This is a genomic window from Collinsella aerofaciens (assembly GCF_015560135.1).
GTDB lineage: Bacteria > Actinomycetota > Coriobacteriia > Coriobacteriales > Coriobacteriaceae > Collinsella > Collinsella aerofaciens_AN.
In genome coordinates, this window is sequence record NZ_JADMRH010000018.1 from 2,729 (window position 1) to 48,386 (window position 45,658).

Annotated in this window: 34 protein-coding genes and 2 tRNA genes; 4 read left to right on the plus strand and 32 right to left on the minus strand. The window is 58.5% G+C overall.

Annotation, left to right across the window (positions count from 1 at the left end; genetic code table 11):
* The 29 genes from I2H19_RS07675 to uvrA all read right to left on the minus strand — a co-directional run bounded on the left by I2H19_RS07675 (nucleotide 1) and on the right by uvrA (nucleotide 35,521).
* A tRNA-Gly gene (locus I2H19_RS07675) sits at nucleotides 1-76 on the minus strand.
* Nucleotides 77-181: 105 nt separating this feature from the next.
* Entirely contained in the window at nucleotides 182-928 is a 747-nt protein-coding gene (locus tag I2H19_RS07680) for an anti-sigma factor antagonist (RefSeq protein WP_195622259.1), read from the minus strand.
* 78 nt (nucleotides 929-1,006) lie between these two features.
* Nucleotides 1,007-3,352 (minus strand): GAF domain-containing SpoIIE family protein phosphatase, encoded by a 2,346-nt coding sequence (locus I2H19_RS07685; protein WP_195622260.1) that lies wholly within the window; start codon nucleotides 3,350-3,352, stop codon nucleotides 1,007-1,009.
* A 59-nt stretch (nucleotides 3,353-3,411) separates the two neighbouring features.
* Nucleotides 3,412-3,501: transfer RNA gene (locus I2H19_RS07690), tRNA-Leu, on the minus strand.
* Nucleotides 3,502-4,095: 594 nt separating this feature from the next.
* Nucleotides 4,096-5,124 carry an ABC transporter ATP-binding protein gene (locus I2H19_RS07695; RefSeq protein ID WP_022094888.1) on the minus strand — a complete coding sequence of 343 codons (1,029 nt, stop codon included), beginning with the start codon at nucleotides 5,122-5,124 and terminating at the stop codon, nucleotides 4,096-4,098.
* A complete protein-coding gene (locus I2H19_RS07700; protein ID WP_022094887.1) occupies nucleotides 5,124-6,215 on the minus strand; it encodes an ABC transporter ATP-binding protein in 1,092 nt (363 codons plus the stop codon). The genes I2H19_RS07695 and I2H19_RS07700 overlap by 1 nt, the downstream gene beginning before the upstream one ends.
* Before the next feature lie 2 nt (nucleotides 6,216-6,217).
* Nucleotides 6,218-7,153, minus strand: coding sequence for an ABC transporter permease (locus I2H19_RS07705; protein ID WP_035138881.1), 936 nt, complete (start codon nucleotides 7,151-7,153; stop codon nucleotides 6,218-6,220).
* Nucleotides 7,154-7,167: 14 nt separating this feature from the next.
* Nucleotides 7,168-8,205 (minus strand): ABC transporter permease, encoded by a 1,038-nt coding sequence (locus I2H19_RS07710; protein ID WP_117746680.1) that lies wholly within the window; start codon nucleotides 8,203-8,205, stop codon nucleotides 7,168-7,170.
* Nucleotides 8,206-8,361: 156 nt separating this feature from the next.
* Nucleotides 8,362-10,038, minus strand: coding sequence for a peptide ABC transporter substrate-binding protein (locus I2H19_RS07715; protein WP_225093366.1), 1,677 nt, complete (start codon nucleotides 10,036-10,038; stop codon nucleotides 8,362-8,364).
* 293 nt (nucleotides 10,039-10,331) lie between these two features.
* The gene (secG, locus tag I2H19_RS07720; RefSeq protein WP_006236144.1) at nucleotides 10,332-10,586 is read right to left on the minus strand and encodes a preprotein translocase subunit SecG; all 255 of its coding nucleotides are present in this window, start codon (nucleotides 10,584-10,586) and stop codon (nucleotides 10,332-10,334) included.
* A 164-nt stretch (nucleotides 10,587-10,750) separates the two neighbouring features.
* Nucleotides 10,751-12,304 carry a 2,3-bisphosphoglycerate-independent phosphoglycerate mutase gene (gpmI, locus tag I2H19_RS07725; protein WP_195622261.1) on the minus strand — a complete coding sequence of 518 codons (1,554 nt, stop codon included), beginning with the start codon at nucleotides 12,302-12,304 and terminating at the stop codon, nucleotides 10,751-10,753.
* Between the two features lie 5 nt (nucleotides 12,305-12,309).
* On the minus strand, nucleotides 12,310-13,077 hold the full coding sequence (gene tpiA / locus I2H19_RS07730) for a triose-phosphate isomerase (RefSeq protein ID WP_089572945.1): 768 nt from the start codon (nucleotides 13,075-13,077) through the stop codon (nucleotides 12,310-12,312).
* Nucleotides 13,070-14,260, minus strand: a complete 1,191-nt coding sequence (locus tag I2H19_RS07735; RefSeq protein WP_195622262.1) for a phosphoglycerate kinase — start codon at nucleotides 14,258-14,260, stop codon at nucleotides 13,070-13,072. Before I2H19_RS07735 ends, tpiA begins: the two co-directional genes overlap by 8 nt.
* A 140-nt stretch (nucleotides 14,261-14,400) precedes the next feature.
* Nucleotides 14,401-15,426, minus strand: a complete 1,026-nt coding sequence (gene gap / locus I2H19_RS07740; RefSeq protein ID WP_055286941.1) for a type I glyceraldehyde-3-phosphate dehydrogenase — start codon at nucleotides 15,424-15,426, stop codon at nucleotides 14,401-14,403.
* 193 nt (nucleotides 15,427-15,619) lie between these two features.
* The gene (gene whiA / locus I2H19_RS07745; protein ID WP_195503714.1) at nucleotides 15,620-16,549 is read right to left on the minus strand and encodes a DNA-binding protein WhiA; all 930 of its coding nucleotides are present in this window, start codon (nucleotides 16,547-16,549) and stop codon (nucleotides 15,620-15,622) included.
* Nucleotides 16,550-16,555: 6 nt separating this feature from the next.
* Nucleotides 16,556-17,476 carry an RNase adapter RapZ gene (rapZ, locus tag I2H19_RS07750; protein ID WP_022094878.1) on the minus strand — a complete coding sequence of 307 codons (921 nt, stop codon included), beginning with the start codon at nucleotides 17,474-17,476 and terminating at the stop codon, nucleotides 16,556-16,558.
* 101 nt (nucleotides 17,477-17,577) lie between these two features.
* Entirely contained in the window at nucleotides 17,578-18,264 is a 687-nt protein-coding gene (locus I2H19_RS07755; protein WP_022094877.1) for an N-acetylmannosamine-6-phosphate 2-epimerase, read from the minus strand.
* Between the two features lie 141 nt (nucleotides 18,265-18,405).
* Nucleotides 18,406-19,371, minus strand: coding sequence for an ROK family protein (locus tag I2H19_RS07760; RefSeq protein ID WP_195622263.1), 966 nt, complete (start codon nucleotides 19,369-19,371; stop codon nucleotides 18,406-18,408).
* Between the two features lie 173 nt (nucleotides 19,372-19,544).
* Nucleotides 19,545-20,465, minus strand: a complete 921-nt coding sequence (locus I2H19_RS07765; RefSeq protein WP_195520698.1) for a dihydrodipicolinate synthase family protein — start codon at nucleotides 20,463-20,465, stop codon at nucleotides 19,545-19,547.
* Nucleotides 20,466-20,533: 68 nt separating this feature from the next.
* A complete protein-coding gene (locus I2H19_RS07770) occupies nucleotides 20,534-21,385 on the minus strand; it encodes an acetylxylan esterase (protein WP_195622264.1) in 852 nt (283 codons plus the stop codon).
* The gene (locus I2H19_RS07775) at nucleotides 21,378-22,355 is read right to left on the minus strand and encodes an acetylxylan esterase (protein WP_195622265.1); all 978 of its coding nucleotides are present in this window, start codon (nucleotides 22,353-22,355) and stop codon (nucleotides 21,378-21,380) included. Before I2H19_RS07775 ends, I2H19_RS07770 begins: the two co-directional genes overlap by 8 nt.
* Nucleotides 22,356-22,435: 80 nt before the next feature.
* The gene (locus I2H19_RS07780) at nucleotides 22,436-23,263 is read right to left on the minus strand and encodes an ABC transporter ATP-binding protein (RefSeq protein ID WP_006236159.1); all 828 of its coding nucleotides are present in this window, start codon (nucleotides 23,261-23,263) and stop codon (nucleotides 22,436-22,438) included.
* Nucleotides 23,264-25,279, minus strand: coding sequence for a dipeptide/oligopeptide/nickel ABC transporter permease/ATP-binding protein (locus tag I2H19_RS07785; protein ID WP_035138893.1), 2,016 nt, complete (start codon nucleotides 25,277-25,279; stop codon nucleotides 23,264-23,266).
* Nucleotides 25,280-25,282: 3 nt separating this feature from the next.
* The gene (locus I2H19_RS07790) at nucleotides 25,283-26,239 is read right to left on the minus strand and encodes an ABC transporter permease (protein ID WP_035138896.1); all 957 of its coding nucleotides are present in this window, start codon (nucleotides 26,237-26,239) and stop codon (nucleotides 25,283-25,285) included.
* 157 nt (nucleotides 26,240-26,396) lie between these two features.
* Nucleotides 26,397-28,010, minus strand: coding sequence for an ABC transporter substrate-binding protein (locus tag I2H19_RS07795; protein ID WP_161144836.1), 1,614 nt, complete (start codon nucleotides 28,008-28,010; stop codon nucleotides 26,397-26,399).
* A gap of 365 nt (nucleotides 28,011-28,375) precedes the next feature.
* Complete coding sequence (gene uvrC, locus I2H19_RS07800; RefSeq protein WP_324252740.1) at nucleotides 28,376-30,316, minus strand: excinuclease ABC subunit UvrC; 1,941 nt, start codon at nucleotides 30,314-30,316, stop codon at nucleotides 28,376-28,378.
* A 6-nt stretch (nucleotides 30,317-30,322) separates the two neighbouring features.
* A complete protein-coding gene (gene murJ, locus I2H19_RS07805) occupies nucleotides 30,323-31,903 on the minus strand; it encodes a murein biosynthesis integral membrane protein MurJ (RefSeq protein ID WP_117794699.1) in 1,581 nt (526 codons plus the stop codon).
* A 105-nt stretch (nucleotides 31,904-32,008) separates the two neighbouring features.
* Nucleotides 32,009-32,509: a Cys-tRNA(Pro) deacylase gene (gene ybaK, locus I2H19_RS07810; RefSeq protein ID WP_006236166.1), complete on the minus strand. Its 501-nt coding sequence runs from the start codon at nucleotides 32,507-32,509 to the stop codon at nucleotides 32,009-32,011.
* 132 nt (nucleotides 32,510-32,641) lie between these two features.
* A complete protein-coding gene (uvrA, locus tag I2H19_RS07815; RefSeq protein ID WP_195622267.1) occupies nucleotides 32,642-35,521 on the minus strand; it encodes an excinuclease ABC subunit UvrA in 2,880 nt (959 codons plus the stop codon).
* Between the two features lie 193 nt (nucleotides 35,522-35,714).
* Between uvrA and I2H19_RS07820 the strand changes: the two genes are divergently transcribed.
* From I2H19_RS07820 to I2H19_RS07835, 4 genes are all read left to right on the plus strand, one after another.
* Nucleotides 35,715-37,868, plus strand: coding sequence for an LTA synthase family protein (locus tag I2H19_RS07820; RefSeq protein WP_195622268.1), 2,154 nt, complete (start codon nucleotides 35,715-35,717; stop codon nucleotides 37,866-37,868).
* A gap of 145 nt (nucleotides 37,869-38,013) precedes the next feature.
* On the plus strand, nucleotides 38,014-38,844 hold the full coding sequence (locus tag I2H19_RS07825) for an Mrp/NBP35 family ATP-binding protein (protein ID WP_195622269.1): 831 nt from the start codon (nucleotides 38,014-38,016) through the stop codon (nucleotides 38,842-38,844).
* Nucleotides 38,845-40,116, plus strand: coding sequence for an NAD(P)/FAD-dependent oxidoreductase (locus I2H19_RS07830; RefSeq protein ID WP_195622270.1), 1,272 nt, complete (start codon nucleotides 38,845-38,847; stop codon nucleotides 40,114-40,116).
* Nucleotides 40,117-40,196: 80 nt separating this feature from the next.
* Nucleotides 40,197-41,837, plus strand: a complete 1,641-nt coding sequence (locus tag I2H19_RS07835) for an NAD(P)/FAD-dependent oxidoreductase (protein WP_195444460.1) — start codon at nucleotides 40,197-40,199, stop codon at nucleotides 41,835-41,837.
* A gap of 65 nt (nucleotides 41,838-41,902) precedes the next feature.
* Here the strand turns inward: I2H19_RS07835 and uvrB are convergent, their stop codons facing one another.
* From uvrB to coaE, 3 genes are read right to left on the minus strand one after another with little or no spacing between them, the layout of a single operon-like run.
* Complete coding sequence (uvrB, locus tag I2H19_RS07840; RefSeq protein WP_117746698.1) at nucleotides 41,903-44,143, minus strand: excinuclease ABC subunit UvrB; 2,241 nt, start codon at nucleotides 44,141-44,143, stop codon at nucleotides 41,903-41,905.
* Nucleotides 44,144-44,194: 51 nt separating this feature from the next.
* Nucleotides 44,195-44,776: a lytic transglycosylase domain-containing protein gene (locus I2H19_RS07845; RefSeq protein ID WP_195622271.1), complete on the minus strand. Its 582-nt coding sequence runs from the start codon at nucleotides 44,774-44,776 to the stop codon at nucleotides 44,195-44,197.
* Complete coding sequence (gene coaE, locus I2H19_RS07850) at nucleotides 44,769-45,410, minus strand: dephospho-CoA kinase (protein WP_195622272.1); 642 nt, start codon at nucleotides 45,408-45,410, stop codon at nucleotides 44,769-44,771. The genes I2H19_RS07845 and coaE overlap by 8 nt, the downstream gene beginning before the upstream one ends.
* Between the last annotated feature and the right edge of the window lie 248 nt (nucleotides 45,411-45,658).

Here is a 45,658-nt window from a genome sequence, read left to right on the forward strand (position 1 = left end):
TGGAGCGGACAACGGGGCTCGAACCCGCGACCCCAACCTTGGCAAGGTTGTGCTCTACCAACTGAGCCATGTCCGCTTGCGGGTTATTAATTTACGCGAGTTGTCCAAAAGACGCAAGTACTTTTTTCAAAAAACTTGTCTGTCGCATGTTCTTAGTAGCTAAACGCGCTAAAGCGATTGGCTAGGCACACGATTCCAGCGCTCCGCTAAACAGCTTCACCATCTGCACGCGCGTGCCGGCGCCGTCCGTACGACGAGCAACCTCCACGTTATCGACGAGCATACGCATAAGCTTGATACCACGGCCGCGCTCCTCAGATGCGACCGGTTCGCTCGTTTCATCGATAGAATAGCCGGCACCTCGATCAAGCACCTCAACCACAACGCGATCGCCATAGGCCTGAACCGTCAGGACGCACCCGATACCGCCCGCATGGTCATAGGCATTACCCAGCGCCTCCCCCGACGCCAATGCGACATCGTAGCGCTCGTCACGGCGCAACGGAAGCGATTCAAGGAGTTCGGCGATGCGATGTCGGTAGTATGGAAGATTCTCGATACCCTGACGGACCTCGACGCTCTTACTCCAGCGAGGCAGCTCCCCCACCGGAATGGCGGGAATAGACTCCCGTGCCGGCCCCGCGACATGAAGGATATCGACAAGACGAGCAATCTCCAAAAAGCGAACAACTTCACCTGATGCATTGACGAGCGAAAGCAGGCCTTCTCGCCTCATGAGCTCACGAGCGCGCGCAAGCAGGAATGCCAAGCCCGTCGAATCGATGAAGCTAACAGCCTGACAGTTGATGACGACACGACGCACGCCGCGGCCAATCAAAGCATCCAACCGCCGACGCAGCGCAGGCACCGTGGCGATGTCGATATCGCCTGGTGGCGTCAAAACCGCTATGTCATTCCACTCATTCATACGACCATGGTTCCCCAAAAAAGCCCACTCGATGCATTCGTTTCCCCAACCGTACGGATTCAGCCCGCCCAGCGTCGTCTATGAACGACCCCGTAAAAACTCAAGGGACACCAATGCAATGTCATCGTCCAGCGCCGATTCGGTAAATCTGTCAAGCTCGCCCAAGACCTTGCCGCAAATGCCCGACACGCCCTTCCCCGAAACAGAAAGCAGAAGGTCGCGCAAGCGCTGCTCGCCAAAGAACGCTCCGGTACGGTCGCGAGCCTCAATCGTTCCATCCGTATACATGAAGAGCATGTCGCCGGGGGCGAACGTAAACACGCCTGTCTCGTACACCATGCTCTCAAAGGCACCGATTACGCCCGATTGGCATCCAAGCAGCTCAACCTCTCCCCCACGGGCCTCGCCGCCACCCAGCGGCATCGACTCTGGCCTGATGACCATGGTCGGAGGATGGCCCGCCGAACAATACGTTGCGCGTCCGGCTTTAAGGTCAATCTTGGCGATAAAGGCCGTCACGAACGTCTCGACCCTCGAAAAGCCCATGAGCATGCTGTTAAGGGAGCGTGCCATGCGGGCCGGTCCAGCGCCCTCCCAGGCATATGCCGTCAGGGCCGTCTTGACGAGCGCGGACATCGATGCAGCCTCAATGCCTTTGCCAGACACATCGCCCAGAATCATGACGGCGCAGTCGTCGGGAAGACGGATGAGCGTATAGAAATCGCCGCCGACCAACGCCGAGTTCGTGGCCGACAGGTACACCGAATCGGTTGCGATACCCGGAACATCCCCCAGGGAATTTCTCATGCCAATCTGAAGGGTCTGAGCGATATGGCGCTCCTCGCGCTTTTGAGATTCGCCTTCGTAGATCAGTTCAAAGTCATGCGCCAAGTGCACCAAGTAGTCATATTCAAGATCATCAATCGGCTCTTGGCTACCATCACGAAGCAGCAGCGCGCGCGTCGTCGGGCTCTTCGCAACAGAAGCAGGAACAATCGCGTCGTTACTGTGCTTGCCATCACCCTCAGAGCGCGGGCGCCCCGCCTCGATGCCGGAGTCGACGTAGAGACCTTGACAAGGCAGACCATGCGCCCTAAGCCAGCCTCCCATAGGCATCGATTCGTCAACGCGAGTTATACGGACGTGTTTAAGGTCCTCGGCACTCGTACCTCCCAAAACAGACGCCTCAAAGCCATCAGGGCCAGCCCCCAGACGTGCCGCTGGCGCCGTCGTGGAAAAGAAAAGCTTCTCGGGATCGTCCGGCAAAGCAACGCGACTGCCGCCTTCAAAATCTATGACGTAGGAGTCCAGACTGGCGTCATACTCAACAGGACAAAAATGGCAGTTGAGCATATTGCAAATCTCGGACGATACCGCCTGGGTAGCCGCGGCGGAATCGTCTAGAAAGGTAAACAACTCATCACGCAAGACATTGAGCGAGCGACCAAGCTCGGCCGTACGACGAGAGCGAAGGCTCGATGCCATGCCGACCAGTTGGATAGACAGGTAATCGCAAATGACCTCGAGTACATTAACGTCATAGGCGAGCGGTGCCTGGGGGCGTTTCCAACCAACTTCCAGCACGCCAAGGATCTGCGTACCGTAAAAAACGGGAAGACAGATCTCGCTGCGGTACGGAGGCATATCCTGCACGCGCAACAGGTGCTTAGAACGATTGTCCAAGTCCATGAACATACCGGAGGCGGCCCTATCGCCCTCAAGGTCCTGTTGAATCGACAAGCGACAGGCACGCGACTCACGAAGAACATACGTCGGAATGCCAGCGCCATACGGCAAAAACTCGGGCAGGTAGCTGTCGTACAGCTCCTTGGAAACACCGCGTAGCTTAAAACCGCCGCTCTCAGAAAAATAGATAGCGGCACCCGAAGCATCGAGCGTTCCTACAAGCTGGTTCAAAACGGTATCAAGTAGGCTGGGCAGCTCATCGGAGCCCACGGTACTCATAATGACCGAGAGCGTGCCAGAGAGGCGCTTGTTCGCCACTCTAAGCTCCGATAACGCACGCTTGAGCTGTCGGTCGTGCGAATACTGTTCTTCGATGCTATGGAGCGCCACCAAGACACGTGGCGCGCGGCGCCCAAAGATGCGTGGAGGCGTTACGGAGCCCGCACGAACCAAGACGGGGATAAAGGAGCCGTCACTCAGCTTGAGCATCAGTTCATTCTCGGAGCCATCAGTTTCAAATGGCAGACGATGTTCCGTCGCACGTTCAAAAGCGGACGAGTACAGGACGTCTTTAACATCTCCACCGATGACGTCGGCGCGTTCCTCGCACATCAAACCAAGTAAGCGATTATTCACATGCAGAATTGTTCCGTCGAGCTCGCAGATGATGACAGCATCGCTCGTGATCTCGACTAGTTGGGCAACGTCTGCCCACTCGTTGCGTTCAAGCGTTTCCATCGTGGACCCCACCGTCTATCGGTAACAAAAAAGCCTCCGAAGAGGCTTCTCAAATGCGATGGTGTCGGAGGCGGGACTTGAACCCGCATGACCAAAAAGCGGTCACTAGCACCTCAAGCTAGCGCGTCTGCCAATTCCGCCACTCCGACATGCTATGTTGTTGATTTGCGAATCGTTTTGTTGGACCCGCGCGTTCAACGAGGAAGATAATAACCTATGATTCGAGAACTGTGCAAGCACTTTTTTCAAAAAAGTTTACGAATTTGTAAATGTGCAGGTAGACGGACCTGTTCGGGCCGGAATGAGGTCGCTTTCCAACGCGTCCTCGGGCATGCGGCATTATTTTGCTCCGCGCTTCGCGCTACAAAATAATGCCGCCCCCTGCGGAATGCGTTGGAAAGCGACCTCATTCCGGCCCTAGGGGAACGTACTCCAGGCACCGTTCTCAAACATGTTCTGGGGGCTGATGCAAATTTGGTGGCTCGGCTTTGCGGAGCCCTTATATAAGGAGGCCGGAGCTAAAGCTCCGGCCTCACTAAATTTCTTATTAGATAAAGTGAGCGATCAAGGAATCGCACCCCCTGCAGCGGTAACACAGGGCCCGTGCTGGACTTAGTTTTCAGAACATTCCGCAGACCAGGAAACCCCCTTATCCGCGGCTCCGAAGGAGCAGGATAAGGGGGTTTCCATGGTCGAGGACGTTCTGAAAACTAAGTCCAGCACGGGCCCGGACAAACAACCGACTACAGGTCGATGTGCGATTCCTTGATCGGGAACGGCTCCGCAAAGTGGCAGGCACAGCAGTGGCCCGGGGCAACTTCCTTAAACTCAGGCAGCTTCTCGGAGCAGATACCCTGAGCGATCGGGCAGCGCGTGTGGAAACGGCAGCCGGTCGGCGGATCGAGCGGCGACGGCGGATCGCCAGCGAGGATGATGCGCTTGCGGGTCTTCTGGATATCAGGATCGGGAACCGGCACGGCAGACAGCAGCGACTGCGTGTACGGATGGTGGGGCTCGCTGTAGAGCGTCTTCCAGTCCGAAACCTCGACCATCTTACCCAGATACATAACGGCAACGCGATCGGAGATGTGCTGCACGACAGAGAGGTCGTGAGCAATGAAGAGATAAGCCGTACCGAACTTGTCCTGCAGTTCCTTGAGCAGGTTCAGAACCTGGGCCTGAATGGACACATCCAGAGCGGAAACCGGCTCGTCGCAGATAATCAGCTTGGGCTTCAGCGCAAATGCACGGGCAATGCCGACACGCTGACGCTGACCGCCGGAGAACTCATGAGGATAACGGTTGATGTGCTCGGGGTTCAGTCCAACGACGTCGAGAAGCTCGCGGACGCGCTCAATGCGCTCCTCCTTGGTGCCCACGCCGTGAATGGTCATGGGCTCAGAGACAATCTCACCGATGGTCATACGAGGGTTGAGCGAAGCATAAGGATCCTGGAAGATAAACTGCATCTCGCGACGCATGTCCTTGATCTCATGCTTGCTCATCTCGGCAACATCTTTGCCCTGGAAGAACACCTTACCGGCGGTCGGCTTGGTCAAGCGCATGATGGTGCGACCCGTCGTGGACTTACCGCAACCAGACTCACCAACCAGACCAAAGGTCTCGCCAGGATAAATCTCAAAAGAGATGTCGTTCACAGCAGAGACGACACGCTTGGAGAAGCGCTTGGCGAACATGCCGGACTCAGCGGGAAACTCCTTAGAGAGGTGCTCGACCTTCAGCAACGGAGTACGCTCGTTGGTATCTGCCATTACGCCTCGCCTCCCTTCTTGGAATCCTTGCGCGTACGGGACGTCTCAGGAGCGTTCTTGAGAAACTCGGGGTCACCGGAGTAGTGGCACGCAGAGTAATGACCAGACTCGGTGACAACGCGCTCGGGGCGCTGCTTGCGGCACTTATCGGTCGCATAGGGACAACGAGGCGAGAACACGCAGCCCTCGGGCAGGTTCATGAGCGAAGGCGGGTTGCCGTGAATCGGCGTAAGAGGCTTCTTCTCTTCGATGGCCTGCTCCGGGATGGAGCGGATAAGGCCCCAGGTGTAGGGGTGGCGGCTCTCGTAGAAGATTTCCTCAGCAGTACCGAACTCGACGGGACGGCCGGCGTACATAACCATGATCTTGTCGGCCATGTCGGCGACGACGCCCAGGTCATGGGTAATCATGATGATGGCGTTGCCGTTCTTCTCCTGCATTTCCTGCATAAGCTCAATAATCTGAGCCTGGATGGTAACGTCCAGAGCCGTCGTGGGCTCGTCGGCAATCAGAATATCGGGATCGCAGGCAAGAGCCATGGCAATCATGACGCGCTGACGCATACCGCCAGAGAACTGGTGCGGATACTCGTTGACGCGCTTCTCGGGCTCGGGAATACCAACGAGGTCCAAAAGCTCGGTGGCACGCTTGAGTGCCTCCTGCTTGGAGTAGCCACGGTGCAGACGAAGGCCCTCACCCACCTGCTTGCCGATCTTATAAACCGGGTTCAAGGAGGTCATAGGATCCTGGAAGATCATCGCGATGTCGTTACCGCGAATGTGCTGCATCTCTTCCTCGGTCATTTCGAGGATGGAGCGACCGCGATATCGAACGTCACCGCCCTCAATCTTTCCCGGAGGCATCGAGATAAGGCCCATGATGGTCATGGCGGTCACGGACTTACCGGAGCCGGACTCACCGACGACGCCCAGGGTCTCGCCGCGATCGAGCGTGTAGGAGACACCGTCGACAGCGCGAACGACGCCATCCTCGGTGTGGAAATACATCTTAAGGTCATCGACCTCGAGCAGATGCTGGCCCTCGGGAACCGGCTGGTCCTTCAGGTCCACATAGTTCTTGTTCTTCTTCATCCTTATGCGTCCTTCATCTTGACGTCGAGGGCGTCGCGCAGACCATCACCCAACAGGGTGAAGGCGAGCACCGTCGAGAGAATTGCCAGACCGGGCATGATCATCATCCAGGGAGCAGTCAGAAGATACTGCTGACCGTCCTGAATCATGGAGCCCCACGAAGGCGTAGGCGGAATAACGCCCATGCCGAGGAAGGACAGAGCGGACTCGGTCAGAATGGCGCCACCAATGTTCATGGTCGCGTAGACCACGATGGAGGCGACGGAGTTCGGGAAGATGTGACGCACGACGATACGAGCATCAGATGCACCCATCGCGCGCGCAGCATCAACATAGTCGTTTTCCTTGACGGTCAAGATCGCAGAGCGGAAGACGCGCGCAATCGAAGGCCAGCCGAGAATACCGATGGCGATAAAGACGTTCTGAAGACCGCGGCCGATAACGGCGATCATGGCGACAACGAACAGCACGTACGGGAACGCCAGGAAGATGTCCGCACAGCGCATGATGATCGTATCCCAGATGCCGCCGTAGAAACCGGCCAGAGCACCCATGACCAGACCGATCAGCGTGGAAATCGCGGTGGCCATAATTCCGACAGACAGCGAAACGCGCGCACCGTAGATAACGCGGACGAGAATGTCACGACCAAGGGCGTCGGTGCCAAACGGGTGCTCTGCACACGGAGCCAGCAGCGACGTCTCGGCCATGGTGGTCGAGTCGGAAGCCGTCGGAGAACCGAGCCAGGGCTTAGCCCACAGATCTGCGGTCAGGGCAACCACAACGACGATGATGATCCAACAGACACCGATAACGGCGAGTTTGTTCTTACGAAGACGCTTAAAAGCGTCGCCCCACAGCGTGCGGGACTTCGCGGGAGCAGATGCGGCCTTGGTGGCGGTAGCCTGCTCCTGAGACTGAGAATCAGTTTCCTGCATGAGACGTACCTCCCTTAGGCCTTATCCGACGGACCGCCAAGGCGGATGCGCGGGTCGAGGAATGCATAGCTAATGTCGACGAGCAGGTTGATCACCATGACGACGACGACAATGAGCGTAACGCCGCCCATAACGATGGGCCAGTCACGCATGCTAATGGCGCGATAGACCTCATAGCCGATACCGGGCCAGTTAAAGACCGTCTCGGTCAGGATGGCGCCCGAAAGCATGCCGCCAAAGTCGACACCAATATAGGTAACGACGGGGATGAGTGCATTCTTAAGCGCATGCTTGACGATGATCGCGCGATTGGAGAGACCCTTGGCCTTTGCCGTACGGATGTAATCCTGGTTCATGACGTCAAGCAGCTGCGAGCGCATGATGCGCGCAGCATAAGCGGTCGAAACCGAAGCCAGCGTAATGGTCGGAAGCACATAGTGCATCCAATCCTGATACTGAGAGCTGGAACCGCCGGCACCCGAGATCGGCATGGAGATTGCACCGCCCGTGGCGTCCTTGAGGATGACGCCAAAGAACAGCTGCAGCAACATACCGAGCCAGAAGGCCGGGACCGCAACGAGGATCGACGTGGTGAGCGTTACCAAAATATCCCAGAAGGAATAACGCTTTACCGCCGAAATGATACCCGCACCGATACCCATAATTGCCTCGAGCACGATGGCGCACGCGGCAAGTTTGACCGTATACGGATACTTCTGGGCAAAGATTTCCGTAACCGGCAGCTTGCGCTGATACGAATTGCCCAGATCGCCATGAAGCAGGCCGTTCATGTAATACAAGTAACGGTCCACGAGCGACGTTTGAACGGGGTCGCCGTTCTCGTCAAGGATCGCGTTGCCGTCCTCGTCCGTCTGGACCAGGTGATAGCGGACGCGAAGCTGAAGCTCCACCTCGGGGGACAGAGCCTTGTCTCCACCGATCAGCTTGATCGGATCTCCCGGCACGATATTCTGGAGGGCGAACAAAATCAGCGTAACGCCCAAAAACACCGGGATGAACTGAAGCACACGTTTAACGATGTACTTACCCATACCACTCCCCTATCTAGGGATTAACCTAAATGGGATGCCGATCGCCAGACCGGCATCCCAAAATTACCATCAGCCAGTTTACCCCAGGTTAGGGAGAACTGTATGTTTCCCATGAGGTCTACGTAAATACTTGACCCTCACGGAAGCTGCAAACTCTTAGGCGAGCTCAGCGGTACCCAGATCGGCGTGCTTCTGCGGATCGACATAGAGGTGCTTGATGCGATCGGAGCCGGCGATGGTGTGCGTGTAGAACATAATCGGGATGACCGGGCAGTCGGCAGCGACCATTGCGTCGGCCTCCTGCATCTTAGCGACGCGCTCCTCGTCGTCAACAATAGTACGAGCCTCGTCGACCTTGGCGTCGAACTCGGGATTGTTGTAACCGGAGCGGTTGTCGCCACCGAGGGAGTCGGAGTGGAACAGCGGATACAGGAAGTTGTCCATGATCGGGTAGTCGGCAATCCAACCCAGACGACCGAACTGATAGTTAAAGTTCTGATACTGCTCGAGCAGGGCAGACCACTCAGGGGTATCGGAGACAGCGGTAACGCCAACCTTGGCGAGGTCGCCGATGATGGACTCCATGATCTCCTTGTGACCGCCGTCCTGGTTGTAGGACAGGGTCACGCTAATGCCACGATCCCCGTTAGCGCCAGCGGGAGCAACCTTGTCAAGGTACTCGTTAGCCTTGTCGACATCGTAGGCGCAGAACTCCCATGCGCCCTCCTTGTAGCCATCGATGCCCGGAGGAACAATGCCGTCGGCAGGGGTACGGGTACCCTTGAAGATGGTCTTGCAGATGGCCTCACGGTTGATGGCCAGGGAGATGCCCCTACGCAGGTCGGCGTTGTTGAACGGCTCGGCCGTGGTGTTGCAGGTCAGATAGTACGTGGAAGGCTCGGCGCCGAGCAGCATGCGCTCGCCGTCACCCATGGTGTAGCCGTCCTTGGACACGCCGCGATCCTTCTTGGCGGCATCGATCTGAGCGACGGGAACGTCGCAGACATCGAGGTTACCGGCCTGGAACTCCTTGTAAGCGGTCTCCATGTCCTTGATGACCTGGAAGTGGATGCCATCGATCTTGGCCTTGTCGCCATAGTAATCGTCGAACTTCTTGACGTTAATCTCCTGACCATCCTCCCACTTGCCGTCCATCATGAACGGGCCGTTACCGACCGGGGCAAGATAGAAGCTCTTGACATCGGACTCGGCGCACTCGGGAACCGGGGCCAGAGCCGGATGAGAGGCGACGAAGGGGAAGTCAGCGTAAGCGGAAGACAGCTTGACGACGAGGGTCTCATCGTCGGGGCACGTAACGCCGCTGAGCTCGGTAGCGTTACCGGCAAGCAGGTCGTCATATCCCTCGACCATGGAAAGGTGATAGGAGACCTCGGAAGGGCCGTACTCGGTAGCGATGGCCGACTTGGTGTTGACCAGACGCTCCCAACCGAGCTTGAAGGACTTGGAGGTAACGTCGTCACCGTTGTGGAACTTGGCCTTCTTGATCTTGAAGGTAAACTCGGTGGCGTCGTCGTTGGACTCAAAGGACTCGCAAGCCAGCGGAACGATCTCGCCCTTCTCGGCGTCGTAAGAGGTCAGAGCGTCAAAGAGCTGATACTCGACCTGAGTGCCCTGGTCCTCCTGGACGTTGTAGGGGTCGATGCAGACCGGGTTGTTGATGTAGAAGTTCAGCGTCGAACCGGACTCAGAACCGGAAGCGTCGCCGCCCTTCTTGCCGCATGCGGCAAGAAAAGCCATGGAGCTCGCAGCAAGGGTACCGCCAACGAAGGCGCGACGACCCATAACGGGCTGGTGGAACATAGAATCAGCCATGCCATCCTCCTTATGAGATAGGACAAAGAAATGTTCAGTCGGACACATGTCGAGACAATCCGATCCGAACCATTAAAACGCCGCCCGTTGCTATGGCTGGTTATGCACAACGGACCAACGTTTCGCAATACAGTAGCGCATTTTATGCACGATTTGGGGCTAATTCCGGTCAACGGTCAAGAATTTCTTTAGTTGGGCGAAGTATGTGGGGATATTTTGACTCTGTTACAAATATGTAAACAAAAAGGGTCCCGCACCTGCGAGACCCATTACAAACGTATATACGCCGATGCTTAGTAGCCGACGATGCCCTGCGGGAAGAAGAACATGCACAGGACGACGCACACGGCAAAAACAACGGCCATAATTACCGTCAGGCGATCGAGGTTCTGCTCCATGACGCCCGTGGCAGAGCTGGAGTTATACAGCGAGCTAGCGATCATATCCGAAACGCCGGTGCCCTTACCGGAATGCATCAGGACGAGAATCGTCAGCGCCACGGCAGAGACAGCCCAAACGACAAACAGAAGAATCTGGAACGGACCCATAGATAAGCTCCTTAATAGAACAGTTCAAACTCCAGTACTGTACCACAATCCCCCGCTCTCCCCTACCTGCAACTCGGGGACGGGGTAGAAATGGCAGAAATACCAAAAAGGGGGTTGTCCGGTTGTGGACAACCCCCTTACTAGAAAACGGTATTTGTTTTCTATTAGGCCTCGGTGGCGAGCACGCGGCCCGTCATCTCGGCGGAAGGCTCAATACCAGCCATGGTGAGCATGGTCGGAGCGATATCGGAAAGACGGCCGTCCTCGATACCGGTGAGCTGTGCCTTCTCATCAACGATGATGAACGGCACGCGGTTGGTGGTGTGAGCCGTAAACGGATGCTTGGAACCGTCGGAAGCAACGTCAAACATGTGATCGGCGTTGCCGTGGTCGGCGGTAATCAGTGCAAGGCCGCCCTTGGCGAGAATCGCCGGGACAACCTTGGACAGGGCATCGTCAACAGCCTCGACAGCCTTAACGGCAGCGTCGAAGACACCGGTGTGACCAACCATGTCGCAGTTCGCGAAGTTCACGATGTAGAAATCAGCGCGATCCTCGTTGATGGCGGCGACGAGCTTCTCGGTAACCTCGGGAGCGCTCATCTCGGGCTGCAGATCGTAGGTAGCGACCTTGGGGGAAGCGACGAGCACGCGCTCCTCGCCCTCCTTGGGCTCCTCGATGCCACCGTTGAGGAAGAACGTCACGTGGGCGTACTTCTCGGTCTCGGCAGTGTGCAGCTGCTTCAGGCCATTGGCGGCGATAACGTCGGCCAGGACGTTCTCGGGGAACGTCTTGGGGAAGGCGACCTCGACGTCAAACGTCGGATCGTACTCGGTCATCGTCACAAAGTGCGAAAGCTTGATCTGCTCGCGCTCAAAGCCGTCGAACTCCTTGTCCGTGAACACGCGGGTCATCTGACGAGCGCGGTCGGGACGGAAGTTGAAGAAGATGGCCGCGTCGCCCTCGTGAATGCCCTCGTTGTGGGCAGCGAAGGGCTCGACGAACTCGTCGCCGCGCGGGTCCTTCTCGTAGTAGGCCTTGATACCGGCAACGGGGTCGGTATCAGCATCGGACGCGTTGACCATGACGTCGTAGGCGCGCTGGATGCGCTCCCAACGGTTGTCGCGGTCCATCGCCCAATAACGACCCGAGACGGTGGCAACGCGAGCGTCGCAACCGGTCTCCTCGGAAATCTTGGCCAGGAAGGCGCAGAACTCGCTCATGTAGCCAGCACCGGACTGCGGGTCGACGTCGCGGCCATCCATGAAGGCGTGGACGCGAACGGTCTTGACACCGTGCTCGGCAGCCATCTTGACCAGAGCCTCGACGTGGTTCATGTGAGAATGAACACCGCCAGGGCTCATAAGGCCCATGAGGTGGAGAGTCTTGCCGTCAGCCTTGACGTCGTCCATAGCCTTGACAAAAACCTCGTTCTTGGCGATGGAGCCGTCCTTGATGGCGTTGTTGATGCGCGAAAGCTCCTGGAACACGATGCGTCCGGCACCGATGTTGAGGTGACCCACCTCGGAGTTACCCATCTGGCCATCGGGAAGACCCACGTCCTCGCCCGAAGCGCCGAGCGTGGTGTGGGGGTACTTCTCGTACAGGCTATCAAGGAAGGGCGTCTTGGCAGCGGCGACGGCGTTCTCGCCATCGGCCGGAGCAAGGCCGCAACCATCCATGATGATCAGGAGTGCAGGAAGATGACGCTGTGCCATATGTCCTACTCGCCTGCCTTGACGACCATAGAGGCGAAGTCGGCAGCCTTGAGCGAAGCGCCGCCCACGAGGGCGCCGTCAACGTCGGGCTTGGCGACGAGCTCGGCAATGTTGCCGGGCTTGGCGGAACCGCCGTAGAGAACGCGGATGCCGTCGGCGAGCTCCTCGCCGAACATCTCCTTGAGGGTCTCACGGATAGCGCCGCAGACCTCCTGAGCGTCCTCGGCGGTAGCGGTCTTGCCGGTGCCGATGGCCCAGATGGGCTCGTAGGCGACGACGACCTGCTTGGGGCAGGTGATCTCAAGGCCAGCAAGGCCAGCCTTGACCTGGTTCACGACGTGCTCGACATAGGTGCCAGCCTCGCGGACCTCGAGGGACTCGCCGCAGCAGAAGACGGGAACAAGACCGGCGGCAACGAGAGCCTTGGCCTTCTTGTTCTGGTCCTCGTCGGTCTCGTGGAAGTAGTCGCGACGCTCGGAGTGACCGATAATGCAGTAGGTGCAGCCAGCGGACTTGAGCATGTCGCAAGAAGACTCACCGGTGAAGGCACCCTTGGCCTCCCAGTACACGTTCTGTGCACCGAGGGCGATGGGGGCAGCCTGAATGCGGTCATGAACCGTGGTGATGTCGATGGTCGGAGGGCAGACGAGCACCTCGACGCCAGCCGGAACCTCGGGCAGAGCCTGAGCCAGCTCATCGGCGAGCTTGGCGGCCTCGGCGACATCGTTGTTCATCTTCCAGTTACCAGCGATAAGAAGGGTGCGATTAGGCATCGAGAAGCGCCTCCACTCCGGGCAGGGCCTTACCCTCGACGAGCTCCATGGAAGCGCCACCACCGGTGGAGATCCAGCTCATCTTGTCGGCCAGGTTGAACTTGTTGACAGCTGCGACAGAGTCGCCACCGCCGATGATCGAGGTGCAGTCGGCCTCGGCGACAGCCTCGGCGATAGCCTGGGTGCCGTGAGCAAAGTTGTCGAACTCGAAGACGCCCATGGGGCCATTCCAGAACACGGTCTTGGCGCTCTTGACGGCCTCGGCGTAGAGCTCCTCGGTCTTGGGGCCGATGTCCATGCCCTCACGATCGTCGGGGATAGCGTCGGAAGCGACAACCTCGGGGACAGCGTCCTCGCCGAAGTGATCGGCAACACGGTTGTCGATGGGGAGCAGGATCTTGACGCCCTTCTCCTCGGCCTTCTTGAGCATCTCGCCAGCGCGCTCGACCCAGTCCTCTTCCTTGAGGGACTGACCGACGGTCAGGCCCTGAGCCAGGAAGAAGGTGTAGGCCATGCCGCCACCGATGATCAGGGTGTCAGCGGAGTCGATGAGGTGATCGAGAACGCCGATCTTGGAGGAAACCTTGGAACCGCCGACGATAGCGACGAAGGGGCGCTCGGGCTCGGCGAAGATGCCGGTCAGCGTGTCGACCTCCTTCTCGAGCAGGAAGCCAGCGACTGCAGGCAGGTAAGCGGCGGGGCCCACAACGGAACCCTGGGCGCGGTGAGCGGTGCCGAAGGCATCGAGAACGAAGACGTCACCATAGGAAGCGAGCTTCTTGGCGATCTCGGGATCGTTCTTCTTCTCACGCTTGTCAAAACGGACGTTCTCGAGAACGAGGACCTTGCCCGGCTCGACGGCGGCGACAGCCTCAGCAGCCTTCTCGCCGTAGGTGTCAGCGACAAAGGCAACGTCGAGACCAGAGAGCTCAGCGAGCTTCTTGGCGACGGGCTCGAGGGACAGCTCGGGCTGGAAGCCGGTGCCCTCGGGACGGCCGAGGTGGCTCATGAGGATGACGCGAGCGTTGTGCTCAACGAGGTAGTTGATGGTGGGCAGGGCAGCCTTGATACGGGTGGTGTCGCCAACGACGCCATCCTTGATAGGCACGTTAAAGTCAACGCGGACGAGAACGCGCTTTCCGTCGACATCGATGTCGCGGACGGTCTTCTTGGTAAAGGCCATGTTTGCTTCTACCTTTCGTACGTGTCTGCCTCCCATTACGGCAGACGATTTCTTATAAAAAGGGCGCGACCCTAGGGTGTAAGCCCTATAAGGCCGCGCCCTTCTTTAGACGCTCAACGAGCTATTCGCTAAAAGCTAAATTAAGCAACGAACTTCTCGAAGTACTTGATGGTGCGGACCATCTGAGAGGTGTAGGAGTTCTCGTTGTCGTACCAAGAGGTGACCTGAACGAGGGTCTGGCCGTTGCCGAGGTCAGAGCACATGGTCTGAGTGGCGTCGAAGATGGAGCCGTGGGTCTCGCCGACGATGTCGCGGGAGACGATCTGGTCCTCGTTGTAGGCGAAGGTCTCGGGGATGGTCTCGGCGTAGGCCTTCATGGCAGCGTTGACCTCGTCGACGGTGACCTTCTTGTCAACGACGGCGTAGAGGTTGGTCAGCGAGCCGGTCGGCGTCGGGACGCGCTGGGCGGCACCGATGAGCTTGCCGTTGAGCTCGGGGAGAACCAGGCCGATGGCCTTGGCAGCGCCCGTGGTGTTCGGGACGATGTTCTCGGAGCAGGCGCGGGAGCGACGGAAGTTGCCCTTGCGCTGCGGGCCGTCGAGCGGCATCTGGTCGCCGGTGAAGGCGTGGATGGTGGTCATGATGCCGGACACGATGGGAGCGAAGTCGTTCAGACCCTTGGCCATCGGGGCGAGGCAGTTGGTGGTGCAGGAAGCAGCGGAGATGATGTTGTCCTCAGCGGTCAGCGTCTCATGGTTGACGTTGTACACGATGGTGGGCAGATCGCTGCCGGCCGGAGCGGAGATGACGACCTTCTTGGCGCCAGCGTTGATGTGGGCCTGAGCCTTAGCCTTGCTGGTGTAGAAGCCGGTGCACTCGAGAACGACGTCGACGTCAAGGTCGCCCCAAGGCAGGTTGTTAGCGTCGGCCTCCTTGTAGATCTTGATCTCCTTGCCGTCAACGGTGATGGAATCCTCGCCAGCAACGACCTCGTGATCGCGAGCGTAGTTGCCCTGCGTGGAGTCGTACTTCAGCAGGTAAGCGAGCATATCGGGAGAGGTGAGGTCGTTGATAGCGACGATCTCGGAGCCCTCATGACCGAACATCTGACGGAAAGCCAGACGACCGATGCGACCGAAGCCGTTAATAGCAACCTTTACTGCCATTGTGTCTCCTTTCGTAAGGCCCCCGCGAGCTACAGCGCCCGCCGTTGAGGCCCACAAACTAACCACTCGCCTAATATACCTTTTTTTTGACTTGAATTTCACGAGAATGCTCGAAATTGAAAATCAAATTTACGTTAAAACGTTTTAAATACTAAAATAGCAGCTAAATCCATATATAAGTCGTTACTTCAAACTACCTGTTTGCTTCAATGAGCTTTTCAAGCCGTAAAACACGATGGTAGAGGGCTGACTTCGACAAGGGAGGGTCAGCCATCTCCCCCAAATCACGCAGCGACAGATCGGGATAGCGCTCGCGCAGGTCGCAAAAGACCGCCAAGGCATCCGGAAGCGCATCACGAAGGCCACGCTGCTCGAGCTCATCGATAAGCGCAAGCTGATGTTGGGCGGCACCGGCGCTTCTGGTCTGGTTGGCGAGCTCGGCGTTCACGCGACGGTTCACATCGTTCTTAACCAACTTGACCGCGCGCGCCTCCTCAATCTCGGCAACGCTGCGCTTGGCGCCAATCAGCTTTAATAGATGCTCGATTTCCTCGGCGCTCTTAATGTACACGGCATATGACCCCCGCCGTGCATTAACACGAGCATGGACCCCAATCTGCTCCAACAGATCGCAAAGCCCCTTGGCATATTGCTCGCCCTGCACAGCAATCTCCAAATGAAAATCGCCGCGTGGATCGGCCACGAAGCCGCCCGCGATGAGCGCGCCGCGGATATAGGCAAGTCTACAGCAAGGACGGGCAACGATATGTCGGGGTACGCCGGCGACAAGTCCTCCCCTACGTTCGAGGATACCCAGCAGAACCAAGGCCTTATCCAGGTCTGGCTGATCAGGCAAGGTGATGAGGTAGTTTCGAACCTTATGCAATACAGATTTACGGACGGTGAACTCCGTTTTGAGCTTAAGGATACGATGCGTCAGCGTGATCATCGTGCGCGCGACGGCTCCCGTCTCAGTCGCAACCGTCAAACGATACCGCCCAGAGCCGGTAAGCGAGAGCGTACCGCTCACGCGCGTGAGGGCGGCAAGCGTCGACAAGTCGCAGTATTCACATTCGGGTTCGCAGCGCGCAAGCTCGTCGCGCACCTCAGCGGTAAACGACATGCAGGCCTATGCCTTCGTGTTGGCGCGCGACAGGTCGCGGTGGGAGATGCTCACATGATACTGAGCGCCTTCCAGGTAACGGGCCGTGGCCTCGGCAATGGCAACGCTGCGGTGCTGGCCGCCCGTGCAGCCGATGGCGATAGAAAGCTGCGGCTTACCCTCCGCGATATAACCGGGCATGACCGTATCGAGCAGCTGTGTCCAAGCCTTCCAAAACTCCTGCGTCTTGGGATGGTCCAGAACAAAATCGGAGACCTTTTTATCGAGACCGGTCATCGTGCGCATCTCGGGATCGTAGAACGGATTGGGCAGGAAGCGGACGTCGATCATAATATCCGCTTCGACGGGCATGCCGTGCTTAAAGCCAAACGAGAACACGTGGACATCCATAAGCTGCTGGTCGGACAGCTCGGAAAATGCCATACGCAGCTTGTTGCGCAGCGCAGAGGTGCGCAGACGGCTCGTGTCGATAATCATATCGGCTCGGTCGCGCACGCCCTGCAGCTGAAGGCGCTCGCGCTGAATGGCATCGGCCGTAGTCTCCCCCGGCTTGGCAATGGGATGACGGCGGCGATTTTCGCTGTAGCGACGAATCAGCACCTCGTCAGAAGCCTCCAGGAACACGATGTCGCAGCTCATCTCGCGCTCTTCGAGAGCGGCGACCGCATCGAGCAACTCGTCAAACAGTCCCTGGCTACGCAAATCGCAGGTGACGGCGAGATGCCTGCCCACGCCCGTATTGATGCCGACGAGCTCGGCAAGCTGGGCGATGAGACGCGGAGGCAGGTTATCGATGCAAAAATAGCCCATGTCCTCGAACACGTGCATGGCCTGTGTGCGGCCTGATCCGGACATTCCGGTGATGATGACGATATCGGGGATGCGCTCCGAGCGCTCCGCCGCATCCATGGCATCTCCCTTTTGCATGTGTTGCCTCCCGAAAACAAGCGCGGGACCCAGCAACCCGGATCCCGCGCGGTCAATTGCCTATATTGAGTATACCGCCCCGAGCGGATACGAGGCCTGTCTTACGCCTCAAGCGCAGCCTTGAACCAACTCGTAATACTCGTGGGGTGCGTGATGGCGGTGCCGACGACAACGGCCCAGGCGCCAGCATCGATCGCGGCGCGAGCCTCCTCGGGCGTATGCACGCGACCCTCGCAAATGATGGGAAGGCCGGGGAATTCCTCGGTCGCCTGACGCAGGAGCGGCAGATCGGGGCCATCGGCCATGGTGCAGTCGATGGCGGCAACACCATGAGACAGCGTGGTGGACACCAGGTCGAAGCCCATGTCGACAGCACGACGAATATCCTCGATGGTGGCACAGTCGGCCATCAGGAGCACGCCCTCCTCGTGCAGCGGACGGAAAGTATCTTCGACGGTCTTGCCATCGGGACGCGGACGATCGGTGGCGTCGATCGCCACGATATCGGCACCCGCAGCAACGCAGGCGCGAGCGTGGCGCAGCGTCGGCGTGATGTAAACGCCCTCGTGCCCATCCTTCCACAGGCCGATAACAGGAACCTCACAGCGACCCTTAATGGCGGCAATGTCGGCAAGGCCCTGGCAGCGAATGGCGGCGGCGCCGCCGAGCTCGCAAGCGCGAGACATTTGAGCCATGGTCTCAGGCGTACGAAGCGGCTCGCCCATATACGCCTGAACGCTCACGACGAGCTTGCCCTTCAGGGACTGGATCAAAGGATCAACGGTCATGTTCGACTCAACCTTTCTCAAAAACAGCCTTCTGAGACACCGCACCTTGACGTTCAAACCGTCGCTCGCGTACCGAAGTACGCTTCGCTCCTCTTTCACGTCAATCTGCGGCACCTCAGAAGGCGCACTTGGTAGCTATGTTTATTTCAACGACGCAAGAAGGTGTTCGGCGGCACCGATGAGCGGAGCATCGCCCTCAAGAGAACCGATGAGGATCGGCGTGTCCTGAAGCGGATCGAGCGCCTGGCTGGCATAGCCCTCGTGTACCGAATCCTTCCACGTCTGTGAACGCCAATCGGGACCTTGGTGAATCACGCCACCCGAAAGCACGATGACCTCAGGGTCCAGGATGTTAGCGAGCGAGCCCAAGCTGGCACCCAGCGAAAAGCCGGCGTCATGGATGACCTCGGTCGCCTTTGCGTCGCCCGCACGGCACAGGTCGTTCACATCGCGACCGACCGAAGGACGGCTGGGGTCGACGCGACCAAAGCGCTCATCGTACATACGACCAATGGAAGTGCCCGAAGCAACCGACTCCAGATGGCCGGAACGCCCGCAGGCGCAGGGAATACCGGCGGCAGCCGAGCACTCGATGTGGCCCATATGGCCAGCAGCACCATGGAAGCCCTGCATCACGCGGCCGTTCTCGACATATGCGCCACCGATGCCCGTACCGATGCCAAGACACAAGACGGAGAACTTGCCCTTGCCGACGCCCCAGTGGGCCTCGCCCAGAGCATGAGCCTGCACGTCGCCTACAACGGCAACGGGAAGACCGAGGTCCTCGCGCAGGCGCGGCCCCAACTGAACACCGGACCAGCCGGGCATGATCTCGTTGGCATACGCGATGGCGCCCGTCTTGGGATCGACGACGCCGGCGGCACCGATACCGACGCCAAGGACCTCGACATCGGGATTCGCCTCGAGAGCAGCCTTGATGGACGCCTCGATACGTTGGAAGACGGCCTCGCCGCCCTCTTGGGCCTCGGTGGGAACCTCGGCCTCAAAAACAGGATGGGGCACACTACCGTCAGCCGGGTACTCCATGATGGCAGTCGCGATCTTAGTTCCGCCGATATCGACAGAGCAGACGTACTTGTTCTCCATGTCGCTCTCCTTAGGAGATAAAAAACAACTACAGGAAATGCGCCGTCAGGCTAGCCGTCACAGCGCGGAAAAGGTTTTCCAGGTGCCCGAGATCGCCAAGAAACCGTGTGACCATTGATCTAATGGGTCATGGCCGCACGGTTGAACGGCGAGGTCGGGTGCCCGGGGAAGCTTTACAGGAGACCGTTGTCCTGGAGGACCTTCTTAATCGCCTCGACGTTCTCGCCGGTCATGGCCTTCACCGGGCGCGGCATGGTCGGGCTGTCGAAGATACCCATGAGGTTCATAGCGGTCTTGAAGGCGCCGACGCCACCGGCATAACCCTGGACGCCCGAGGTGACATCCCAGATGTGCGAAATCTCATTGAGGCGATCCTGCTCGGCCTTGACGGTAGCCCAGTCACCAGCCTGAGCGGCCTTCCACTGACGCACGTAGCCCTCGGGCTCAACGTTGGCGAGACCCGGAACGGAACCGTCGGCGCCACCGAGGTAGGCGCCGTCGACAACAACCTCGTGACCGGTGAGGATGCTCATCGGATGGCCGTTCTTCTCGTTCTCCTGAACGAGGTAGCGGAACGAGATGTCATCACCCGAGGAATCCTTGACGCCGGCCAGAACGCCCTCGGCACCGAGCTTGGCAAGGAGCTTCCACGGGAGCTTGGTGTGGACACACACGGGGATGTCATAGGCGAAGATGGGCAGGTCGAGTTCCTCATGCAGGATGCGGAAGTGCTCCTCGACCTCGGTCATGCCCTGCAGGGCATAGAACGGGCAGGTGGCGACAAGCGCATCGGCGCCCAGCTCCTGAGCGACCTTACCGTGCTCGATCATGCGCTCGGTCTCGGTGTCGATGATGCCGACCAGAACGGGAACGCGGTGGTCGACGATACGGACGGCCTCGGAGATGATCTGACGGCGACGCTCGTCGGTGGAGAAGACGACCTCGCCCGAGGAGCCCAGGAAGAACAAGCCATCGACGCCGGCATCGATCATGCGGTTGATGCTGCGCTCAAAGGAGGCAACATCGAGCTGGTGGTCTTCGGTATCGGGAACAACGACGGGAGGGATAACGCCGGTGAATTTCTGAGTTGCCACAAGAATCTCCTTAGTTGTCTGGTGGGCAGCCCTATGCCGCCCACTCTTGTTGGCAGTGTCCAGGCCGTCTAGGCCAAAGAACACGAGTAGAACGTTTGGTTAAAAAAGTCGACGACTTCGTTTTCGAACGCATTGATGCGCTCGTGAGCGTATTTGGCATAGATGATATGTCTCCGGTCACACTCAAGACCGTTGAATACGGCAAACTGATCCTTGGGATCGCTCACGGTATCCATGAGCGATGTGCCCATGAGCACCGATCCGCGCACCCGAGACGACAGCGCCTCGAGGCCGCCAGGAAGCGGATTGGCAACCGCCGTGCAGGCGAGACCCCGCTCGTCCAGAGCAGAAACCGCCAGCGCGACTCCGCCGCCTAGACCCTCGCCCCATGCAAAGATGCGGTCGGGGTCCATGCCATCAAGATTGCGCGCCACCTTCGCCAGCGCGCAACCCCAACGGACGCGCTCGACAAAAGCGGGCGAAGAAATCCCCCGCTGCAGGTCGTCCGCACCAGCAACATCGTCATCCAGCGCGAGGACGGCATACCCCATGGCGGCAAATCTCGTCATGTGATGCCAGCCGCGCACAGGCCGATCGATATCGTGGAACATCAGGCACAGCGGCACGCGCTCAGACACTCGGGCACGACCGACAGGCTCGATCAAACGAGCGTGAATCGCATCGTCACCGAGCTCAAAGGAGACCTCCGAGTAACGGGCGCAGGGGTTAACAAAGTCAATCGCCGTAATGGCCAGGCCTTGAATCTCAAGATTCGAAGCGCATGTCTCTAAATCAGAAACATCTGCTTGGACATCACCGCGCCAGTCCCGATATTCTGCGAGCCTTGACGAAACCGTTCCAGGAATTCCCACGAGCCCGGGGACAATCAGCTCATTAACATTGCTCTCGCACTTAGACATGAGCCTCCCCTCCCTTACAGAAAAACGGAATGATCAGATCGTCAAAATCCTGAATCTCCTCGTGGCCAAAGCCTTCAAAGAACTCATGACGCTTTTCGCAGGTCAGGTTGTTATAGACCGCAAACTGCGTCGCTGGCGGGCAGACGATATCGGCTGTGCCGGTGCCAAACAGCACGGGGCATTTAACCATAGGGGCAAAGTTCTTGGAATCGAAGTACGCCAGCTTGGCATAGGCTTCGTCAATACGAGTCGAGTCCTCGTCAAACCAGCGAGACCAATAGCGCAGGCCCTCGTAGGCAATGTCGTCTGCATCCAAATCCCAGACTAGGCGGAAATCTGACAGGAAGGGATAGAGGATGGCGGCACGATTGATAAGCTCGCTGTTAAGCGCACAGGTCGCAATGCCCAAACCACCACCCTGCGACGCGCCGTTCACAAACACACGGGAAAGATCGATGCCCTCGAGCTCGCGAACAATACGGCACAGGATGCGAATATCTTGGTGCAAGCGGACATAGTAGAGGTTGGCCGGGTCGCCGTCGATGCCGGCGACGATATGCCCGGCAACCGTTGTGCCCTCAAATCCACCAATGTCCTCGGAGGGACCTCCTTGGCCGGGGCAGTCGAGGGCGATGAGTGCCATGCCCATGCCCGCAAACGACGCCTGCTCAAACCAGCTGCGGCTTGCACCCGGATACCCATGGAACTGAAGCACCAATGGCACGGGCTCGTCCGAGACGGGTTTAAGGTACTTGGCATGCAGGCGAGCGCCACACATGCCGGTATACCAGAGGTCGAAAAACCGACAGGTCGCGGAATCCGCAACCGAAGCCGCCTCAATCGCGTAGCCGAGCTCGACGGCGTCGGCCTCGGCCATGCGGTCCTTCCAAAAGAGATCGAAATCCAATGGACGGGGCATAGCGCCTCGATATTCACCAAATTGCTGTTGTAGCTCCTGAGCACTTGGCATGGCTCGTGAACCCAGCCTTTCGAAATCGCAACGGAGGTGCGCCCGGTAAGGGAACCGGGCGCACGGGAGGGAAAGCGAGGCTACTCGCCGAGCTTGGGATGCAGCAGCGACGGCGCAGCGCCGAGCAGCATCTTGGTGTAGGGGTCCTGAGGGTGCTGGAAGACCTGCTTGGCCTCGCCCTGCTCGACGATCTTGCCGCCATTCATAACGATGATGTCGTCAGAGATATAGCGGACCGTCTGGATGTCATGGCTGATGAACACCATGGCCAGGCCGAGCTCCTTCTTAAGGTCGGTCAGCAGGTTCAGAATCTGCGCGCGGACCGAAACGTCCAGAGCCGAGGTGGGCTCGTCGGCGATGATGGCATCGGGGTTCAGCGACAGGGCACGGGCAATTGCGACGCGCTGGCGCTGGCCGCCCGAAAGCTGGCCGGGAAGAACCTCGGCGGCGGAGCTGGGCAGACCGGTGAGCTCCAAGAGCTCCTTGACGCGCTTCTCCTGCTCGGCCTCGGTACCCAGGTTGTGGACGCGCATGGGGTCGAGCAGTTGCTCGCGAACGACCATGCGGGGATTGAGCGCCGTGGCCGGGTTCTGGAACACGACCGAGATGACGCGACCCATGTGGCGACGGTCCTCGGCGGTACGTTTGGTAACGTCCTTGCCCTTAAAGTAGACCTTGCCGCTCGTGGGGGCCTGCAGGCCGCACATGACGTTGGCGGTGGTGGACTTTCCGCAACCGGACTCGCCGACGATGCCGATGGTCTGTCCGGGCATGAGCTTAATCGTTACACCCTGGACGGCGTGAACCAGGTTGGGGTGCAGAATCGAGCCGGTACGGGTCCTAAAGGTGACGTGGACGTCATCAAGGAAGATGATCGGCTCGACGCCGTTGACTGCGGTCTCGCTCATCTACATCACCTCCGCGTGAGGGGTCAAACCATTTGCCTTGAGCACCTCGTCGGGGAGCTCGGAATAGAAGTGCTCGGTGCCGGGCACGCGCTTGAAGACCGGACGGGTGTCCAGGCCAATGCGCGGATGGCTCGAGCGGGGTGCGAAGCGATCGCCCTTGGGGAAATCGCGCGGGCTCGGAACGGCGCCGGGCACCTGGTGCAGGCGGCCCGAACCGCTCTCGATGGACAGGACGGAACCCAGAAGACCGCGAGTGTACTCGTGGATCGGGTTGGTGAGCAGCTCCTTGGTGGGCGCCTGCTCGATAACCTGACCGGCGTACATAACAGTGATGTTATGAGCGACCTCGGCGACCAGAGCCAGGTCATGCGAAACAAAGATCATGGCAAAGCCGAGCTTGGCCTGAAGATCGTTGAGCAGCTTGATGACCTGCTTCTGGACGGTAACGTCCAGAGCGGTCGTGGGCTCGTCGCAGATGACCAGCTTGGGGTCGCGGGTAAGGGCCATAGCGATCAGGACACGCTGACGCTGGCCGCCGGAAAGCTCGTGCGGATAGCTCTCGAGCGTGCGCTTGGGATCGAGGCCGACGAGCTCCAGGAGCTCCTCGGCGCTGCGGGTTCCGCCGCGCTTGGTGAGCTGCTTCATCTGGGCAGAGATGAGCATGGAGGGATTAAGCGAGGACAGGGCGTCCTGATAGACCATAGCGATATCGGTACCGCGCAGGCCGAACCACTCCTTCTTGCTCATCTTGAGCAGGTCGCGACCCTCCCAGAGAACCTCGCCGGAAAGATGCTCGTCATCGTCGGTCAGGCCCATGATGGCCAGCGTGGTGATGGACTTACCGCAACCGGACTCGCCCACCAGGCCCATGGTCTGACCAGGACGAACGTCAAAGTTGACATGGTCGACGACGTTGATATCACCGTGATGCTCAAACTGGATGCAGAAGTCACGGACCGAGAGAATCGGCTCAACGGACTCGTCGGGCACATGGCGATCGTCACGCTTGAGCTCGACATCGCGCAGGGCGCCAAGGCGAGCGGAGAGGGACTGGGCCTGCTCCTTGTAGGCGCGAACGGGGTCGGAGACCAGCAGGTCGGCCTCGCGACGCTTGGAGGAATCGGTAGGATCCAGGGCAGCGGAGGGAGCAGCGGCCATGGCGTCGGTAATGCCCTCGGAGAGGATGTTGAGCGCCAGGCAGGTGATCATGATGGCTAGGCCCGGGAACAGCGCCTGCCACCAACGGCCGGCGAGCACGCCGCCGCGGGCGTCGGCGAGGATGTTGCCCCAGGTAGCGGTGGGCTCCTGGATACCAGCGCCGATGAAGGTCAGCGAGGCCTCGAAGATGATGGCGTCGGCGACCAGGGTAACGGTGAAGACCATGATCGGGGCGATGCAGTTACGCAGAACATGCTTAATCAAAATCCACGGAGCCTTGGCGCCGGAAACGATGACCGCGCGGACATAGTCCTCGCCGTACTCGGACACGATATTGGCGCGTACGATACGGGCAATCTGCGGAGTGTACATAAAGCCGATGGCGAAGATGATCGACGGCACGGAGTTGCCCAGGATGGAGACGAAGACGGCCGCGAGGGCGATGCCCGGGATGGACATGATGATGTCCAAGATACGCATGATCGTCTCGGAGACGGCCTTGCGCGAAACCGCTGCAAGGGCGCCCACGACCGAGCCGCAGACCAGAGCCATGGCGGTGGCGCCAAAGCCGATAATCAGCGAGTAACGACCACCGTAGAGCATACGCGACAGAATGTCGCGACCCTTATCGTCGGTACCGAAGATAAATCCGTTGCCGGGAGCCTGGCGAGCCGTAAAGATCTCGACCGGGCTATAGGGGGCAAGAAGGGGCGCCAGAATCGCAGTCAGGGCGACCAGCACCAGCACGACGGCGGCAATCTTAGAAGACAGCGTCATCTTCTTCCAGCCACCGAGCTTGAGCCCCTTGGAGGCAGCCTTCTCAAGCTGCTCGGTTTGCTTCTCTCGAATCTTTACCATAATCTACACCGTCCTGATGCGCGGGTTGATGAGCAGGTAGAGCATGTCAACCACGATGTTGATGATGATGAAGGCAAGAGCAACGACGATGACGACGCCCTGAACCAGGTTCGCCTCGTTGCCCTGAACGCCCTGCAGAATCGCGGTGCCCATGCCGGGGAGGTTGAAGATAACCTCGATGACGACGGCGCCGCCCATGAGGTAACCGATCTTAAGACCGAGGGTGGTGACCGGGGTGATCAGCGCATTGCGAAGAACGTTGATGCCGACGACGACCTTCTCGGGAACGCCGGCGCCGCGAGCCATACGGACATAATCCTTGTCGAGCTCCTCGACCATGGCGGTACGCACGATACGAGTCATCTGGCCCGTCAGCGGAAATGCCAAGGCGATAGCGGGCATGATCATACGCCCCAGATAGCCAACCGGATTCGTGGTGAAGTGAGGCAGAGCGCCCGATGCCGGGAGCACCTTAAGGTAGGAAGAGAACAGCAGGATCAACAGAACGGCAAGCCAGAACGACGGGGTTGCCAAGCCGGCGATGGAAAAGACACGGATTACTTGGTCCGGCCATTTGTCGCGATACAGTGCCGCGATGACGCCGAGCAAAAACGAAACGACCGCACCGATGGCAAGACCGATGAAGGTCAGCTGCATCGTGACGGGCAGGGCCGTGGAGATGCGCTTGGCAACGGAGTTGCGAGCAGCACCATAGGTGCCCATGTCGCCATGGATCAAATCGCCCATATAGCGCACGTAGCGCACGGGCCAGGGGTCGTCCAGACCATACTTCTCATGGTACTCGGCAACCGCCTCGGGCGAGGCACCGTCACCCAACGCCGTGTAGGCGGGGTCGGTCTTGGAGAACGACATAAGGAAGAACACCAGGACGGTGACGCCCAATGCCATGATCGGCAGCGCCACAAGACGCCTTCCAATCAAACGTAGCAAGTTGTTCACGTTCTCTCCCCTTTCTTTTGTCGGTAGGACCAACTGGTATATGAGTACGGATACTCATTACAAGACCCGAGCGACATCGTTGCCGCCCGGGTCTTTGTTTCAACTATGAGGATACGGTCCCAACGACCGACATCCTGCATATAGACTCAAGCGAGTCTTACGCCTTGACGGTCGCAACGCCCCTGAAGGACATGCTCGTCGTGCCGATGCCCTTGAAACCATCGAGGGCCTCGCCATTGGGCGCAGTGGACGGATCGTCCCAAGAAGCGGAGACGGTCTTGACGTGGACAACGGGGTACAGAACGGCGTTGTCGGCAATGATGTCGAAACACTCGTTCCACTTCTTCTGCTGCTCGTCGCCCTCGGCGGCAAGAGCCTCGTCCATGAGACCGTGGAGCTTCTGCCACTCAGCGGACTCCTTCCACGGGCAACGGGTCTGCATCCAGACGTTGTCGCCGTACCACCAGTTGAGCAGCAGGTCGGGGTCGGCGCCGAAGCAGGAAGGATCGCCAGGGGCAAGGAGGATATCGTAGGCCTCGCCGCCGTCGATGGCGGCGTAGGTGGCCGGCGAGGTATCGGTCTGGATGGTCACATCGAAGCCGAGAGCGTCGAGGTCGTTCTTGACCTGGGCGGCCATGCCCTTAATCTGCTCGTTGTCGGTGGTGCGCAGGGTGATGGCACCCGGGGTGATGCCAGACTCCTCGATGAGCTTCTTAGCCTTCTTGGTGTCGGTCTTGTACACCGTGGAAGCCTCATGATAGTTGGTGAAGCTCTTGGGCAGGTAGCAGCTGGCAGCGGTGGCAAGGCCGGCGAAGGTGTTGCTGACCATCTTCTCGGTGTCGAGCGCATACATGACAGCCTGACGGACCTTGACGTTGTTCCAAGGCTCCTTGGCGACGTTGAACATGATGAAGCGGGTGCCGAAACCCTGAACGTTGTCAATCTTGCAGCCGGCGCTCTCGAGCTGGTCGACGGCGTCAGCGGTAACGAGCTCCATAACGAGCGTGGAGCCCTCCTGCTGAGCGGTAACGCGAGCAGTGGGGTCGGTCAGGATGCTGTACTGGATCTTCTTATCCTCGGCAGCATACTCACCGTTGTACTCGGGGTTGGGAACCAGGGTGATCTCGGTATCGGAGATAGAGTCGTACATCCAGGGGCCGGAGCCGATCGGCTGCTTGGCGCGATCCTCCTCGGTCTGGGTGGCCGGGGTAACGCGGACGATGGCCAGACGATCCTTGAGCAGGGAGAAGTTGGGGACCTTGGTCTTGACCGTCACGGTGCTGGCGTCCTTGGCCTCGATGGACTCGAAGGGCTGGAAGAACGGAGCATAGGTAGCGGAAGCGGCGCAAGCGGTGTAGGAGGCAACGACATCGTCAGCGGTGACCTCGGTGCCATCGGAGAACTTGGCGCCCTTGCGGATGGTGACCTCGAAAGTGGTGTCGTCCACAGACTTGGGATCGTCGGTGGCGAGCTCGTTGAAGGTGCTGTAGTCGTGGTAATCGATGCCGTAGAGGCCCTCGACGACGTGCCAGTTAGCACCCAGGCCCACAGCGGAGCCGGTGCTGGCGGGATCGAAGCTGGACGGAGCGTAAGCGGAACCAGCGGTGATCACGCCGCCGCCACGGTTGGCGGAATCGGTGGAGCCGGAAGCGGAACCCTCGTCGCTAGAGCTGCCACCGCAGCCAGTGAGACCAAGGCCGGCGACAGCAGCGACGCTGCCGGTGAGGCCGAGGAACGAACGCCTGGACATACCCTTGTTGATGATGGCCATGTCTTCTCCTATCAATAGAGAATCTTACTCGGGAGCACCTAGACTTGCCCCCGCGCAACTTGCGGACGATATATACCTTACCTACCGACGAACCCAACTGAGGTGCCGCGCTCGGCGACCGATACATACATACGCTTGAACGGTATTTACTACCGTTCACCGAATTCATTGACAAATGATTCGCCAGACAGTATGTATCGACGAGGTGAGATATCAGTCTTCGTCAACCCGCAGGATAGCAGAGTTGTTCACCATGACTAGTCAAACGTTTTAGCGTTAATAAAACCCGAAACCAGCATGCAATCATGGCGAAATAAATGGTTGAAAATCACGCAATCATGTATATCAGTAGTTTAGGCTCGTGTTTAGCTATCGGAATGGCCAGCCGCCGCCTCGGCGCGCTCGGCATTCCACGCAACGAGCGCCTCGTGGACCGCCTTGGCAACATCGGCAGGTATGCCGCGAACTTCCGCGATCTCTTGCTCGCTCGCCGCGCGCAAACGCTTCATCGAACCAAAATGGCGCATAAGGGCACGTTTTCTGGTGGGTCCCACGCCTGGAACGTCATCGAGTACCGAAACTGTCATGGCTTTATCGCGCAACTCACGATGGAATGTGATTGCAAAACGGTGCGATTCATCGCGCACCTGTTTAATTAGATAGAGCGAAGCAGACCCGGTCGGCAGCACGACGGGAGTCTCGTCCCAAGGCACAAAAACTTCCTCATCGGCCTTTGCCAAGCCACAAACTGGTATATCGAGCCCAAGAGCCTCAAGTTGCTTGATCGCAGCGGTCAATTGCGGCTTACCGCCATCGACAACGAGCAAATCGGGGCGCGAGCCAAAACGCTCGTCGGCCATGCGCTCGGGAGCATAGCGTCGTCCCAAAACCTCGGACATCGACACGAAGTCGTTTGCCTCGTCCAATTCGGCCTGAATTTTAAAACGACGGTACTGGCTCTTGTCGGCGCGTCCGTTGGTAAACACCACCATCGAGGCGACGGTAAAGGTTCCATGCAGCGTCGAGATATCGAAGCACTCGATACGCATCGGCGGCGCCGGCAGCGCCAGCGCGCTTTCGAGCTCCAGGAGCGCTTGATTGGTGCGGTCGTCAGCGTACCCCGTTCGCATCATGTAGCGCATGAGGGCATGGCGCGCATTTTTGGATGCCATATCGAGCAAACGGTGCTTTTCGCCACGCTGCGGCCTATGGAGATGGCAGGAACGCTCGCGCTTGCCTGCAAGCCACTCCCCCAGCGCCTCCGCATCCTCAAGCTCGACAGAGAGGTTTATCTCAGCTGGAATATCAGCCGTCTCGTCGTAATAGCGCTTAAGAAAGCCCGATTGAAGTTCCTCTTCGTCGACATCCAAACCCTTATCGAGAATAAACTCGCAGGTTCGAACCGTTCGACCCTCACGCACGACAAAGACGCAAGCGGCGGAGATGGTCTCCTCGCGATAGAAACCGATGACATCGATATCGACACTGGAGGGAAAAACGACTTGCTGACGGTCGTCCAGACCCCTGATGACCTCCAAACGACGTTTGACGCGTGCCGCGCGCTCAAAGTCGAGCGCCTCGGCGGCATCCGTCATCTCGGAGGTCAGCTCATCGACGACATCCTTGCGATGGCCCGACAAAAAGCGCTCGACACGCTTGACGTTCTTGGCATAGTCCGTAGGAGAAATCGCGCCGACACACGCACCTGGGCCGCGCCCGACATGGTAGTCGAAGCAGGGACGCCCGTTTTGCGCGCAAATCATATTGACGATGTCTTCCTCGCCCTTGTGGGACTCGACGATACGACGACAACGACGCCACTCCGCACAAGAAGCCGAGCAGATCGGGATCACCTTGCGCAGCGTGTCAATGGCCTCACGCGCCGCGCGGCTATCGGTATAGGGACCAAAATAACGCGTTCCCGGCTTATGACGCTCGCGCGTGTATTTGATAGCGGGATACAGGTCGCCCTTTGTAATGGCGATAAAGGGGTAGCTCTTGTCATCCTTGAGGTCGACGTTAAAGTACGGATGGTACTGGCCGATCAGGTTGCGCTCGAGTACAAGCGCCTCATGCTCGGTTTCGACAACGATGTAGTCAAAGCTCGCAACCAATTGCATCATGAGCGGTATTTTTTGGCGCTCATCCTGCAGCGTCACGTACTGGCGCATACGGGAACGCAGGTTTTTCGCCTTGCCAACGTAGATGACATCGCCCTTGGCATCCTTCCAAAGGTAGCATCCGGGCTGTGTGGGAACGCGCGAAACCTGCTCGGCAAGCGTTGGAATGTTGTCGTGACCGGCCACACGCACCTACTTGCGACGAAGCAGCGCCGAGACCTCAGGCATCTTAAGGACGACGGCAAGGCCAAAGGTAACAGCAAGCGAGACGACACCCGCAACGCAAACGTAGCCAAGAGTAATCAGAATCGAGCCGCCAAGTGCCCCGACAAAGTGTTCAAGCACCCACATGACGCCGGCGCCTGCGGCAGCACCTAGGCCACCGAGCAAAAGGCCAAAGAAACCGCCATGCAGGATAGATTTGACCTGAAGGCCACGCAGGCGACGACGCAGCCACCACAGCGAACAGCCGACCAAGATCACGTAGTCGACAACATACGAAAGCGCGATTGCCGGCATACCGAAGCCCAGCACAACGCCAAACAGCAGAACCGAGCCGGCCTGGCCGATGGCAGAATACAGGCAATAGCGGCTATAGGGCTTCATGTCGAGCAAGGCAGAGAAGCTCTTCTGCATCAACACGACCACGCCGTAGAGCGGCAGCGAGAGCGCCAGGTAGACAAGGTACTCGGACACCAGCGCCACTCCGGATTCATCGAACTTGCCAGCACAGTAGATCATGTTGAGCGGACGTGCGAAGACAATCAGGTACAGTGCGAACGGAATCAGGAAGAACAGCATCTGGGCGACGCCACGCGAAATGCCCGTGCGTACGCTGTCGTAATCCTTCTCCTGTGCGTCGTGAGAGAGCTCGGTATAGAGCGCCGTCGAAAGCGAGGCGGCAATCAGCGCGTAGGGCAGCGTGTACCACAGGCGCGCATAGGCGATGACGGAAGGACCAGTCTCGGGCTGGACCACCAGCGCGGCAGCGTTGGTGATAGAAGTCGAGACAAACATGCACACCGTGGCGAGCAGCGTCGGGATACCGAGCGCAATCGTCTGGCGCAGCGCGGGGTCCTTAAAGTCGATATGGATATGGGGATGCACGCCGTGCTTGCTAAGCGCGGGAATCTGACATGCCATCTGAACAAAGACACCGAGGGTCGTACCGGCCGCAATCAAGATGATGCCGGCACGTTCGCCAAACTGTGCGGACACGGGCGCAAAACCCATAAAGCTCGCAATGACGATCACATTGTTGAGGACCGGGGCAAACGTCGACCAGAAGTAGTCGCGGTGTGCGTTGAGAACGCCCGAGAACACCGAGCCCAAACCATAAAACAGAATCTGGATGGCAAAGAAACGGAACATGAACGCAGCGGTATCCATGCTGCCGCCGTCACCCGAAAGGAACGATTGCGTCCAGATAAAGCCCGGGGCGAACACGGTCCCCAGCAACGAAATGCCACCCAGCACCAAAAGCAGAATGCCGAGCAGGTTGCCCACGTACTCGTTCGAGGCCTCGCGACCCTGCTCACGCCTCACGCCCATGTACACGGGCAAAAACGCCGTCACGAGCATGCCGCCCATCACGAGTTCGTAGAGCATATTGGGCAGGTTGTTGGCGACCTGATAGGAGGACGAAAGTAGCGACATGCCGATAGCGGCCGCCATTGCCCACGTGCGGATAAAACCGGTGACGCGAGACACAATGGTCAGGATGGTCATAAGCCCGGCGGAACGACCAACCGTGGAGTAGTCCGACGAGCCCATGTCGTCAGTGTCATCTCGCGACGAAGAAGCTTCGGATGAGGGTGTCTGAGGCGCAGATTCTTTTGCAAAATGAGCTCCGCGCTTCAATTCTTCCTGCGGCATCGCTCAGTCCTCTCTCGTAATCGCGGCAACCGTCGCCCCGCAAAATGCAATTAAATCATCGGGTGCAAGCTCGAGCTGATAACCACGCTTGCCTCCCGAAATAAAAATGGTATCCCAAAGGACACATGTCTCATCAATGAGCGTCCGGTAGCGTTTTTTCATACCGACCGGGCTGCAGCCGCCGCGAACGTAGCCAGTCGCCGCAAGCAAATCCTTCACATGCATCATGGCCAAGGACTTCTCCCCCGCGGCACGCGCGGCGGACTTTAGATCGAGCTCGTCGGCAACAGGGATACAGCACACGACATAGTCGTTGGACGGTGTCACGCAGACCAAAGTCTTAAATCCTTGACCGGGCTCCTCGCCAAGCTGCTCCGAAATCGCGACACCCAGGCCCACCGACTCATCACCATCGTCTTCGTACGTATGTAGAACATAGGAAATGCCGGCGCTTTCCAGCTCGCGCATCGCATTGGTTTTTGGCGTCTTTACAGCCTTTGCCATGACATATCCTTTCCCTCGCATTCGGACGCAAGGATTAAGTATATGTCCAATTCGGCTGCATACGTCACTTCGGCACAGCAAGCGCCATCGAATCACAAGGAGTCGATGGCGCCCATAAACTGAATCGTCTATTTATTGAGCATCAAGTTGAGCCTGACGCTCCCGGTCACGCCTGAGCAACGGCGCCAAAAACTTGCCCGTATAACTCTGCGGACAGTCCGCAACCTGCTCCGGTGTGCCCGAAACCACGACGGTTCCGCCGCCGTTACCGCCCTCGGGACCCATATCGATCAGGCGGTCGGCAACCTTGATGACATCAAGGTTGTGTTCAATCACCAGCACCGTGTTGCCCGCATCGACCAAGCGCTGCAGCACATCGAGCAGCTGGCGGACGTCCTCAAAATGAAGGCCGGTCGTCGGCTCGTCCAAAATATAGAACGTCTTGCCCGTCTGGCGTCGATGAAGCTCCTTGGCGAGTTTCACACGCTGCGCCTCGCCGCCCGAAAGCGTCGTGGCGGGCTGGCCCAGGCTCACGTAGCCCAAGCCTACATCGTACAGCGTCTGGAGCTTGCGCTTAATCTGCGGGATATTCCCAAAGAAGGCCAGCGCCTCGGTGACGCTCATGTCGAGCACGTCCGAGATGGTCTTGCCACGGTAGGTGACCTCGAGTGTCTCGCGGTTGTAGCGTTTACCGCCGCAAACTTCGCAGGGAACGTAGATATCAGGAAGGAAGTGCATCTCGATCTTGATCTGCCCGTCGCCCTTGCACGCCTCACAGCGCCCGCCACTCACATTAAAGGAGAAACGACCCGGCGAGTAGCCGCGCGCCTTCGACTCCGGCGTACTCGCAAACAGCGCGCGAAGATCATCCCACAGGCCGATATAGGTAGCAGGGTTGGAACGCGGCGTGCGGCCAATCGGCGACTGGTCGATATCGATAACCTTATCGATACACTCGATGCCCTCGATTTTCTTATATGGACCCACAGGGCGCGTCGAACGGTGAATGGCATTCGTAAGGGCAGGCGCAATGGTATCGGTAACCAGGGAGCTCTTGCCCGATCCCGACACGCCGGTAACAACCGTAAGCGTACCAAACTCGATTTTGGCAGTAACGTTTTTGAGGTTGTTGGCTCGAGCGCCCGTAATTTTAAGGCAGCCGCGACCGGGCTTGCGCCGTTCATCAGGCACCCGGATCATTCGTTTGCCGGTCAGATAAGCGCCCGTCATCGACTCAGGACACGCCATGATATCGGCAGGCGTTCCCGCCGCGACTACGTGTCCGCCGTTGACGCCGGCGCCGGGCCCCATGTCGATCACGTAATCGGCGGCACGGATTGTATCCTCGTCGTGTTCGACGACGATAACGGTATTGCCGATATCGCGCAGGCGCTCGAGCGTCTTAATCAGGCGCTCGTTGTCACGCTGATGAAGACCGATCGAGGGCTCGTCCAGAATATAGAGCACGCCCATGAGACCCGCGCCGATCTGCGTTGCCAGTCGAATACGCTGCGCCTCGCCACCGGAAAGCGTCGCCGAGGCACGATCGAGCGTCAGATAGTCGAGTCCAACATCGACCAGAAAACGCAAGCGCTCCAGGATTTCCTTGACGATACGGCCGCCGATAAACTGTTGGCGCTCGGTGAGTTCCAGGCCCTCAAAAAACTCGAGCGATTCACGGCACGACAGGCAACAAACCTCGTAAATGGACTTGCCGCCCACGGTGACGGCGAGCATCTCAGGGCGCAAACGAGCGCCGTGGCAGCTCGAGCACGGCTCCTCGCGAATGTACTTCTCCAGGCGCGCCTTGGTGTTCTCGTTCGTCGTCTCGGTATAGCGTTCGTACAGGATGTTGCGAACGCCCGAAAACTTGGTATCCCACTGGCTGCGACGTCCGTCGAGCTTTTGGTAGTCGACCGAGATCTTCGTATCGCCCAGGCCATCCAAGAATGCACGACGCACGCGAGGAGGCAAGTCCTCCCACGGCGTATCGGCGCTCACCTTAAAGTGTTTGCAGACCGCAGCAAAAATCTGCGGATAGTAGTTCGAATTGCCGAACAGACTACCAAAGACTCCGTCGGCAATGGACTTCGAGGGGTCCTCGATCAGCGCCTCGGCATCAACGGTTTTCTTAAAGCCCAGGCCGTCGCACTCAGGACATGCGCCATAGGGAGCGTTGAACGAAAAATCACGCGGTTGAAGATCGTCAATGGAGTGACCATGCTCCGGGCACGCCAAGGCTAACGAATACTCCAGCAGCTCGCCCTCGGTCCCCTCGGGAGCATCACGATCGGGCAGCATGTACACGTTTACATTGCCGTGAGCCAGCGCGGTCGCCTGCTCAACAGACTCGGCTATACGGCCCAGAGAGTTCTCACGGATCACGATGCGATCGACCACGACCTCGATATCGTGCTTGAACTTCTTGTCCAGATCGATCGGATCGTCGAGCGAGCGCACTTCACCGTCGACACGCACGCGGCTAAAGCCCTCGGCGCGAAGGTCCTCAAACAGTTTGGAGTACTCGCCTTTTCGCCCGCGCACCACCGGTGCCAGCACAAACGCGCGGCGGCCCTCCCCCGCCGCCAAGACCTTGTCGGCAACCTGGTCGGTCGTCTGGCGCTCAATGACGCGGCCGCATTCGGGACAGTGCGGGGTGCCCACACGGGCGAACAGCAGGCGCAGATAGTCATAAATCTCGGTTACGGTGCCAACCGTCGAGCGAGGGTTTTTAGACGTCGTCTTTTGGTCGATCGACACCGCCGGCGAAAGGCCGTCGATTGAATCCAAGTCGGGTTTGTCCATCTGGCCCAAGAACTGGCGCGCATAGCTCGAAAGGCTCTCGACGTATCGACGCTGGCCCTCGGCATAGATAGTGTCAAATGCCAGCGAGCTCTTGCCCGAGCCAGAAAGACCGGTAATGACCACGAGTTGGTCACGCGGAATGGAAACATCGATATCGCGGAGGTTGTGCTCACGAGCGCCGCGAATAACGATAGAAGAATCAGACATGGAAGCTCCTTGCCTCCTATTGCATCGAATCATACTGCCGATGAGTTTAGCGCACTCGACGCGCACAGATGTTCGTAATACAAGATTCGCAGACCTTTAGCTTTGCGTATCGGGTGCTTTGTTTCTCGAAATACCGTGGAGAGGTTACAGTAATCTAATACTGAACTTAGTTTGCTGTAACAGAGGAACGTCCATGACCGAAGATATCCCCCTTGAAATCACTTCGAGCGACATGGCCAATCTGCCCATATTCATCGCCGTCCTTATCGTGGCCACCGTCGTCGTGCGCGTGTATTTTTCAATCAAACACAATGAAAAGCCGCCCATTGCCCGCGTCTTTTGGTGCGCGACGCTCCTCATCCCGCTCGGCGTGGTAGCTGCATGGATTACGAATCAATTGCTCGTAAATGAGGACAGTTCCCTATGGGTCCTTTCTTATTCGGCGCTCGGTGCTGCCGCCGTCATACTTCTTGTCGAACCCTTGGTTTCGGGACTTATCGACCAAACCGATCTTGCGACGGGAACGGTTGCCTGTATTTGCCGTGACATCCTTGTCATCGCCGCTGTTTCAGCGCTCTCGTTCGTTTCACTCGAAATTGCCTGTAACGAAACGTTCTATCGCATTCCCGCCAACTCATTCGGGTTTTCCGTCGGGCTGCTCGCGACGGTTCTGCTCTCCCTTTATTTGCTGGGACAGCGTCATGGAGGCGTCATGGCCCTCGTGCCCGTCGCCTGTTGCATCCTTGGCATTGCCGAGCACTTCGTCATAACGTTTAAAGGCGAAGCCATCCTGCCAAGCGATATCTTGGCCCTTGGCACCGCAATGGAAGTGAGCGAGGGATACGAGTTTACCTTTACCGCCGGAATCGTAACCTCTCTCGCCCTGCTGGAGATTTCCCTGGGGCTTCTTTCGCTTATCCGACCGCGAAAGCTCCGTACGCCCACCCATGTCTTCACCGCAATCGCCGCTAACCTCTGCGCTTTTCTGCTAGTGACCGTTGTGGGGCTCTCAGGCTTTTCCAGCATCGACTTGGAGCAGGCGCTGGATTTTGGATTTGACCGTTGGCAGCCCATCACCACATATACGTCTCAGGGTTTTATCACTTCGTTCACCGAAATGGTCAACGAGTTGCCCATTGAGAAGCCCGAAGGCTATACGCCCGATGAGGCGCAGAGCATCGAGCAGGAGCTCGCCGCCGCCTACGACAGCACGTATGGCTCGAGCGAGCAGCGCGCGGCTGCCGTTGCCCAGTTCAATGAAATCAAGCCGACGATTGTTGCCGTCATGAACGAGAGTTTTAGCGACCTTTCGTGCTTTGAGCAGCTCCAGGCGGCCGGGTACACCGGCCCCGCATTCTACAACTCGCTTCCCGACACACTTGTTCGCGGCACCATGCTCGCTTCGGTCACCGGTGGCGGAACGGCAAACTCCGAATTCGAATTATTGACCGGAGCGACAACGGCCTTTGTCGGATTAGGCAAGATCCCCTATCAGCTGTATCAGATGAATGGCGTCAACAGCCTGGCAAAGGACCTTAAAGAGCTTGGGTATACCGCTACCGCTATGCACCCGCAAAACCCCGTCAACTACCATCGAGATAAGATCTATCAGCAGCTGGGCTTTGGAGACTTTCTTTCAATCGGCGATTTCGAAGGTGCGCCCTGTTACCATGCCGGCGTATGCGACTACGCCACCTACGACAAGATACTCGACCTGCTTAGAACCGACGAAGCGCCGCAGTTCATCTTTGACGTCACGATGCAAAATCACGGCGGCTACGACTATGGCACCGTTCCCGCCGAAGAGCTGACAAACTATTGGGTCGAGGGAGCCAGCGAGGGCGCCAATAGCGCGCTCAACACCTATCTTACCTGCATCAACGCGTCCGACCGGGACCTCGAGTATTTTATCAACGAGCTCCGCAATATCAGCAGACCGGTTGTCCTTGTCTTTTTTGGCGACCATCAGCCGAGCGCCGCAACGACTCTCAACGATGAGCTGTACCCTCAGGAAGATACGGCAAGCCACGCTTTCCGTATCTATCAGTCGACCTATTTCGTCTGGGCTAACTATGAAATCGCCGGCAATACCGAGCTCAACGTCTACGACACCGTCGGGGCAAACGAGATTGCAGCCATTACCCTTAATAAGATCGGCGCCCCGCTCACCGACTATCAAAAGGCCCTGCTTGCAACAAGGTCAGATGTGCCCACCATCAATGTCGCCGGCTACCTTGGTGCCGACGGGCTGCGCTACGACTTGGAATCTGAAGACAGCCCATACGCCTCGACGATCGACAAGCTGCAGCGCATGCAATACCTCGAGTTTGCCAGCAAAGTTCAGTAAGCCCGCCCATTCGCTTGGACCCATCGTATTGCAAGCACGCTCGGCCCAAATGCATCGCAAATGACTCCCGCTCGCAAACGAGGGTACAATGACGCTCGTGTCACATCACGGGGCCCCGGCCCCAACATATACAAAGGAGTCATACATGGGTTGCGAGCACGCACAGGCCGCCGGCGGACAAACGTCGCCGTCGCAATTTGAGGAGAACACGCTGTCCGAGGTCAAACGCGTCATCGCCGTGCTTTCCGGCAAGGGCGGTGTCGGCAAGTCGTTTGTCACCGGTGCCATCGCCACCGAGCTTGCCCGTCACGGCCACAAGGTCGGCGTCCTCGATGCCGACATCACCGGTCCCTCCATCCCCAAGATGTTCGGTATGAGCGGACGCCACGTCCATGCCCTTGGCAACCTTATGCTGCCCGAAATCTCCGAGCACGGCGTCAAGGTCATGAGCTCCAACCTGCTGCTCCAAAACGAGACCGACCCCGTCCTTTGGCGCGGTCCGGTCATCGCAGGCGCCATTAGGCAGTTCTGGAGCGAGACCTCGTGGGGCCCCATCGACTACCTGCTGGTCGACATGCCTCCGGGAACAGGCGACGTCGCGCTCACCGTCTTCCAGTCGCTGCCCGTCGACGGCATCGTCATCGTCACGAGCCCGCAGGATCTGGTCTCGATGATCGTCGCCAAGGCGGTCAACATGGCCGAGAAGATGAACGTCCCCATTCTGGGTATTGTCGAGAACATGAGCTATATTGAGTGCCCCGACTGCGGCAAGAAGATTGAGGTCTTTGGCAAGAGCAAGCTCCCCGAGGTCGCAGATCGCTATAACCTCGACATCTTGGGCCAGCTTCCCATTAATCCGGCACTCGCCGAGGCCTGCGATAAGGGCGAGGTCGAGACCGCACTGCCCGATGGCATGTTGCCCAAGGCAGTCTCTGCCGTCGAGGCCATTACCCCGCACGAGACCGACGAGGCCTAAGTGAACGCGAGCGCCTTCTATGACGTCCTGGTAATCGGCGGCGGGGCTTCAGGCCTCGCCGCCGCCATTACGGCCGCACGAGCTGGCAAAAGCGTCTGCATCGTTGAGCGCGATGTCGCCTGCGGCCTTAAGCTCCTTGCGACCGGCAACGGCCGCTGCAACCTCTCCAACGAATCAATTGATCCACAGCGGTATAACCACCCCGCATTCGTTGAATCCGTTATGGGCCCCCGGCCCGAACAAGAGCTTATGGGTTTCTTCTCCTCGCTGGGCATCATGACAACCTCCGAGGAAGGCCGGCTGTACCCGCGCTCCCTTCGCGCCGAATCGGTGCGCGACGCGCTTCTCAACGTTTGCGACCGCCTAGGTATCACCTTAATCTGCGGAGCCAACGTTGCCTCGGCGCACAAAGCTTCCGAAGGCTGGGCACTCCAAATAGACCGTCCAGCGCGGGCGCTCAAGGCAAAAAAGCACGACGACCGAAAAACGGAGCTCCGCTCGCTTCGGAAAGCGCTCGCCGATGTCCCTCGCAAGAACGAGGCCCTGGAGGCACATGCCGTAATTATCGCCACGGGTGGCAACCCCACCGGTATCGCCGATACGTTTAGCCTCCCCCTCACTTCGCTGCGCCCCATCCTCTGCCCCGTATCGGCAACGGTCGTCGGCGATCGGGCGGCACTCAAGACGTTGGACGGCCTGCGCGTCCGCGCCCGCTTGACGCTCGCCCGCAATCATAATGAGCTCTGGCACGAAGACGGTGAAGTCCTGTTTCGAGCCTTCGGCATCTCGGGCGTCGCTGTCTTCAACCTCTCCCGTCGTATCCAGCGCGGTGATACGATCCTGCTCGACGTTTTCCCCGACCTCTCCAAAGACGAGCTGCTCGATATGCTCAACCGGCGCGTTGAGCTGCTCGGCGGCTTTTCGCCCCGCGATCCCCGTTGGCTCGACGGCATGCTCGCCCCGCAACTCTCCCGCGTCGTCTGCACGGCGTTCGAGCAGTGCCATCCAGGCTCCAACGATGTCATCCACCTGGTCTCGATCCTCAAGCACTTTAAGTTGCTCGTTGAGGGAACAGCCGAGGAGCGCTCGGCACAGGTCACGCGTGGTGGCGTATCTGTCGAGAGTATCTCAACACCCAGTCTACGCGCGCGCAGCGTTGTCGACGCCCCGCTTTACGTCTGCGGCGAAGCGCTCGACATCGACGCCGATTGCGGAGGCTTTAACCTTGCGTGGGCATGGCTCTCGGGCATTCGCGCTGCAAGCAGCCTGTAGCCGCGCAGTCTATAATCAAAAACGCATTCGGGCCGTCTGGGATACCGGACGGCCTCTTTCTTGCCTCTAAGGAGACCTCGATGATCGAAATCACCCAAGTCAACGCTTCGCTCGATGAAGCCGGCGATGAAAATGCCTGCCTCATTGTTGGCAAGCGAGTCGCCAAGCGCGTCCTACGTTGCAAAGACTCCGAGATCAAGTCCATCGAGCTCCACCGCAAGTCAATCGACGCTCGCAAAAAACGAGACGTCCATTTTATCCTGAGCTTTCGTGTTGAGCTGACCAGTCCCCACCTCGAGCGAGAAGCGGTCGACAGCGTTTCCGAACGTGACCGCTCGCTCGTACGCGCGATAGAAGACGATGAGCCTTCATTCCCCTCCCCCATTTCCGACGCATCCAAAGAGCGCCCCGTCGTTGTCGGCGCCGGATGCGCCGGCCTTTTCGCTGCGCTCACGCTCGCCGAAGCAGGTCTTAAGCCCTTGCTTATCGAGCGCGGCGACCCGGCATTTCGCCGCTCGCAGGCGATCGACCTCTTTCTAAAGGAGCGCATCCTCGACCCCGAGAGCAATATTCAGTTTGGTCTGGGCGGCGCGGGGACCTTCTCGGACGGCAAGCTCAATACGGGAACAAAAAATCCCGCCCATCGCCTTATCCTCGAAACCTTCGTCGAGGCGGGTGCGCCCCGCGATATTCTGTGGGATGCCAAGCCGCACATTGGCTCCGACATCCTTCCCAAGGTTGTCACCGCTATATCCCAGCGCACCGAGCAGCTCGGAGGTGTCGTCCGTTATCGAACGAAGCTCGTCGACATTCGCACCGACGCGTCTGGCGCCATCACCGGTATCGATGTCCAATCGTCCCAAGACGCCGCTTACGAGCCAATCGAAACAAAGCACCTCATCCTCGCCTGTGGGCATTCTGCTCGCGATATTTTTGAGCTCCTTAAGGACCACAACGTGGCCCTCGCACAAAAGACCTTTGCCATGGGCGTTCGCATCGAGCATCCGCAGCGCGACATCGACCGAGCCCAATATGGAGCCTTGGCGGGACATCCTGCCCTCGGAGCAGCCCCCTACAAGCTCGTCGCCCATCTTCCCAACGGCCGCAGCGTGTTCTCGTTTTGCATGTGCCCCGGCGGGCAGGTTGTCGCCGCCTCTTCCGAGCAGGGCCACCTGTGCGTCAACGGCGCCAGCCTCAATGCCCGCGACGGACGCAACGCAAACGCCGCCCTGCTCGTTAACGTCACGCCTGAGGACCTTCCCAACGATGACCCGCTCGCCGGCATCGAGCTCCAGCGCGCCTGCGAGGCGGCCGCCTATCGCCTGGGCGGTTCCAACTGGAACGCACCGGCACAACTCGTCGGAGATTTCCTCGCAGGACGCGCCAGCAAGGCGCCCGGAAAGGTAAAGCCCACCTATCCGCTCGGTGTGACCTGGACGACAATTGACGAAGCCCTGCCGCAGCATATCGTCGAGTCGCTCCGCCTGGGACTTCCCCTACTCGGAAAAAAGCTACGAGGCTACGACCGTCCCGATGCCGTTCTTACCGGCGTGGAGACTCGTTCGAGCTCACCGGTCACTGTCACCCGAGACCGAACGTGCCATGCCGTGTCGACCCCGGGCCTCTACCCTTGTGGTGAGGGAGCTGGATATGCCGGCGGCATCATGAGCGCGGCCACCGACGGCATCCGTTGTGCCGAAGCCCTGATCGCGGACCTCTAACGCACGAATTCCAGCGCGCAAAAGACACAGGCCCCGAGCTCCACAGGGAACTCGGGGCCTGTTCGCTATTTCTTAAACCGTGCACCCTGGCGTTTTCTGCCCGATGCGAACGTGGAACCCTTGCGGGCCTGCGAGCGTAAGCGCTCGATCGTCTCGTCCTCAGACGCACCCTCGAGCATCGCCCGAATCTGAACGACGGCATCGCGCAGGCGCGCCGCCTCCTCAAAGTCCATAGCGGCAGAAGCGTTACGCATATCCTCTTCCATGGTTTCGACGATCCGCACAAGCTCGTCATGCGGCAGTTCTTCCAACTGCTCCGCAAGTGTCTGCTCGGGCGCCACCGTTTCCGGCACACCGCCCTCGCCCGACTCATCGGGCGTATAGAATGCGCCATGGCCAAGAGAGTCGCCCTTCGAGCGTCCCTTGGAGCCCACAGTTTTTTCGGCCTCGGCAATAAAACTTGAGATGTCGTTGATGGCCTTGCGCACTGTCTTGGGCACAATGCCATGTTCTTCGTTATATGCCATCTGAATCTCGCGACGGCGCTGCGTCTCCTCGATGGCCTCTTTCATCGAATCGGTCACGACATCTGCGTACATGATGACTTCGCCATCGGCGTTACGGGCCGCGCGGCCAATCGTCTGAATCAGCGAACGGCGGTTGCGCAAGAAGCCTTCCTTATCGGCATCGAGAATTGCCACCAGTGAGACCTCGGGAAGATCCAAGCCCTCGCGAAGCAGGTTGATGCCAACGAGAACATCGATCTTGCCCTCGCGCAGCGTTCGCAGGATCTCGACACGGTCCATTGTCGCCGTATCAGAGTGCATGTAGTTGACCTTAATGCCGGCGTCGAGTAGATGGTCGGTCAGGTCCTCAGCCATGCGTTTGGTCAGCGTGGTCACCAGCACGCGCTCCTTGCGGGCAACGCGCTCGCGAATCTCGTCCTCAAGATCGTCAATCTGGCCGCGAACTGGACGCACGTCAATCTTGGGGTCGAGCAGGCCGGTCGGACGAATAATCTGCTCCACGTCATTTTGGCTCACTCGCAGCTCATAGTCACCCGGCGTGGCCGAAACGTAGATGAACTGAGGTATCCTTGCCTCAAACTCATCGAAACGAAGCGGGCGGTTATCGAGCGCCGAGGGCAGGCGAAAACCGTGTTCCACCAGCGTCACCTTACGCGAGCGGTCACCTTCGTGCATGCCACGAATCTGCGGCACCGTCACATGGCTCTCATCGATGATGCAGAGCATATCCTTAGGAAAGTAATCGATTAGGGTAAATGGCGGCTCACCCGGCTTGCGACCGTCCAGATGACGCGAGTAGTTCTCGATGCCGTTGCAAAAGCCCATCGTCTCGAGCATCTCAAGATCATAATCAGTGCGCTGCTGCAGACGCTGTGCCTCGAGCAACTTGTCGGTCGCCTTGAGCTCCGCCACGCGCTTCTCGCACTCTTCGCTGATCGATTTCAGAGCCGCCTTGACCTTCGGCTTCTCGGTCACGTAGTGCGATGCCGGCCATACGGGGATGGCCTCGTACTCACGAAGCATCTCACCGGTGACCTCATCGATCTCGGCAATCAGCTCGACCTCGTCGCCAAAGAACTCAAACCGCAACGGATGCTCGGCATAAGGCGGATACACGTCGACAACATCGCCGCGCACGCGGAACGTGCCACGTGCCAGGTCATAGTCATTGCGATCATATTGAATGTCGATAAGCGCATGGATAAAGTCATCGCGCTCGAGCGGCACCTTTTTGTCGACGTTTGGAGCCAGACCCGCATAGTCCTCAGGAGAGCCAATGCCATAGATACACGAGACCGATGCGACAACGATCACATCACGTCGAGAGAGCAGTGACGCGGTCGCCTGATGGCGTAGCATCTCGACCTCTTCGTTAATCGAGGAGTCTTTCTCGATATATGTATCGCTTTGCGGCACATACGCTTCGGGCTGATAGTAATCGTAGTACGACACAAAATAAACCACAGCGTTGTTGGGAAAGAATTCCTTGAGCTCGCTGGCGAGCTGAGCGGCAAGCGTTTTATTGGGAGCCATGACCAGCGTCGGCTTCCCCAGGGCCTCAATAGTCTTAGCCATCGTGAAGGTCTTGCCCGAACCAGTCACACCCAGCAAAACCTGATAGCGGTCTCCGTCCCTCACGCCCCGCACAAGTGACTCAATGGCCTTAGGCTGGGAACCAGCGGGCTCGTATGGAGACACGACCTTAAACGGCACATCAGCGCCCTCAACGCCAAAGCGCTTAAGTTCACCACCAACGCGTTCTACTTCAAATTCCGCCATGGATACTCCTAACTCATACATCTGCAGTATACGCGGGCGGTGGGCTTAGTCCTATACGAACAGATCGGGATAGAGAGTCTTATATCGAACCCAGGCATTATTGACGCGAATCAGATAGGCCTGAGTTTCAGGGAAGGTAATCGCATTATGGAGTGACGTGTTCTGCTGCGCCCATCCGTCGACATTGCCCATACCGGTGTTATAGGCGGCAATGGCACTATCCGTCGACCCGTTGAAATAGGTTAGAAGATACGAGAGGTATGCACAGCCAAACTCGATATTCGTAGCCGGATCGTTAAGATTGTCGGCCGAATACTCCCCTCCGTCGACAAGACCCTTGGCGATCATATCCTGGGCAGTCTCGGGCATCAGCTGCATCAATCCCTGAGCACCCTGATTCGACTCGGCCTCGGGATCCCAATTCGATTCCGACTTAATGACAGCGCACACCAGATACGGATCCAGATTATGCGAAATACTGGATTGTTTTACATACGCCTCGTAGTCAATCGGATACAGCGGCTTAAAGAAAGCGGCAGGAGCAAACGAGTAGACGAGCGAAATAAGGCCGAAGACGAACACAACGGCAAGTGGCGCCACGCGATACCATGTAAAGAAACGTGCCTTAGGCATCGGCCTCCTCCTTATCCGGAGTATCTATAAACCCGTGGCATTCAAGCCATGAGTCAAGCTGCTCAAAGAGCGAATTATCAGCTGCCGAATTATCAATCACCGTTGTAGCGAGATTGCACAGCGCAGACTCATCGGGCTGGCAAGCAGAACGGGCATCGAAATCAGATGGCTCCATGCCACGTTGAATAGCGCGCTCGCGACGAACTGACAAAGGGGCGCTAATGACCAGAATTTCATCAGCCAAGCCAAATGCATCCTCAAAACCAGTCGGAGCAGAAACCTCAACCACCGCAAAGGGGTAACGGGGCGATGAAACCGTACAACAAACCGGATCGAGAATCCTAAGCGAAAGCTGTTCAATCAGAACGGGATGCACAATGCCATTGAGCCGTGCGACCGAATCAGGAGAAGCGAAAGCTCGAGAGGCGAGGATGCTGCGGCGAATGCCGCCTTCCTCATCCAAAATGTCCCAACCGAATTCATCCGCGAGAGTATTGACGATATTAGAGCCCGGCACATACAGAGATTTTGCAAGCTCATCCAGATCGATAAGCATAGCGCCATGAGATTCGAAATAGCGGCAGGCTGTCGACTTACCCGAAGCAATATTGCCCAAGACAAATACGGTAAACATCAAGCCCTCCCTAACGCCAATGCGAGTAATTATCGCTCAAATACACTAGAAGGACTCAAAATACAGCCAAAGAGTAAGAGCGCATACGGGGGAGCTAGGTCCCAAAGCACAACGTGTATACAACGAAAAAAGGGGGAGGCCGCGAGGCCTCCCCCTTCTCAGTTCAAGCGTACGGCTCGGTGCCGTCCACCGGTCAGCGGCGCCCTGGCCTCCCACGGGCTGACCCCGCAGTACTCTCGGCGCGATGG

Excerpts from the sequence above, each read along its gene's own strand:
- I2H19_RS07680 (WP_195622259.1), bottom strand. The coding sequence starts at position 928 with ATGAATGAGTGGAATGACATAGCGGTTTTGACGCCACCAGGCGATATC.
- I2H19_RS07685 (WP_195622260.1), bottom strand. The coding sequence starts at position 3,352 with ATGGAAACGCTTGAACGCAACGAGTGGGCAGACGTTGCCCAACTAGTC.
- I2H19_RS07695 (WP_022094888.1), bottom strand. The coding sequence starts at position 5,124 with ATGGCAGATACCAACGAGCGTACTCCGTTGCTGAAGGTCGAGCACCTC.
- I2H19_RS07700 (WP_022094887.1), bottom strand. The coding sequence starts at position 6,215 with ATGAAGAAGAACAAGAACTATGTGGACCTGAAGGACCAGCCGGTTCCC.
- I2H19_RS07705 (WP_035138881.1), bottom strand. The coding sequence starts at position 7,153 with ATGCAGGAAACTGATTCTCAGTCTCAGGAGCAGGCTACCGCCACCAAG.
- I2H19_RS07710 (WP_117746680.1), bottom strand. The coding sequence starts at position 8,205 with ATGGGTAAGTACATCGTTAAACGTGTGCTTCAGTTCATCCCGGTGTTT.
- I2H19_RS07715 (WP_225093366.1), bottom strand. The coding sequence starts at position 10,038 with ATGGCTGATTCTATGTTCCACCAGCCCGTTATGGGTCGTCGCGCCTTC.
- secG (WP_006236144.1), bottom strand. The coding sequence starts at position 10,586 with ATGGGTCCGTTCCAGATTCTTCTGTTTGTCGTTTGGGCTGTCTCTGCC.
- gpmI (WP_195622261.1), bottom strand. The coding sequence starts at position 12,304 with ATGGCACAGCGTCATCTTCCTGCACTCCTGATCATCATGGATGGTTGC.
- tpiA (WP_089572945.1), bottom strand. The coding sequence starts at position 13,077 with ATGCCTAATCGCACCCTTCTTATCGCTGGTAACTGGAAGATGAACAAC.
- I2H19_RS07735 (WP_195622262.1), bottom strand. The coding sequence starts at position 14,260 with ATGGCCTTTACCAAGAAGACCGTCCGCGACATCGATGTCGACGGAAAG.
- gap (WP_055286941.1), bottom strand. The coding sequence starts at position 15,426 with ATGGCAGTAAAGGTTGCTATTAACGGCTTCGGTCGCATCGGTCGTCTG.
- whiA (WP_195503714.1), bottom strand. The coding sequence starts at position 16,549 with ATGTCGTTTACCGCTGAGGTGCGCGACGAGCTTGCGCGCTGCGAACCC.
- rapZ (WP_022094878.1), bottom strand. The coding sequence starts at position 17,476 with ATGCAAAAGGGAGATGCCATGGATGCGGCGGAGCGCTCGGAGCGCATC.
- I2H19_RS07755 (WP_022094877.1), bottom strand. The coding sequence starts at position 18,264 with ATGACCGTTGATCCTTTGATCCAGTCCCTGAAGGGCAAGCTCGTCGTG.
- I2H19_RS07760 (WP_195622263.1), bottom strand. The coding sequence starts at position 19,371 with ATGGAGAACAAGTACGTCTGCTCTGTCGATATCGGCGGAACTAAGATC.
- I2H19_RS07770 (WP_195622264.1), bottom strand. The coding sequence starts at position 21,385 with ATGTCTAAGTGCGAGAGCAATGTTAATGAGCTGATTGTCCCCGGGCTC.
- I2H19_RS07775 (WP_195622265.1), bottom strand. The coding sequence starts at position 22,355 with ATGCCAAGTGCTCAGGAGCTACAACAGCAATTTGGTGAATATCGAGGC.
- I2H19_RS07780 (WP_006236159.1), bottom strand. The coding sequence starts at position 23,263 with ATGAGCGAGACCGCAGTCAACGGCGTCGAGCCGATCATCTTCCTTGAT.
- I2H19_RS07785 (WP_035138893.1), bottom strand. The coding sequence starts at position 25,279 with ATGGTAAAGATTCGAGAGAAGCAAACCGAGCAGCTTGAGAAGGCTGCC.
- I2H19_RS07795 (WP_161144836.1), bottom strand. The coding sequence starts at position 28,010 with ATGGCCATCATCAACAAGGGTATGTCCAGGCGTTCGTTCCTCGGCCTC.
- murJ (WP_117794699.1), bottom strand. The coding sequence starts at position 31,903 with ATGGGCTCGTCGGACTACTCCACGGTTGGTCGTTCCGCCGGGCTTATG.
- ybaK (WP_006236166.1), bottom strand. The coding sequence starts at position 32,509 with ATGGCAAAGGCTGTAAAGACGCCAAAAACCAATGCGATGCGCGAGCTG.
- uvrA (WP_195622267.1), bottom strand. The coding sequence starts at position 35,521 with ATGTCTGATTCTTCTATCGTTATTCGCGGCGCTCGTGAGCACAACCTC.
- I2H19_RS07820 (WP_195622268.1), top strand. The coding sequence starts at position 35,715 with ATGACCGAAGATATCCCCCTTGAAATCACTTCGAGCGACATGGCCAAT.
- I2H19_RS07825 (WP_195622269.1), top strand. The coding sequence starts at position 38,014 with ATGGGTTGCGAGCACGCACAGGCCGCCGGCGGACAAACGTCGCCGTCG.
- I2H19_RS07835 (WP_195444460.1), top strand. The coding sequence starts at position 40,197 with ATGATCGAAATCACCCAAGTCAACGCTTCGCTCGATGAAGCCGGCGAT.
- uvrB (WP_117746698.1), bottom strand. The coding sequence starts at position 44,143 with ATGGCGGAATTTGAAGTAGAACGCGTTGGTGGTGAACTTAAGCGCTTT.
- I2H19_RS07845 (WP_195622271.1), bottom strand. The coding sequence starts at position 44,776 with ATGCCTAAGGCACGTTTCTTTACATGGTATCGCGTGGCGCCACTTGCC.
- coaE (WP_195622272.1), bottom strand. The coding sequence starts at position 45,410 with ATGTTTACCGTATTTGTCTTGGGCAATATTGCTTCGGGTAAGTCGACA.